41 protein-coding genes (2 of these 41 only partly in view) are annotated in these 57,671 nt (G+C 63.7%); 14 read left to right on the top strand and 27 right to left on the bottom strand.

All coding sequences use genetic code 11. The features are described from left to right. The 4 genes from OGV19_RS02910 to OGV19_RS02895 all read right to left on the bottom strand — a co-directional run. On the bottom strand, positions 1 to 1,150 hold the 5' portion of the coding sequence (locus tag OGV19_RS02910) for a non-ribosomal peptide synthetase (protein WP_264312051.1). 11,948 nt of this gene lie to the left of the window's left edge; the window shows 1,150 of its 13,098 coding nt (coding positions 1–1,150); its start codon is at positions 1,148 to 1,150; its stop codon lies beyond the left edge, outside the window. 7 nt (positions 1,151 to 1,157) lie between these two features. After that, positions 1,158 to 13,529: a non-ribosomal peptide synthase/polyketide synthase gene (locus OGV19_RS02905; RefSeq protein ID WP_264312050.1), complete on the bottom strand. Its 12,372-nt coding sequence runs from the start codon at positions 13,527 to 13,529 to the stop codon at positions 1,158 to 1,160. 1 nt (position 13,530) lies between these two features. Continuing rightward, entirely contained in the window at positions 13,531 to 20,010 is a 6,480-nt protein-coding gene (locus OGV19_RS02900) for a non-ribosomal peptide synthetase (RefSeq protein WP_264312049.1), read from the bottom strand. A 388-nt stretch (positions 20,011 to 20,398) separates the two neighbouring features. Then, on the bottom strand, positions 20,399 to 21,397 hold the full coding sequence (locus tag OGV19_RS02895) for a TauD/TfdA family dioxygenase (RefSeq protein WP_264312048.1): 999 nt from the start codon (positions 21,395 to 21,397) through the stop codon (positions 20,399 to 20,401). Positions 21,398 to 21,578: 181 nt separating this feature from the next. On the opposite strand from OGV19_RS02895, the gene azu reads away from it, so the two are divergent. After that, positions 21,579 to 22,031, top strand: coding sequence for an azurin (gene azu, locus OGV19_RS02890; RefSeq protein WP_264312047.1), 453 nt, complete (start codon positions 21,579 to 21,581; stop codon positions 22,029 to 22,031). Positions 22,032 to 22,077: 46 nt separating this feature from the next. Continuing rightward, complete coding sequence (locus tag OGV19_RS02885; protein WP_264312046.1) at positions 22,078 to 23,730, top strand: cyclic peptide export ABC transporter; 1,653 nt, start codon at positions 22,078 to 22,080, stop codon at positions 23,728 to 23,730. A 299-nt stretch (positions 23,731 to 24,029) separates the two neighbouring features. Here the strand turns inward: OGV19_RS02885 and OGV19_RS02880 are convergent, their stop codons facing one another. Beyond that, entirely contained in the window at positions 24,030 to 24,965 is a 936-nt protein-coding gene (locus tag OGV19_RS02880) for an aspartyl/asparaginyl beta-hydroxylase domain-containing protein (RefSeq protein WP_264312045.1), read from the bottom strand. A 172-nt stretch (positions 24,966 to 25,137) separates the two neighbouring features. Next, a complete protein-coding gene (gene cysK, locus OGV19_RS02875; RefSeq protein ID WP_264312044.1) occupies positions 25,138 to 26,112 on the bottom strand; it encodes a cysteine synthase A in 975 nt (324 codons plus the stop codon). Positions 26,113 to 26,245: 133 nt separating this feature from the next. On the opposite strand from cysK, the gene OGV19_RS02870 reads away from it, so the two are divergent. The 3 genes from OGV19_RS02870 (at position 26,246) to OGV19_RS02860 (ending at position 29,569) form a co-directional block, all read left to right on the top strand. Next, complete coding sequence (locus OGV19_RS02870; RefSeq protein ID WP_264312043.1) at positions 26,246 to 27,319, top strand: DUF748 domain-containing protein; 1,074 nt, start codon at positions 26,246 to 26,248, stop codon at positions 27,317 to 27,319. Between the two features lie 215 nt (positions 27,320 to 27,534). After that, positions 27,535 to 28,380 carry an AAA family ATPase gene (locus OGV19_RS02865; protein ID WP_264312042.1) on the top strand — a complete coding sequence of 282 codons (846 nt, stop codon included), beginning with the start codon at positions 27,535 to 27,537 and terminating at the stop codon, positions 28,378 to 28,380. A 10-nt stretch (positions 28,381 to 28,390) separates the two neighbouring features. Further along, entirely contained in the window at positions 28,391 to 29,569 is a 1,179-nt protein-coding gene (locus tag OGV19_RS02860) for a vWA domain-containing protein (RefSeq protein ID WP_264312041.1), read from the top strand. Positions 29,570 to 29,672: 103 nt separating this feature from the next. Here OGV19_RS02860 and OGV19_RS02855 read toward each other — a convergent pair whose 3' ends face one another. Genes OGV19_RS02855 through OGV19_RS02840 form a run of 4 tightly spaced genes read right to left on the bottom strand, consistent with a single transcriptional unit; the run spans position 29,673 to position 33,354 of the window. Next, positions 29,673 to 30,590, bottom strand: a complete 918-nt coding sequence (locus OGV19_RS02855; protein WP_264312040.1) for a 5-oxoprolinase subunit C family protein — start codon at positions 30,588 to 30,590, stop codon at positions 29,673 to 29,675. Next, positions 30,587 to 31,282: a 5-oxoprolinase subunit PxpB gene (pxpB, locus tag OGV19_RS02850; RefSeq protein WP_264312039.1), complete on the bottom strand. Its 696-nt coding sequence runs from the start codon at positions 31,280 to 31,282 to the stop codon at positions 30,587 to 30,589. Before pxpB ends, OGV19_RS02855 begins: the two co-directional genes overlap by 4 nt. After that, a complete protein-coding gene (locus OGV19_RS02845) occupies positions 31,279 to 32,058 on the bottom strand; it encodes a 5-oxoprolinase subunit PxpA (protein WP_264312038.1) in 780 nt (259 codons plus the stop codon). The genes pxpB and OGV19_RS02845 overlap by 4 nt, the downstream gene beginning before the upstream one ends. 9 nt (positions 32,059 to 32,067) lie before the next feature. Then, on the bottom strand, positions 32,068 to 33,354 hold the full coding sequence (locus tag OGV19_RS02840; protein WP_264312037.1) for an MFS transporter: 1,287 nt from the start codon (positions 33,352 to 33,354) through the stop codon (positions 32,068 to 32,070). Between the two features lie 131 nt (positions 33,355 to 33,485). On the opposite strand from OGV19_RS02840, the gene OGV19_RS02835 reads away from it, so the two are divergent. Continuing rightward, positions 33,486 to 34,397: a LysR family transcriptional regulator gene (locus OGV19_RS02835; protein WP_264312036.1), complete on the top strand. Its 912-nt coding sequence runs from the start codon at positions 33,486 to 33,488 to the stop codon at positions 34,395 to 34,397. Positions 34,398 to 34,580: 183 nt separating this feature from the next. Here OGV19_RS02835 and OGV19_RS02830 read toward each other — a convergent pair whose 3' ends face one another. The 3 genes from OGV19_RS02830 to OGV19_RS02820 are packed head-to-tail and all read right to left on the bottom strand — an operon-like array spanning position 34,581 to position 36,394. Next, positions 34,581 to 35,102 (bottom strand): DUF2937 family protein, encoded by a 522-nt coding sequence (locus OGV19_RS02830; protein WP_264312035.1) that lies wholly within the window; start codon positions 35,100 to 35,102, stop codon positions 34,581 to 34,583. Positions 35,103 to 35,111: 9 nt separating this feature from the next. After that, the gene (locus OGV19_RS02825) at positions 35,112 to 35,885 is read right to left on the bottom strand and encodes a class II glutamine amidotransferase (protein ID WP_264312034.1); all 774 of its coding nucleotides are present in this window, start codon (positions 35,883 to 35,885) and stop codon (positions 35,112 to 35,114) included. A gap of 14 nt (positions 35,886 to 35,899) precedes the next feature. Beyond that, positions 35,900 to 36,394, bottom strand: coding sequence for an MFS transporter (locus OGV19_RS02820; protein WP_264312033.1), 495 nt, complete (start codon positions 36,392 to 36,394; stop codon positions 35,900 to 35,902). Between the two features lie 187 nt (positions 36,395 to 36,581). Between OGV19_RS02820 and OGV19_RS02815 the strand changes: the two genes are divergently transcribed. After that, positions 36,582 to 38,624 carry a S9 family peptidase gene (locus OGV19_RS02815; RefSeq protein ID WP_264312032.1) on the top strand — a complete coding sequence of 681 codons (2,043 nt, stop codon included), beginning with the start codon at positions 36,582 to 36,584 and terminating at the stop codon, positions 38,622 to 38,624. Positions 38,625 to 38,678: 54 nt separating this feature from the next. Here OGV19_RS02815 and OGV19_RS02810 read toward each other — a convergent pair whose 3' ends face one another. Beyond that, complete coding sequence (locus OGV19_RS02810) at positions 38,679 to 38,957, bottom strand: hypothetical protein (RefSeq protein WP_264312031.1); 279 nt, start codon at positions 38,955 to 38,957, stop codon at positions 38,679 to 38,681. A 132-nt stretch (positions 38,958 to 39,089) separates the two neighbouring features. Between OGV19_RS02810 and OGV19_RS02805 the strand changes: the two genes are divergently transcribed. Both OGV19_RS02805 and OGV19_RS02800 read left to right on the top strand, forming a co-directional pair. Continuing rightward, positions 39,090 to 39,461 (top strand): YajD family HNH nuclease, encoded by a 372-nt coding sequence (locus OGV19_RS02805; protein WP_027594605.1) that lies wholly within the window; start codon positions 39,090 to 39,092, stop codon positions 39,459 to 39,461. A 71-nt stretch (positions 39,462 to 39,532) separates the two neighbouring features. Then, complete coding sequence (locus OGV19_RS02800; RefSeq protein ID WP_027594606.1) at positions 39,533 to 40,003, top strand: RNA methyltransferase; 471 nt, start codon at positions 39,533 to 39,535, stop codon at positions 40,001 to 40,003. 165 nt (positions 40,004 to 40,168) lie between these two features. On the opposite strand, the gene OGV19_RS02795 is transcribed toward OGV19_RS02800, so the two are convergent. The 5 genes from OGV19_RS02795 to OGV19_RS02775 form a co-directional block, all read right to left on the bottom strand. After that, positions 40,169 to 41,659 (bottom strand): aldehyde dehydrogenase, encoded by a 1,491-nt coding sequence (locus OGV19_RS02795; protein WP_264312030.1) that lies wholly within the window; start codon positions 41,657 to 41,659, stop codon positions 40,169 to 40,171. A gap of 2 nt (positions 41,660 to 41,661) precedes the next feature. Further along, the gene (locus OGV19_RS02790; protein ID WP_264312029.1) at positions 41,662 to 42,564 is read right to left on the bottom strand and encodes a dihydrodipicolinate synthase family protein; all 903 of its coding nucleotides are present in this window, start codon (positions 42,562 to 42,564) and stop codon (positions 41,662 to 41,664) included. A 75-nt stretch (positions 42,565 to 42,639) separates the two neighbouring features. Then, positions 42,640 to 43,968, bottom strand: a complete 1,329-nt coding sequence (locus tag OGV19_RS02785; protein WP_264312028.1) for an MFS transporter — start codon at positions 43,966 to 43,968, stop codon at positions 42,640 to 42,642. Positions 43,969 to 44,150: 182 nt separating this feature from the next. Continuing rightward, entirely contained in the window at positions 44,151 to 45,470 is a 1,320-nt protein-coding gene (locus tag OGV19_RS02780; protein WP_264312027.1) for an NAD(P)/FAD-dependent oxidoreductase, read from the bottom strand. Positions 45,471 to 45,532: 62 nt separating this feature from the next. After that, a complete protein-coding gene (locus OGV19_RS02775) occupies positions 45,533 to 46,249 on the bottom strand; it encodes a GntR family transcriptional regulator (protein ID WP_264312026.1) in 717 nt (238 codons plus the stop codon). 324 nt (positions 46,250 to 46,573) lie between these two features. Between OGV19_RS02775 and OGV19_RS02770 the strand changes: the two genes are divergently transcribed. Then, entirely contained in the window at positions 46,574 to 46,915 is a 342-nt protein-coding gene (locus OGV19_RS02770) for a DUF2892 domain-containing protein (protein WP_264312025.1), read from the top strand. Positions 46,916 to 47,045: 130 nt separating this feature from the next. Here OGV19_RS02770 and OGV19_RS02765 read toward each other — a convergent pair whose 3' ends face one another. Continuing rightward, positions 47,046 to 48,260 (bottom strand): hypothetical protein, encoded by a 1,215-nt coding sequence (locus tag OGV19_RS02765; RefSeq protein ID WP_264312024.1) that lies wholly within the window; start codon positions 48,258 to 48,260, stop codon positions 47,046 to 47,048. Positions 48,261 to 48,301: 41 nt separating this feature from the next. After that, positions 48,302 to 48,751: a YcgN family cysteine cluster protein gene (locus tag OGV19_RS02760; RefSeq protein WP_264312023.1), complete on the bottom strand. Its 450-nt coding sequence runs from the start codon at positions 48,749 to 48,751 to the stop codon at positions 48,302 to 48,304. A 145-nt stretch (positions 48,752 to 48,896) separates the two neighbouring features. Here OGV19_RS02760 and OGV19_RS02755 point away from each other — a divergent pair, with 145 nt between their 5' ends. Together OGV19_RS02755 and OGV19_RS02750 are read left to right on the top strand one after the other, a co-directional pair. Next, entirely contained in the window at positions 48,897 to 49,490 is a 594-nt protein-coding gene (locus OGV19_RS02755; protein WP_264312022.1) for a nitroreductase family protein, read from the top strand. A 257-nt stretch (positions 49,491 to 49,747) separates the two neighbouring features. Further along, positions 49,748 to 50,683, top strand: coding sequence for an IS110 family transposase (locus tag OGV19_RS02750; RefSeq protein WP_264312021.1), 936 nt, complete (start codon positions 49,748 to 49,750; stop codon positions 50,681 to 50,683). Positions 50,684 to 50,865: 182 nt separating this feature from the next. Here OGV19_RS02750 and OGV19_RS02745 read toward each other — a convergent pair whose 3' ends face one another. The 4 genes from OGV19_RS02745 to OGV19_RS02730 form a co-directional block, all read right to left on the bottom strand. Then, the gene (locus OGV19_RS02745) at positions 50,866 to 51,798 is read right to left on the bottom strand and encodes a D-2-hydroxyacid dehydrogenase (RefSeq protein ID WP_264312020.1); all 933 of its coding nucleotides are present in this window, start codon (positions 51,796 to 51,798) and stop codon (positions 50,866 to 50,868) included. Between the two features lie 78 nt (positions 51,799 to 51,876). Continuing rightward, a complete protein-coding gene (locus tag OGV19_RS02740) occupies positions 51,877 to 52,170 on the bottom strand; it encodes a YcgL domain-containing protein (RefSeq protein ID WP_264312019.1) in 294 nt (97 codons plus the stop codon). Further along, on the bottom strand, positions 52,167 to 53,300 hold the full coding sequence (rnd, locus tag OGV19_RS02735) for a ribonuclease D (RefSeq protein WP_264312018.1): 1,134 nt from the start codon (positions 53,298 to 53,300) through the stop codon (positions 52,167 to 52,169). The genes OGV19_RS02740 and rnd overlap by 4 nt, the downstream gene beginning before the upstream one ends. Before the next feature lie 109 nt (positions 53,301 to 53,409). Next, the gene (locus OGV19_RS02730) at positions 53,410 to 55,047 is read right to left on the bottom strand and encodes a phosphoethanolamine transferase (protein ID WP_264312017.1); all 1,638 of its coding nucleotides are present in this window, start codon (positions 55,045 to 55,047) and stop codon (positions 53,410 to 53,412) included. Between the two features lie 299 nt (positions 55,048 to 55,346). Between OGV19_RS02730 and OGV19_RS02725 the strand changes: the two genes are divergently transcribed. After that, positions 55,347 to 55,583, top strand: a complete 237-nt coding sequence (locus tag OGV19_RS02725; protein WP_264312016.1) for an HP1242/YdcH family protein — start codon at positions 55,347 to 55,349, stop codon at positions 55,581 to 55,583. A 61-nt stretch (positions 55,584 to 55,644) separates the two neighbouring features. Here the strand turns inward: OGV19_RS02725 and OGV19_RS02720 are convergent, their stop codons facing one another. Continuing rightward, entirely contained in the window at positions 55,645 to 56,829 is a 1,185-nt protein-coding gene (locus OGV19_RS02720) for a trans-sulfuration enzyme family protein (protein WP_264312015.1), read from the bottom strand. 128 nt (positions 56,830 to 56,957) lie between these two features. On the opposite strand from OGV19_RS02720, the gene OGV19_RS02715 reads away from it, so the two are divergent. Then, on the top strand, positions 56,958 to 57,419 hold the full coding sequence (locus OGV19_RS02715) for an Lrp/AsnC family transcriptional regulator (RefSeq protein WP_264312014.1): 462 nt from the start codon (positions 56,958 to 56,960) through the stop codon (positions 57,417 to 57,419). Between the two features lie 116 nt (positions 57,420 to 57,535). On the opposite strand, the gene OGV19_RS02710 is transcribed toward OGV19_RS02715, so the two are convergent. After that, positions 57,536 to 57,671: the 3' end of an FdhF/YdeP family oxidoreductase gene (locus OGV19_RS02710; RefSeq protein ID WP_264312013.1), read on the bottom strand. The gene runs 2,195 nt beyond the window's last position; only the last 136 of its 2,331 coding nucleotides appear in the window; the start codon falls outside the window, past its right edge; the stop codon is at positions 57,536 to 57,538.

Below are 57,671 nucleotides of genomic sequence, written 5' to 3'. Positions count from 1 at the left end.
AGCTCCGTTCAGGCTGCAAGGCTTCGACCAATTGCTCGAATGGCAGGTCTTGATGGGCCTGGGCCCCCAGCACACGCTGTTTGATCTGCGCCAATAGGTCATTGAAGCTGACACCCGCAGCGAACTCGGCTCTGAGTACCTGTGTGTTGACGAAAAAGCCGATCAAGCGTTCCGTCTCCACCCGGTTGCGGTTGGCCACTGGCACACCCACACGAATGTCCGCCTGCCCCGTATACCGGTGCAACAGCACCTGGAAGCTCCCCAGCAACAGCATGAAAAGCGTCACCCCCTGCTGCTGCGCGCATTGCTTGAGCGAAGCGGCCAGCTCAGCCGGCACGCTGATGCCGACACAAGCACCGGCACCGCTCGGTACCGCAGGGCGTGGTCGGTCGGTGTGCAATTCGAGGACCGGCTGCTCATCGCCCAGCTGCTCCTTCCAGTAGGCCAGCTGGCGCTCCTGCTCCCCAGCTTCCATCCAGCGACGCTGCCAGATGGCGTAGTCGGCATACTGGATGGGCAGCTCCGGCAGCGTGACCGCCTGGCCCTGGCTGTAGCCTTCATAAAGGCGCACGAGTTCTTCCACCATCACCGGCATGGACCAACCGTCGGCGACAATGTGGTGCAGGGTAACGGCCAGCACATGTTCGTGCTCCGCCAGGCGCAACAGCTTGACCCGTAACAGCGGCCCGTTGGCCAGGTCGAAAGGCTGACGCGCCTGGGCCTCGACCCAACCCCGAACGGCCTGCTCGTCTGCCTGCTCCTGTACTTCCAGCGACAGTTCGAAAGGTTGATCATCGTGCAGCCGTTGCACGGCCTGCTCACCCTCCAGGTGGAAGGTGGTGCGCAGCGTCTCATGACGGGTTATCAGCGTTTCGAAACTGCGCCGCAGTGCAGCCGTGTCCAGCTCACCCTTGAACTTCAAGGCAGTGGGAATGTTGTAGGCCGCGCTGTCCGGCTCCCATTGCCAAAGGAACCATTGGCGTTGCTGGGCATAGGAAAGCTCGCGGTTTTCTACCTCATGGCGCACCACCGGAATGGGCAACTGCGCAAGGCTGATGCCTTTGTCGGTCAGCTTCTCGAGAAAGAGCTTGCGCTGTGCAAGAGGCAGCCGAACGAAGCGCTGGACCAGGTCCGAATTTCTTTTATCCATGTGCATCTCAAATTGCCTCAAGCTCATTCATGAAGTCCTGGAGCTCATCCAGGTCTTCGTCACTATTCGTATTCAGTTCACTGATCATGGCCGCGTAGGCCTGCAGGTTTTCAGCCTGGAACAGCAAGGCCAGCGGCAGGTTCATGCCCAGCTCGATCTGCAGACGGGCCAGCACCTGGGTTGCCAACAGCGAATGGCCGCCCAGCTCGAAGAAGTTGTCGTGCAACCCCACCTTCTCCAGCTTCAACACCTCGGCCCAGACCGCTGCGATTTGCTGTTCAAGCTCACTGCGCGGGGCGAGGTAATCGCCCTGCAGCAGGCGTGCATCCGGTTGCGGCAAGGCCTTGCGGTCGAGCTTGCCGTTGACGGTCAGCGGCAAGGTAGCCAGCAGCAGCAGGTGCGCGGGCACCATGTAATCCGGTAAATCGGCCTTGAGCGCAGCTCGCAAGGTTTCGCGCAACACGGCCTGGGCCTCGACGCTGGCCAGGACCGCGACGTCGGCAGGCACCACATACCCCACCAGTTGCTGGCCACTCGGCCCGTCCTGGGCCAGGACCGCGACCTGACGCACAGCCTGCTGGTTCAGCAGGCAGGCTTCGATCTCGCCCAGTTCGATGCGGAAGCCGCGAATCTTCACCTGATGGTCAATGCGGCCCATGTACTCGATCACCCCGTCGGTGCGGTAGCGGGCCAGGTCGCCCGAGCGGTACAGGCGGCCGCCGTGTGCACCAAACGGGTTGGGCACAAAGCGCTCGGCGGTCAGCCCTGCACGGCCGTGGTAGCCACGGGCCAGGCCGGCCTCACCGATCACCAGCTCGCCATGCCCTCCGGGTACCGCAGGGTTCAGTGCGGCATCGAGCAAGTACCAGCTAAGGTCGGGGATGACCTCGCCAATAGGGCTGGTCGCACCCTTGTGCAAGTCTTCGAGGGTGATCGGCCGGTAAGTGACATGCACCGTGGTTTCAGTGATGCCGTACATGTTGATCAAACGTGGCTGACTGTCGCCAAACACCTCAAACCAGGGTTTGAGGCTGGCAACTTCCAACGCCTCGCCGCCAAACACCACGTGCCGTAGCGCCAGCCCCTGCCCTGCTGTTGCCCGCTCGCAGGCAATGGGCATCAGCTGTTTGAAAGCCGAAGGCGTCTGGTTGAGCACGGTCACTTGCTCGCGTACCAGCAAGGCATGGAATGCGTCGAAGTCGCGAGCCACATCCTTGGCCACGATCACCGCCTTGGCGCCATACACCAACGCCCCGAACAGTTCCCACACCGAGAAATCGAATGCATAGGAGTGGAACACCGTCCACACGTCGCTTGCGTCAAAGGCAAACCAATCGTGGGTTGCTGCAAACAACCGCACCACGTTGCCGTGCGGCAACAAGGTGCCCTTGGGCTTGCCGGTGGACCCGGAGGTGTAGATCACGTAGGCCAGGTTGTCCGGCGTCAACGCGATCGCCGGGTTGGCATCGCTGTAGCCGGCAAACGGGTCCGCAACGATATCCAGGCACTGCACCCCAACAGGTACCGGCAGGGCGTCGGCCAGATGCGCCTGGGTCAGCAACAGCTCGATAGCACTGTCTTCGAACATGTAAGCCAGACGCTCGCTCGGGTAACCCGGGTCCAGCGGTACATAAGCGCCGCCGGCCTTGAGGATGCCCAACAGCCCAATCACCATCTCCAGGCCACGCTCCATGGCAATGCCCACCAGCACATCAGGGCCAACGCCAAGCTCGCGCAGCTTGTGTGCCAGCCGGTTGGCACGGCGGTTGAGCTCGCCATAGCTCATCGTCAGCTCACCGAAGGCCAGGGCCGGCGCGTTCGGTGCACGTTGCACCTGGGCCTCGATCAGGTGGTGGATGGCGCGATGATCCGGGTACTGCGCGTGGCGGGGGTTCCAGCCTTGCACAATCTGCTGTTGCTCATCCGCGTCAAACAACGGCAGCTCCCCGAGCACTTGGCCTGCATCCTGGGCCATTGCTTGCAGCAGATGGCTCAGGTGGCGGGCGACCTGCTGGAGGGTTGCCGGGTTCCACCGCGCGAGGTCATGGCGGTACTGGATCGACAAGGTCTCGCCGAGGCTCACCAGCAGGGTCAGCGGGTAGTTGGTCTGCTCTTGGATACCCACATCACCGAACTGCAGCCCCCCCGGCGCGCCCTGTTTGAGTGCCTCGGACACTGGGTAGCTTTCAAACACCACCAAGGTGTCGAACAGCGCCTCGCCGCCCAGGCCGGCCCAACTCTGTACATCGTAAAGCGGCGTATGTTCGAACTCGCGCAGGGCCAGGTTGCTCGCCTGCACTTGGGCGACCCAGTCACCCACGGTCTGCTCTGCACGCGGGGCACCGACCACCGGCAGGGTGTTGATGAACAGGCCGATTTGCTCCTCGACGCCCGCAAGCTCGGCTGGGCGACCTGCAACAGTGGCACCGAAGCACACGCTGGCATGGCCGGTGTAGCGCTGCAGCAGCAGCAACCATGCAGACTGCACCAAGGTATTGACGGTAATGCGGTTGGCACGGGCAAAGGCTTCGATGCGGGCGGTCTGCTGCGCGTCAAAGTGCTGCGTCAGATCGTGCTGGCCCGTGCCGGTGCTTGCCTGCGCTTCGCAAATGGCCTGGACCAAGTGGGTAGGCGCCTGCAGGTCGGTCAGTTGTGCCTTCCAGAACGCTTCTGCCGCAACACCGTCCTGGCGCTGCAGCCAGGCGATGTAGTCACGGTAGTTGCCTGCCTGGGCCTGCAGCGCGTGGCCAGCGTAGTGTTGCAGCACCTCGCCCAGCAGGCGGGAGCTGCTCCAGCCATCCATGAGGATGTGGTGGCTGGTGTAGATCAACTGGTGGCGCCCAGCGCCGGTACGCACCAGCACCAAGCGCAACAAGGGTGCCTGGTCCAGGGTAAAGCCTTGCTCACGCTCGCTTGCGGCAAGCGCCTGCAGCGCGTGGTCCAGTTCAGGCAGGCCGCGCCAGTCATGTTCGGTAAACGGCAGCGCCACGTGTTTGTGCACCACTTGCACCGCCTGGTCGAGCGTACCCTGCCAAACGAAGCCACTGCGCAGTACAGGGTGGGCATCCAGCGCTGCTTGCCAGGCCTGCCTGAAGCGCTGCACATCCAGGCCATCCACATCCACGCGCAATTGGTTGATGTAGTTACCCGCCTGCTCTTCATAAAGCGTGTGGAACAACATCCCTTGCTGCATCGGCGACAGCGGGTAGATATCCGCAATCTGGGTGGCAGGCACCGGCAAACTGTCCAGCTGAGCCTGGTTGAGGCCGGCCAGCGGGAAGTCCGATGGCGTAACGCCACGGCTCTGCTCCAGGCAGCAATGGGCAACGATCTCGATCAGCGCCTGCTGGTAGTCTGTCGCCAGTCGCTCGATGGTTTCGGCGTCATGGATGGCCTGGCTGTAGCGCCACTCCAGGCGCAGTTCACCGCCGTAGACCTGGCCACTCAGGGAGAGCAGGCTGCTCAAGGCAGACGCTTCGTTCTGCTTGATGCCGTCATTTTCCTGCGCGGGCACGAACAGCCCCGACTCATCGAAGCTGCCGTCGAACTGGCCCAGATAGTTGAACACGATCTCGCCCTGCGGCAATGCCGCCAGGGTCGCGCTTGCCTCGGCACCGCCCAGGTAGCGCAGCAGGCCGTAGCCCAGGCCTTTGCTCGGCACCGCCCGCAGTTGCTCCTTGATGGCCTTGATCGCGCTCGCCACGTCAGCCTGGGGGCTGAGCTTGACCGGGTACATGCTGGTGAACCAGCCCACCGTGCGGCTCAGGTCGACGTCATTGAACAGGTCTTCACGGCCATGGCCTTCCAGGCGAACCAGGACGTCTTCACGCTGGGTCCAGCCACCGACTACCCGTGCCAACGCAGTCAGCAGCAGGTCGTTGATCTGTGTGCGATAGGCGGCGGGGGCGTCCTGCAGCAGTTGCCGCGTGGTTTCACGGTCCAGGCGCGTCGTGAACGAGGCGGCATGGCGCTGCTGATTGCTGCCCTGCGGGTGGTCACAAGGCAAGGCATCACTGGCGCCCTGCAACTGCCCTTGCCAGTAGCCCAGCTCGGCCTGCAGTTCGGCGCCTTGGGCGTAGGCTTGCAGGTGCTCTGCCCAGGCCTTGAACGAACTGGTCTTGGCCGGCAGGTTGGTGGGTTCGAAGGCTGCAAGAGCACGGTACGCCTGCTGCAGGTCTTCCAGCAGGATGCGCCAGGAAACACCATCCACTACCAGGTGATGGATCACCAGCAACAAGCGCTGGCTGCCGTCTGGCAGCGAAGCCAGCACGGCGCGCAGCAGCGGGCCCTGTTCGAGCACGAGGCTGCGCTGCGCATCGTTGGCGACCTGCTCCAGTGCCGCCACGTCCGGCAGGTGGAGCACCCACAGCAATTGAGCCGGTTCCGCGTGGGCAAACTCGGCCTGGCCCGTCACCTCAGACTGTACAAAGCGCAACCTCAAGGCATCGTGATGCTCGACCAGCGCACGCAAGGCGGCGTCCACCTGGGTGGCCTGCAAGGTGGCATTCGGCTTGAGCAGCACGGACTGGTTCCAGTGATGGCGTTCGGGCACCTCGCGTTCAAAGAACCAATGCTGGATCGGGGTGAGTGGCAACGTACCCGTCACAGCGCCCTGATCGATGAGCGTGCTGCCTGCACGGCGTGCCACGGCTGCCAGAGCCTGCACCGTCTGGGCCTCGAACAGCTCTTTGGGCGTGAACTGGATATCCACGAGGCGCGCTCGGCTGACCACCTGCAGCGAGATGATCGAGTCGCCGCCCAGCTCGAAGAAGTTGTCGGTCAGGCCGACCTTCTCCAGCTTCAGTACATCGGCCCAGATCGCCGCGATTTGCTGTTCCAACTCGCTTTGTGGCGCCACGTACTCGCCTTGCAGCAGGCTGGCGTCCGGTTGCGGCAGGGCCTTGCGGTCCAGCTTGCCGTTCGGCGTGACCGGCAGTTTGGCCAGCAGTAGCAGGTGCGCAGGCACCATGTAATCTGGCAACCCGGCCTTGAGCGCTTCACGCAGGCTGTCGCGCAACGCGGTCTCGTCTTGCGTGCTGTCAGCCGGTATCACATAGCCCACCAACTGCTTGCCGCTTGGCCCGTCTTGGGCCAGCACCACCGCTTCCTGCACCGCTGGCAATTCCAGCAGGCGCGCTTCGATCTCGCCCAGTTCGATACGCAGCCCGCGGATCTTCACCTGGTGGTCGATACGCCCGGCGTAGTCGATGACGCCCTCGGCGTTGTAACGCGCCAGGTCGCCGGTGCGGTACAGGCGCCCGCCGTTGTCGCTGAACGGGTCCGGCACAAAGCGCTCGGCAGTCAGCGCCGGGCGCTGGTGATAACCGCGCGCCAGGCCTACACCGCCCAGGTACAGCTCGCCGGCACTGCCGCGTACTGCCGGTTGCAGGCTGCCTTCGAGGATGTGGGTCTTGAGGTTGTCGATCGGCTGGCCGATCGGCACGCTGATGCTTTCGTCCGGGCGGCAGGTCCAGTGGGTAACGTCGATGGCCGCTTCGGTCGGGCCGTACAGGTTGTACAGGCCCGCTGCCGGCAGGCGCTGCAGGGTCTGGCGGGCCAGCTCGGCTGGCAATGCTTCACCACTGCACACCACGCGTTTGAGGCTGCGGCAAGTCTCCACCGCTTCGTGGGTCATGAACGCCTGCAGCATCGACGGCACGAAGTGCAGCGTGCTGATGGCGTACTGGTTGATGGTGTCGACCAGCAGCTGCGGGTCGCGGTGGGCGCCCGGCTGGGCCATGACCAGGCGCGCGCCGGTCATCAGTGGCCAGAAGAATTCCCACACCGACACGTCGAAGCTGAACGGGGTTTTCTGCAGCACGCTGTCGCTGGCGTCCAGGCCGTAGGCCTTCTGCATCCACCACAGGCGGTTGACCAGCGCTTGGTGGCTGTTGCCAGCGCCTTTCGGCCGGCCGGTGGAGCCGGAGGTGTAGATCACGTAGGCGAGGTTCAGCGGCGCCACGTCGATACCTGGGTTGGCATCGCTGTAGCCATCGAGGTATTCGCTGTCCAGGTCCAGGCTGCGCAGGCCAGCCGGGATCGGCAAGGCATCACGCAGGTGCGACTGGGTCAGCAGCAAGGCGATGCCGCTGTCCTCGAACATGTAGCTCAGGCGGTCTTGCGGGTACTCCGGGTCCAGCGGCACGTAGGCACCACCGGCTTTGACGATACCCAGCAAGCCGATGACCATCTCCAGGCTGCGCTCCATAGCGATGCCCACCAGCACGTCCGGGCCAACGCCCAGTTCACGCAACTTGTGCGCCAGCTGGTTGGCTTTGCCATTGAGCTGGGCATAGCTCAGGGTCTGCTCGCCAAACACCAGTGCCGGGGCATCCGGGGTGGCGAACACCTGGGCTTCGATCAGTGAGTGAATGCTGCGCTCATCCGGATAAGCCGCTTGGGTGTCGTTCCAGCCCTCGACCATCAGTTGCTGCTCTTGCAGGCCCAGCATTGGCAGCTCGCCAACCACTGCCTCCGCGTCCGCGACCAATGCCTGCAGCACATTGGCAAAGTAAGCCGCCAAGCGGGCGATGGCCTCATCGCTCCACAGCGCACGGTCGTGGCTGTATTGCATCGACAGGGTCGCGCCCAGTTCTACTACCAACGTCAGCGGGTAGTTGGTCTGCTCCTGCACGGCCACGTCGCCAAAGCGCAGCCCGCCCGGCGCGCCTTGTTGCAGCGCCTCGGACACCGGGTAGTTCTCGAACACCAGAATGCTGTCGAACAGCGCGTCACCACCCTGCCCCGCCCAGCGCTGCACGTCATACAGCGGGGTGTGCTCGAACTCGCGCACGGCCAGGTTGCTGGCCTGCACCTGGCCGATCCACGCGGCCACGGTCTGCTCGGCACGTGGCGCGCCTATCACCGGCAGGGTGTTGATGAACAGGCCGATCTGCTCTTCCACCCCGGTGAGCTCCGCCGGGCGGCCGGCCACGGTGGCGCCGAAGCAAACGCTGGCCTGACCGGTGCAGCGCTGCAACAGCAGCAGCCAGGCCGATTGCACCAGGGTGTTGACGGTGACGCGGTTGGCCCGGGCGAAGGCTTCGAGGCGTGCCGTCTGCTCGGTATCGAAGGCCAGACGATGATCACCGTAGCCGCTGCCCGCACCCCCTGCACTGCCGGCAATGGCCTGGGCCAGGCGAGTCGGCGCGTCGAGCGCAGCCAGCTGGGCCTGCCAGAAGGCTTGGGCAACCGCCGCGTCCTGGCCTTGCAGCCAGGCGATATAGTCGCGGTAGTGCGTGGCCTGCGCCTGCGGCGCCAGGCCTGCGTAACGCTGCAGCACTTCGCCCAACAAGCGTGAGGTGCTCCAGCCATCCATCAGGATGTGGTGGTTGGTGTAGATCAGGTGATGGCGCGCCTCGCCCGTTTGCACCAGGACCAAGCGCAGCAGCGGCGCTTCGGTCAGGTCGAAACCTTGTTGGCGCTCACCTTCGGCCAGCGCCTGCAGGGCTTGCTCAAGCGCCGGCTGGCCACGCCAGTCATGCTCGCTGCACGGCAATGCCACCGACTTGCGCACCACTTGCACGGCCTGCTCCAGCTCGCCCTGCAGCACGAAACCGCTGCGCAAAATGTCATGGGCATCAAGCGCGGCCTGCCAGGCCTGCTTGAAGCGCTGCACATCCAGCCCCTCGACATCGACCCGCAACTGGTTGATGTAGTTGCCGGCCTGTTGGTCGTACAGGGTGTGGAACAGCATGCCCTGCTGCATCGGCGACAGCGGATACACATCGGCAATCTGCGCTGCGGGCACGGGCAAGCTGTCCAACTGGCCCTGGGTGAGTGCGGCCAGCGGGAAGTCGGAAGGCGTCACGCCCTGGTGCTGCGGCTGGCAGCAGTGCTCGACCAACTCGGCCAGCGCCTGCTCGTAGGCCTGGGCCAGGTGCTGGATGGTTTCCGGGCGGTAGACGTCTTCGCTGTAGGTCCACTCCAGGAACAGCTCGCCGCCATAGACCTGGCCGGTGATGCTCAGCCAGTTGCCCAACTGCGCACCGGCGTATTGGGTACGCCCGGCGCTTTCGCCGCTCGGGCTGAACAATGCCGTGTCGTCTGTCGTGAAGCTGCTGTCGAACTGGCCCAGGTAGTTGAAGGTGACGCGTGGTTGCGCAGCAGCACTGAGCCGCTCACGCACGGGGGTATCGCCCAGGTGACGCAGCAGGCCGTAACCGATGCCTTTGTCCGGTACTGCGCGCAGCTGCTCTTTGATCGCCTTGATCGACGGGCCCATCGCCTCACCAGGGGCAAGGCGTACCGGGAATACGCTGGTGAACCAACCGACCGTGCGACTGAGGTCAAGGTCGTCGAACAGGTCTTCGCGACCATGGCCTTCCAGTTGTACCAGCACCTCGTCCTGCGCACTCCACTGGCACAGGGTGCGGGCCAGCGCGGTCAGCAGCAGGTCGTTGATCTGCGTGCGGTAGGCGGCAGGGGCCTGCTTCAACAACTGGGCGGTACGCGCGGCATCCAGCCGCGAGGCAGCGGTGCGGGCATGCTGGTTGCCCAGGCTGCCCTGTGGGTTGTCACGCGGCAGCTCTGCCGGGCTGCCTTGCAGCACCTGCAGCCAGTAGTCAGCCTGCGCTTGCAGCGCCGGGCTGCTGGCGTGAGCGACCAGGCGCTCGGCCCAGGTTTTCACGCTACAGGTCTTGGCCGGCAGGCTCACCGGCTGCCCATTCAGGCGTTGCTGATAGGCCTCTTGCAAGTCCTCCAGCAGTACCCGCCAGGACACGCCGTCCACCACCAGGTGGTGAATGACCAACAGCAAACGCTGCTGGCCATCGGCGACGTCGAACAATTCGGCACGCAGCAGCGGCCCGTGCTCAAGGTCGAGGCTGGCCTGCACCTCGCTGCCCGCGGCGTCCAGCTCGCTCAGCGCAGCGAGGCTGCGCTGACGCACCACTGGCGAATGGTCCAAGGTCTGGAAGCGGGCCTGCCACTGGCCGTTCTGGCGGCTGAAGCGCAGGCGCAAGGCATCGTGCTGTTCCAGCACCGCACGCAGGGCCGTTTCCAGGTGTTCCACCTGCATGCGCTGGGCCGGTTTCAGCAGCACTGACTGGTTCCAGTGCGCAGGCTGGGCGATGTCCATCTCGAAGAAGCGCGCCTGGGCCGGCAGCAGGGCTACCTCGCCGCAGGTCGCGGTGTCCACGGGCGCAGCAACGGGCTGCTTGGCTTCGATGCGCTTGGCGACCTGGGCCAATTGGCCAACGGTCTGCTGCTCGAACAGTTGCTTGGGGGTGATCTTGATGCCCTGGCGCTTGGCCCGAGCGATGATCTGCAGGCTGAGGATCGAGTCGCCACCCAGCTCGAAGAAGTTATCGCTGCTGCCTACACGCTCCAGCTTGAGCACGTCGGCCCACACGGCCGCGAGTTTCTCCTCGATCTCGCCTTCGGGCGCCACGTAGCCCCGGCTTACCGCGCCCGGCGCCGGCAAGGCGCGCTTGTCGAGCTTGCCGTTGGCGGTCAGTGGCAGGCGCTCCAGCAACAGCATCTGCGCAGGCACCATGTAGTCGGGCAAGCGAGCCTGCAATTGCGCCTGCAACTGCTGCACGCTGACCCCGCCTTCGGCCACCACGTAGGCCACCAGCTGCAAGCGCTCGGCATCGCCTTCCAGCGGCAATGCCAGGACCACGGCGTCGCTGACACCCGGCAGCCCGGCGAGCACTCGGCCGATTTCACCCGGCTCGACGCGATAGCCACGGATTTTCACCTGGTCATCGGCCCGCCCGACGAATTCGATCAAGCCTTCATCGCTCAATCGCGCACGGTCGCCCGTGCGGTACAGGCGGGCGCCATCGGCAGCCGGCACAAAGCGTTCGGCTGTCAGCGCCGGCTGGCCCAGGTAGCCCTGGGCAACGCCGTGCCCACCCAGGTACAGCTCGCCGACCACCTGCGGCGCCAGCGGGTTGAGATAACCATCGAGTACCTCGGCGCAGGCATTGCCCAACGGCCGACCGACCGGCACCGTGCGGCAGCCGTCCAGGCGCTGGCCTGGCTCGAAGGTCAGCACGCCGACCGTGGTTTCGGTCGGGCCGTAGTGGTTGATCACCCGGCATTCAGGGCGCAATGCGCGGATTTTTTCCAGCAGGCTCCACGGGCAGGCTTCGCCACCCAGAATCAGCGCTTCGGCAGGCAGCACATCAGCGGCGCGAGCCGCTTGCAGCAGGCCTTGCAGGTGGCTTGGCACCAGTTTCACCACGCCCACCTGATGCTGCGCCATGTAGCTGGCGAAACCATCGGGGTCAAAGGCCAGTTCCTGGGACAGCAAATGCAGCAGGCGGCCCGAGGCCAGGGCACCGAACAGCACGGTGTGGCCCAGGTCGGCGGCAGTGGTGGAAACCATGGCCATGCTCGCCCCAGCCGGCAATTGCAGGCGCTCTAGCACGGCCTGAATGTAACTGGCCAACGCTCCGTGGCTGACCACCACGCCTTTCGGCTGGCCGGTCGAACCCGAGGTATAGATCACGTAAGCCGGCTGTTCAGGGCTGACCGCGACCGCCACCGGGCTGTCACTGCAGGCCGCCCACGTGGCGGGCTCGCAGGCAACCGCCTGCACCCCGTCGAGGCCCGTGAAGCGCGTATCGCCAGGCTCATGCAGCAGCGCGGCGGCACCACTGTCGACAATCAACTGCAGCAGGCGCTCTTGCGGCTGCTGGGTGTCCAGCGGCAGGTAGGCGGCTCCGGTCTTGAGCACCGCCAGCAAGGCTGTGACCCATTCGATGGAGCGCGGCAGGCACAGGGCAACGATGCTGCCAGCGCCGACACCGCGCTGACGCAGGTAGTCGGCCACGCGGTTGGACGCGGCATCCAGCCCGCCCTGGGTCATGAAGCGCTCACCGGCGCGCACGCCACCCTGGGCCTGCCCTTGGGCCATCGCCTGGCGCCACAGGGCGAGGAAGTCGCGGTGCGGGTAGGCTTCTGGCGCGGCCTGCTGCCGCCCCTCCACTTCAAGGTGCTCGACGATCGGCTGGTGCTGAGCGTGGCTCAGCACGTCCAGCACACGCCGCAGCGAATCGGCCATGCGCTGGATGGTGGCCTGCTCGAACAGGTCGGTGGCGTAGGTGAAGTAGCCCTCGATGCCATCGGGTTTGTCCGAGAAGTCGAAGGCCAGGTCGAAGCGCGCATCGCCCCCTTCGCGGGCAAAACCTTCCACTTCCAGCTCGCCCAGGCGCTTGCGCGACGGGTCGCCGGCCGCCACGTGCTGGTTGATCTTGAACTGGAACAGCGGGTTGTGGGCCAGGTTGCGCTCTGGCAGCAAGGCATCCACCAGGTGTTCGAACGGCAGCTCCTGGTGCGACTGGGCACCGCCGATCACGTCCTTGACCTGCTCAAGCAGCGCGGCGAACGTCGCGCGCTCGTCCACCTGCACACGCAGCACCTGGGTATTGATGAAGAAGCCGATCAGGCCTTCCAGCTCTTTACGGTTACGCCCGGCATTCGGCGCGCCGATGCGAATATCCGACTGCCCGCTGTAGCGCGACAGCACCACCGCCATGGCCGCCAGCATCAGCACGAACAGCGTGTGGCCGCCTTTGCGTGCCTGGGTACGCAGTGCCTCGGCCTGCTCGGCACCGAGGTGCAGTTTGAGCACCGCACCGCGATAGCTCGGCGTGGCGGGCCGCTCGAAGTCCAGCGGCAGGCTCAGCAACGGTTGCTCGTCACCCAATTGTGCCTGCCAGTACGCCAGCTGGCGCTGGGCCTCCCCGGCCTCCAGCCAGGCACGCTGCCAGATCGCATAATCAGCGTACTGGATCGGCAGGGCCGGCAATTCGGCTTGGCGGCCTTCAGCCAACGCGGTGTACAGCTGGATGAACTCCTGCACCAGCAAGTCGCTCGACCAACCGTCGGAGATGATGTGGTGCATACTCAGGGCCAGCACGTGGTGCTCGGCGTTCACGCGCAGCAGCGTAACCCGCATCAACGGCCCGGCCAGCAGGTCGAACGGCTGCTTCAGCGCGGCATCGACGGCCACGCTCAAGGCGGCTTCATCGTCCTGGCACTCGACCACGTCCAACACCAGCGGGCAGGCGTCGAGCATGTCCTGATGGAACTCGCCTTCATCCGAGACGAAGCGCGTACGCAGCGACTCATGGCGGCTGACCAGCGCATCCAGGGCCTGCTGCAACACCGTCAGGTCGAGTGCGCCCTTGAGGCGCACGGCCATCGGCACGTTGTAAGCCGGGCTGTCCGGCTCCAACTGCCAGAGAAACAGCAAGCGCTGCTGGGCAAACGACAAAGGAATCCGCGCCAGGCCCTGACGCGCAGGCACGATGGGCAGCAGGCGGAAGCTCTGCCCGGTGGCCTGCATTTTCTCCAGGATCTGCTGACGCTGCTCCACAGGGAGGCCGACGAAGCGTTGGGCAATGCGTTGTGCTGGGGTGAGTTCCATGTCAGGCCTCTGTGAATTCGTTCATCATTTTTTCGATATCGCTCAGGCCGTCGTCGCTCAGCGACAGGCCCTGTTCTTCCAGCGCCTGGGTGAACGCACGCAGCTCGGGGTGGGCGAAGATCAGCCGCAGGGGCATGTCCAGGCCCAGCTCCACGTTGATGCGCGAGACCGCCTGCGCGGCCAGCAGGGAGTGGCCGCCGAGTTCGAAGAAGTTGTCGTTCAGGCCGACTTGGCCGAGGTTGAGCAACTGCGCCCAGATCTGCGCCAGTTGCTGTTGCAGTTCGGTCTGCGGGGGTTCGTAGTCGTGCTGCGGCTGGCTGGGGTCGGGCAGCGGCAGCGCCTTGCGGTCGAGCTTGCCGCTAGGGGTCAGCGGCATGTTCGGCAGGGTCACCAGGTAAGACGGGATCATGTAGTCCGGCAGGCTGGCCTTGAGGTACTGCTTGAGCGCCTGACGCAGGTCGCCACTGCAGCCTTCGGCAGGCACGGCATAGGCACACAGCTGTTTGCCGCTGGGCAGGTCGATGGCCAGTACGGTTGCCTCGCGCACATCCGGGTGCGCCCGCAGGTACTGCTCGATCTCGCCCAGTTCAATGCGGAAGCCGCGCACCTTCACCTGATGGTCGGCCCGCCCGCGATAGGCCAGCTGCCCGTGTTCGTCGTAATAACCGAGGTCGCCGGTGCGATACAGGCGGCCACCGCCAACGCTGTCGAACGGGTCGGGAATGAAGCGTTCGGCCGTGAGCGACGGGCGTTGGTGGTAACCCCGCGCCAGGCACCCTGCCCCACCGATGAACAGTTCGCCCGACACACCCACCGGGGTCGGCGACAGGCCGTCGTCCAGGGCGTGCAGGGCCCGGCCTGGCAACGCTCGGCCAATCGGCACGCCACCTGCGCTGATCTGCTCGGGCGTCATCTGCGAGCAATCGAACGTGGTAGCGACCACGGTCGCCTCAGTCGGGCCGTAGGTGTTGAGCAGGCGCACCGCCGGCGGCCCGTCGGCCAGCCAGGCGCGCAGGGCATCTTCCGGCACCGCCTCACCGCCGACGTGAATCTGCTTGAGCCGGCCATAGGCCTCAGGGGCGCGACGCTCCAGGGCCAACAGGCGCCAGTAGGCCGCTGGCAGGTCGGCCACGGTAACCCCGTGGCGGTTGATCTCGTCCAGCAGGGTGTTGGTGTCCCACAGCCGCAGGTCGCGCAGCACCACGCAAGCGCCTTGCGCCAACGGTGGGAAGAACTGCTCGATGAAGCCGTCGAAACTGAAGGTGGCGAACTGCAGCACACGATCATCCGGGCTCAGGCGCGAATAGTCGCCGGCCACTTGGCAGAACACCGACAGGGCATGGTGATCAATGGCCACGCCCTTGGGCATGCCGGTGGAGCCCGAGGTGTAGATGACGTAGGCCAGGTTGTGCGGTGAAGCCAGGTTCGGCAACGCGCCGGTTGGCCAGGCGTGCAGCCACTGGGTGCCGGGTTCGAGTACCAGGCAAGGCAGTTGCTGGTCGAGCTGCAAGCGCGCCAGCGACGACGCATCGGCCAGCAGCAGACCAAGGCCACTGTCCTCGACCATGTATGCCAGGCGCTCTTGCGGGTAGTCCGGGTCCAGCGGTACATAGGCACCGCCGGCTTTGTGGATGGCGATCAGCGCCAAGGCCATCGACAGTCCACGCTCGACGGCCACACCCACCAGGCTGTCGGGGCCGACACCCAGGGCACGCAAGCGGTGGGCCAGCTGGTTGCTGCAGCGGTCCAGCTCGGCGTAGCTCAGTTGCTGGTCGTTGAAGATCAGCGCCACGGCCTCTGGCCGCGCACGTGCCTGACGTTCCAGCAACTGGTGCGCACACAGGCCGCTGCTGGCCTGTGGCTGCGGGTTCCAGCCGTGGGTCAGTTGACGGCGCTCATCGTCGGCCAAAAAGTCCAGCTCGCCGATGCAGCGCTGCGGCTCGGCACAAATGGCTTCGAGCAGCGCTTGCCAGTGCCCGGCCATGCGCTCGATACGCGGCGCATCGAACAAGTCGGTGGAGTAGTTGAACGAGGCGGTCACACCGTCGGAACGCTCCAGGGTGTTGAGCGAGAGGTCGTACTGCGCGCCCGGTTCCAGCAGGTCCACTTCCCGGACCGTGAGGCCCTGCAGGGCATCGCTGGACACCTGCTCGCCCAAATCGCGCAGGTGGTTGTAGAGCACCTGGAAGAACGGGTTCACGCCCTGGTCGCGCTCGGGGTACAGGGCCTCGGCCACCTCAAGGAACGGCACGTCCTTGTTGGCCTGGGCCTGCAAGGTGGTCTCCTTGATCGCCGCCAGCAATTGCGGGAACGGCAGGCTGCCATCGACACCGACCCGTGCCACCACCACGTTGATGAAGAAGCCGATCAGCCCTTCGAGCTCCAGGCGGTTACGGTTGGTGACGGGCACGCCGATGTTGATCGTGCCTTTGCGGCTGTAGCGCGACAACACAATGGCGTAGGCCGCCAAAAAGACATGGAACAGCGTGGCATTGGACGCCACCGCCAATGCCCGCAGGCGCTCGGTCAGGGCCAGCGGCAGGCGCACGTCGAAGCGGCTGCCCTGGTAGCTTTTGACCTGCGGGCGAATGCGGTCAGCGGGCAGTTCGAGGACTTCGAAGTCGTCTTCCAGGTGCGCCTTCCAATAGTCGATCTGTGCCTGCATCTGCCCTTCGGCCAGCCATTTACGCTGCCAGGCCGCGAAGTCGGCGTACTGCACCGGCAGCGGTTCGATGGCCCGCACCTGGCCGCTGGCGGCCGCGTTGTAGGCGGCCGCGAACTCGCGTACCAGCAGGCTCATCGACCAACCGTCAGAGACGATGTGGTGCAGCGTCAGCGACAGCAGGTGCTCGTGCGCATGCACCTTGAACAAACGGGCACGCAGCAGCGGGCCGTGCTCCAGGTCGAAGGTGGCGAAGGCTTCGGCCTCAAGCTTGCGCATCTGCGCAGCGTGGTCCTGGCCACTGAGGTCTTCGAAACCGATCGGCACAGAAGCTGCGGGCAGGATGCGTTGCCACGGCAGGCCGTTGGCTTCGACGAACACCGTGCGCAGCGACTCATGGCGTGCCACCAGCGCGTCGAGGGCGGCCTGTACGGCGGCACGGTCGAGGGTGCCTTGCATGCGCACGGCCATCGGCGTGTTGTAGGCCAGGCTTTCGGGGTTGAGCTTCCAGAACAGCCACTGGCGGTTTTGCGAGCGGGACACCGGCAGCGGCTGCTCGCGGTCGAGGATCTCGATGTCCAGGCCCGCGCCCTGCTCGCCCTCGGCCACTGCCTGGGCGAAGGCCTGCAGGTCGACCGTGTCGAACAGGGTGCGCAGCGGGATGTCCAGGCCCAGGTGCTTGCGCACCCGCGATACAGCCTGGGTGGCCAGCAGCGAATGCCCGCCAAGGGCAAAGAAGTTGTCGCTCAGGCCCACCTGCGGCACCTGCAGCACCTCAGCCCAGATCTGCGCCAGCTGCGCCTGCAGCGGGGTCTGCGGTGCCTGATAGGCCACCTGGGTGGCGATCGGCTCGGGCAGCGCCTTGATGTCGACCTTGCCGTTGACCGTCACCGGCAGGTGCTCAAGCACCATCAGGTGGGTCGGCACCATGTGCTCGGGCAGCAGCCCTTTGAGCGTGGCGCGAATCGCGTCCTGCCAGGCCTGGCTGTCAGCCGGCATCTGGCTGGGCACCAGCCAGGCCGCCAATTGCTGCTCCGGTGCCTGGCCCTTGACCCGGACCAGGGCGTTGGCGACGCCGTCCAGCGCACGCAGCTGGTTCTCGATCTCGGCCAGTTCTACGCGGTAACCGCGGATCTTCACCTGGCCGTCCATGCGGCCGGCAAACTGCAGCTCAGCGGCCGCGTTCTGCCGTACCCAGTCGCCGCTGCGGTACAAGCGTTCGCCGTTGATACCGTTCGGGTCGGGCACAAAGCGCTCGGCAGTCAACGCCGGGCGGCCGAGGTAGCCACGGGCAAGGCCCGCACCGCCGATGTACAACTCGCCCTTGGCCTTGACTGGCACTGGCTGCAGGCAGCTGTCGAGCACGCTGACGGTTGCGTTGGCCAGCGGTTTGCCGAGCGACGCCTGATCGTCCAGTTCAGCCACCAGTACGCCGACCGTGGTCTCGGTCGGGCCGTAGTGGTTGAACACCTTGAGGGTCGGCGCCAGCGCGCGGATTTTACCGAGCAGGCCTGGGCTGATGGCTTCGCCGCCCAGCACCAGGCACTGCCCTGGCAGTGCCGAGCGACCGGCTACCAGCATGGCCTCCAGGTGCGAGGGCACGATCTTCAAAGCATCCACCTGGTGCTGCGCCAGGTAGGCTGCGAAGCCTTCGGCATCCAGTACCTGCTCGCGCAGTAGCAGGTGCAAGGTCTGGCCGCCGCACAGGGCGCCGAACAGCATGGTGTGGCCGAGGTCCGCCGCCGGGGTCGAAACCTGCGCCATGCTGTGGATTTGCTCCATTGGCAGGCGCGCGGCGATGCCCTCGACGTAGTTGCCCAACGCGCCATGGCTGATCGCGACGCCCTTGGGCTGGCCGGTGGTGCCGGAGGTGTAGATCACATAGGCGAGGTTGGCCGCTGCAACAGCAAGGCGTGGCGCGTTTTGACTGCGGGCCTGGGTGTGCTCCCACGCCAGTGGGCGCACGCCGTCCGGCAGTTGCGCCTGCCAGCTGTCAGGCGCTAGCACCAGGTGGGTGCCGCTGTCGGCCAGCATGTAGGCCAGGCGTTCGGCCGGCTGCTCAGGTTCCAGTGGCAGGTACGCGCCGCCCGCCTTGAGCACGCCGAGGATGCTGGCGAGCATGCCGACACTGCGGTCAGCCAGCACGCCGACGAGGGTGTCTGGCTGCACGCCGGCTTCGATCAGCCTGTCAGCAATGGCCTCGGCACGAGCATCGAGCTCGGCGTAGCTGGCTGCCTCGCCGGCGGCCATCACTGCGGTGCGCTCGGGGTGACGGCGGGCGGCGTCGGCAAAGCGCTGGTGAACCAGCAGGGGTTCGGTGAGCTGCTGCGGCGCCCCCCGATTGGCTGTCAGGCCTGGCAGCGGCAACTCGCCCACCGCGCCAACGGCGTCGTCGGCCAGCGCCTGCACCAGGGCCAGCCATTGTTCGCCCAGGGCCTCGATGGTGCCCGCGTCGAACACATCGAGGGCATACGTGAAGGCCGCATGCAGTTGCCCGGCACGCTCGTGGGTATCCAGTGCCAGGTCGAAACGGGCGCTGTGCTTTTCCAGCGTGATCGGTGCCAGGCTCAGCCCGGAGCGGGTTTTGATGGCTTCGACATCCGCCACCTGCGCCTGGTGGTTGAACAGCACCCGGAACAGTGGGCTCTCGGTGCTGCGAGGCAGCTCCAAGGCTTCGACCAGTTGCTCGAACGGCAGGTCCTGATGGCTCTGAGCGCCCACGGCGGTTTCGCGCACGCGTTGCAACAGGCCGCTGATATCCAGCAGCGGGTCGAGCTCGGTGTGCAGCACCTGGGTATTGATGAAGCAGCCGATCAGGCCCTGGCTTTCGGCGCGGTTGCGGTTGGCGATGGGCACACCGACGCGGATAGCGCTCTGCCCGCTGTAGCGCTGCAGCAGCAGCTTGAAGGCGGCCAGCAGGACCATGAACAGGGTCACGTTGTGACGACGCGCCAGGCCGCGCAGGCCTTCGGCAACGTCGCCGACAATCGGGAATTCGTAGCGGGCGCCGCGGTAGCTTGGCCGGCCGCTACGGGTGCGGTCCAGTGGCAGCTCCAGCGTTGAGTGATCGTCGCCCAGGCGCGCCTGCCAGTACGCCAACTGGCGGTCCTGCTCACCGGCCTCAAGCCAGCTGCGCTGCCACAGAGCGTAGTCGCGGTACTGGATCGGCAGGGGTTCGAGGGCGGCTTCGGTACCGGCCACGGCGGCATCGTACAGGTGCAGGAATTCGTCGATCAGCACGTTCATCGACCAGCCATCGGCGACGATATGGTGCAGGGTCAGCAGCAGGACGTGTTCCTGTTCAGCCAGTTGCAGCAGGCGCACGCGCAGCAGCGGGCCGGACGCCAGGTCAAAGGGCGCCAAGGCCTCTTGTTCGGCAATGGACTCTACGGCCTGCTGGCGAGCCGCTTCGGCCAGCTCGCTCAAGCAGTCCTGGCGCAGTTGCAGCGGGGCAGCGACGGCATCCACGTGCTGACGCACGTCATCGCCGTCGGCGACAAAGCGGGTGCGCAGGGTTTCGTGGCGGACCACCAGGGCATCGAAGGCGTGCTGCAGGGCGCTTAGGTTCAGCGGGCCATGCAGGCGTACGGCCATCGGCAGGTTGTAGGCCGCGCCCTGGGGATCGAGCTGCCAGAGGAACCACATGCGCCGCTGCGCGTAAGACAACCCGTCACGCTCGTCGACCTCGACACCCGGCGCAATCGGCAGCACGGAGAAGTCCATGCCCTCGCCCTGCAACGCCTTGAGGAACAGGCGGCGCTTGTCGGGGCTGAGTTCGATGAAGCGGCGGGCGAGTTTGAGCGTCTGTTCAGCATTCATGTCGAGCGTTGTCCTGGCAGTCGAGCGGTAACTGTCAGACGAACGCATTGGGGGATGATTTAGGGGGGGTTAGATTTGGGGCTGCTGGGCGCATGCCTTGAGGGTTGTGGCGCCTGTGGGATCGAGCGCCGCCCGCGCGGCGCATCGCGACGCAAGGCCGCTCCCACATTTGTTTCGGGCCAGTGAGGTCTATCGCATCTGCGCGCGACCGCCTTGTTTGCCCGACTCGATATCCAGCCATGCGCCAAGGGGCGCGCGCGCCCATGTCACAGGAATAATTGGCCCGAAACAAATGTGGGAGCGGCCTTGCGTCGCGATGCGCCGCGCGGGCGGCGCTCGATCTCATAGGCGCTGCAAAACCCAAGGCATGCACCTCTGCACCCCAACCCTATTCCCCTACCCAGTCACCACCCCCCTGCGAATGCCCCTCCGCCATCGCCACCACCACCTTACGCTTCCCGGTAAACGGCGAACGCGCATGCGCCGCGAGCATGTTGTCGAGCATCAGCACATCATTCTCAAGCCACGGGAAACTGATGGTGCACTCATCCAATACCCCGCGTACCTCATCAAGTAATGAGTCCTCGATGGTCGACCCATCGCCGTAATACACATTACGCGGCAGGTCCTCTTCCTCGACGATGTCCATCAGCGACTCACGCACCTCCGGCTGCAGGTTCGACACATGGAACAGGTGCGCCTGGTTGAACCACACGTCATCCCCCGTCACCGGATGACGGGCCACCACCTGGCAACGCTGACGGGTGCGCAGCTCGCCATCCTCCTTCCAGATGCATTCGATGGCATGCGCCCGGCAGTAAGCCTCGACCTGGCGCGGGTCTTCGGTGTTGAACACCTGCGACCACTCAACATCCAGGCCGTTGCCGTAGTTGCGCACATACATCAAGCCCTTCTCGACCAAGCGCTCGCGAATACGCGCCGGCATCCGTCGATAGACCTCGCGGCTGTCGGCAATCGGCGTCTCGCCGCCGGTCTCGGCGGGGATCACGCTGTAGAACCAGATCTTCATCGGCCACTCGAGGGTATAAGCCTGCTCGTTGTGCAGGGGGATGCTCTGGTGCGCCGGGTACTCGGTCGAGGTGTACACCCCCTTGGTCACGCTGCTGCGCGGCGTGGAGCCAAACTCGTAGTTGAGCAACGGGTGGCCGAACGCGGCAGCGAACTGGCGAAAAGCCTCGGCCCCACTCACCTGAAACCCCCTGAACAGGATGCCGCCCGCGTGCAGCAGGTGGCGGTCCACCAGCGGCTTCAAAGCGTCAAACGCGTCGAGCAGATCGATGCCGGGCTCTGGTGCGCGCACCAGCAGCGGCAAGTCGCCGCGCGCAGCGTTCAGGGGTTCGATCGCAAAGCTCAGCAATTCACTCATGTACCGTCACCTCAAGCCAGGGCCGCCGTGGCGGCGAAATCGGATGCTGCGCCATCAGGGCGCCTGACTAGATGAACGAGCATGCCCGGCAGAAATTCACCCGCACGCACACACAAGGTAAAGCGAGCGCACGCCGGTTCGTCTGAACGATGTGCACCCTTTTATCGTCCAGGAACCTTACATGACTCGCCAGTTTCTGCTCCTCGCCCTGCTTGCCGCGGCCCCTGCCGTTGCCTGGTCGGCCGAGGAATGCGCCGTGCAAATCCATGGCACCGACCAGATGACCTTCGACAAGGCCGAAATCACAATCCCCAAGGCCTGTTCATCGTTCACCGTCACCCTCGCCCACCCCGGCGAAATGCCGAAGAACGTCATGGGCCATAACTGGGTACTGAGCACCCAGGCAGACATGCAGGGCGTGCTGGACGACGGCCTGAAGGCGGGTGAGGCGCAGGACTACGTAAAGCCTGGCGACACCCGAGTGATCGCCCATACCCGCTTGATCGGCGGCGGTGAAAAAGACAGCGTCACCCTCGACACCCGGTCGTTGAAGGCCGGCACCGCCTACAGCTTCTACTGCTCGTTCCCGTTCCACAGCACCTTGATGAAGGGCACCTTGGCCCTCGGGAGCTGACCCCGCCGCGCCGCCCACCCCCACTCCATCACCGAGATCGCGCTTCATGAAAACGTCTTCCCCCGGGGCCATCCGCGAATTGCTGGGCCTGCTCAAACCCTACCGCCCGGCGGTCATCGTCTCGGTGCTGCTGGGCATGGTCGGCGGCCTGGCCGTGACCGCCCTGCTGGCCACCGTCAACCAGGGCCTGCATGCCCCAGACGGCATGAGCCAGGGCGTGATCCTGGCCTTCGCCGGCCTGTGCGTGCTGGCGCTGGTGAGCAGCGTGGCTGCCGACAGTGGCACCAACTACGTGGGCCAGAAGGTCATTGCCCGGCTGCGCAAAGACCTCGGCGCCAAGGTGCTGTCGGCACCGATCGAGCAGATCGAGCGCTACCGCAGCCACCGCCTGATCCCGGTGCTGACCCGTGACGTCGACACCATCAGCGACTTCACCTTCGCCTTCGCCCCGCTGGCGATCTCGCTGACCACGGTGATCGGCTGCATGGCCTACCTGGCCTGGCTGTCGTGGCCGATCTTCCTGATCACCCTGGTGGCGATCGGCATCGGCAGCGCGGTGCAGTACGTGGCCCGGCAAAAAGGCGTGGCCGGGTTCAACGCCGCCCGCGACGCCGAAGACAACCTGCAAAAGCACTACTCGGCCATTGCCGAAGGCGCCAAGGAGCTGCGCATCGACCGCCGCCGCCGCCACGCCATGCTGACCCGTAACATCCAGGGCACTGCGGACTTCATCGCCAACACGCACATCCGCGCCATCAACATCTTCGTGGCCGCCAAGAGCCTCGGGTCGATGCTGTTCTTTGTGGTCATCGGCCTGACCCTGGCCCTGCAATCACTGTGGCCGAGCAACGACCCGGCGGTGATGAGCGGCTTCGTGCTGGTGCTGCTGTACATGAAAGGCCCGCTGGAGACACTGATCGGCAACCTGCCGATTCTCGGCCGCGCCCAGGTGGCGTTCCGCCGCATCGCCGACCTGTCTGAGCGCTTTTCCTCGCCCGAACCGCACCTGCTGCTGGACCAACCGGTCAAGCACACCGCCCCAGGCAGCGCGCACCTGGAGCTGCACAATGTCGAGTACGCCTACCCACCAGTGGACGGCAACGAGCCCTTCCGCGTCGGGCCGGTGAACCTGAGCATCGCGCCGGGCGAGATCCTGTTCATCGTCGGCGAGAACGGCTGCGGCAAGACCTCGCTGATCAAGCTGCTGCTGGGCCTGTATACCCCGCAACGCGGCGAAGTGCGCCTGAACGGCAAGGCCATCGGGCCTGAGGGGCTGGACGACTATCGCCAGCTGTTCACCACCGTGTTCGCCGACTACTACTTGTTTGAAGACCTGCCCGAGCACGAGCACAGCCTGCCCAGCGATGCCACCCGCTACCTGGAGCGGCTGGAGATCGCCCACAAGGTGAGCGTGCGCAATGGCGCGTTCACCACCACCGACCTTTCTACCGGCCAGCGCAAACGCCTGGCGCTGGTCAATGCCTGGCTGGATGGGCGGCCGGTACTGGTGTTCGACGAATGGGCGGCAGACCAGGATCCGACCTTCCGCCGGGTGTTCTACACCGAGCTGCTGCCGGACCTGAAGCGGTTGGGCAAGACCATCATCGTGATCTCGCATGATGACCGGTACTTCGATACGGCGGACAAGGTGGTGCATCTTAGCCGTGGCAAGGTGGTCGAGGCGTTGGAACCAGCCTGAGACAACGTTGCATGAGTTCGATAAGGGGGCGATTGCAACGGCGACCGCCCCTTTTTATTGCTGGTCTATAAAACCCTTATAATCGATCTATAATTTTCTATAAACGCAAAGACATCGACCTGACCACCGCGCTGGCGGCGCTTTCCGAGGAGTCCCGTCACGCGGGGTGTATGCCGTCGATGAACGGGTGATTGTCGATCTGCTTGACGCTGATGGTCTGTTGGACGGGCTTTGCTGAACACGTTGCTCAACAACACCTGCAAGCGCCAGGAACACCTGACACTGCGGCCGCGTAGAAATTAGAACAACCAGCGATACAACAGATACGCCACCACCACCGCCAACACCGGCCGCAAAATGCGGTAAGCCTTGGGGTTGGCGCGTTTGAACTGCTTCACGTGGCCGCTGATCTTGTTGCTGAAGCGCTTGCTCCAGGCATACGCCTGGTTGATCCCGCCCACGCGCTCATCATCGGTGTTCTGCGGCGCGGTAGCGCGGCCGAGGAAGGCACTGACCTGGCGGTTGATGCGGGTCATCAGCGGGCTGCTCAGCGGGCGCTCGATGTCGCAGAACAGGATCACGCGGGTGACGTCAGTTTCGTTCTTGACCCAATGCACGTAGGTTTCGTCGAACATCACATCCTCACCATCACGCCAGGCATAGACCTGGCCATCGACGTAGATGCGGCAGTCGTCGGAGTTGGGCGTGGACAAGCCCAGGTGGTAGCGCAAGGAGCCGGCGAACGGGTCGCGGTGTGGGTTCAGGTGGCTGCCGCCCGGCAGCAAGGCGAACATCGCGCCCTTGACGTTGGGGATGCTGCTGAGCAGCTCGACGGTGCGCGGGCACAGGGCTTCGGCCGAGGGCAGCGGTTTGTCGTACCACTTCAGGTAGAAGCGCTTCCAGCCCTTCTTGAAGAACGAACCGAAGCCTGCGTCGTTGTCTTTTTCCGCAGCGCGAATATAGCCCTCATCGAACAGGCGCATGGCCTCCTCGCGGATGTCCTGCCAGTTGTCCTTGAGCACATCCAGCTCGGGGAAGCGCTGGCGGTCCAGGTAGGGCTTGGACGGCACGCCAGAGAACAGGTACATCAAGGCATTGTAGGGGGCGAACAGCGCCGAATGGTTGACGAACTGGCGCAACACCGGCAGGCGCGCCTTGCCGCGCAGGTGCACGAACAGCACGCTGCCGAAAAACACCAGCAGGACACCCGCCTTGGCGACGAAGGAAAAGGTCATGCAACACTCCTTGGCAAGGAAACAGGCCAGCGCTGCCTGCTCCCAAAAAAATCATCCGGCCATCATAAACCCATCCCGCCCCGGTACAAACAACCTGGGCGGGATCTCACTCATGAAGATTTTGCAATAAACCGGATCGCCGAGTGTTGCGCTTGATCAGCGGGTGGGGCGATTACTGCTGGTTTTCCTGCTCGCTGAACAGGTCGCTGAACAGCATGCTCGACAGGTAACGCTCGCCGGAGTCGGGCAAGATTACGACGATGGTCTTACCTTGCATCTCCGGTTTTTCGGCCAGGCGCACTGCCGCCGCCATCGCCGCGCCACAGGAAATACCACAAAGAATGCCCTCCTCCTGCATCAGGCGGATGGCCATGGCCTTGGACTCTTCATCAGTCACTGTCTCAACCAGGTCGACCATGGAAAGGTCGAGGTTCTTCGGCACGAAGCCTGCGCCAATGCCCTGGATCTTGTGCGGGCTGGGCTTGAGCTCTTCACCGGCCAGGGTCTGGCTGATCAGCGGCGAGGCCACCGGCTCCACCGCCACCGACAGGATCGACTTGCCCTGGGTCTGCTTGATGTAGCGCGACACGCCAGTGATGGTACCGCCGGTGCCCACGCCCGCCACCAGCACATCGACCGCGCCGTCGGTGTCGTTCCAGATTTCCGGGCCGGTGGTCTTTTCATGGATCGCCGGGTTGGCCGGGTTCTCGAACTGGCCTGGCTGGAAGTACTGGGCTGGGTCGGAGTTGACGATTTCGTTGGCCTTCTCGATCGCGCCCTTCATGCCCTTGGCAGGCTCGGTCAGCACCAGCTCGGCGCCCAGCGCCTTGAGCACCTTGCGTCGCTCCAGGCTCATCGAGGCCGGCATGGTCAGGATCAGCTTGTAGCCACGGGCGGCGGCGACGAACGCCAGGCCAATGCCGGTGTTGCCCGAGGTGGGCTCGACGATGGTCATGCCAGGCTTGAGCTTGCCGCTGCTCTCGGCGTCCCAGACCATGTTCGCGCCGATCCGGCATTTGACCGAGTAGCCTGGGTTGCGCCCTTCGATCTTGGCCAGGATGGTTACCCCGCGCGGGGCGATGCGGTTGATCTGCACCAGCGGCGTGTTACCGATGGAATGGGCGTTGTCTGCGTAGATACGGCTCATGGCAGGGGTCCTTGAACATGAAGATGCAGGGAAAGACTTAAAGGGTAAGCCTGCCCCGTTGGCCCGTAAAGCCTGTTCGAACTCCCAGGCTCCGGCTGCGGTCAACCGCACATCCAGCCCTGGAGAACCGTCGATGAAAGGTCGCTACCGCTGGCCGCTGGTCGGCCTGGCCAGCCTGGTCGTGCTGTTGGTGGCCCTGCACCTGGCCCTGCCCTACCTGGTGCGCGACTACCTCAACGACAAGCTGGCCGACATGGGTGACTACCGGGGCCAGGTCGCTGACGTCGATCTGGCCTGGTGGCGTGGCGCCTACCAGATCAACGGCCTGACGATCGTCAAGACCACCGGCAAGGTGCCGGTGCCACTGCTCGACGCGCCGTTGATCGACCTGTCGGTGAGCTGGCACGCGCTGTGGTACGACCGTGCCGTGGTGGCGGAGGTGACGTTCGTGCGGCCAGCGCTGAACTTCGTCGATGGGGGCAGCAAGCAGGCTTCGCAGACTGGCCGGGGCACCGACTGGCGCCAGCAGCTGGAAAAACTGCTGCCCATCACCCTCAATGAAGTGCGCATCGAAGACGGCGTGCTGACCTTTCGCAACTTCACCTCCAAGCCACCGGTCAACCTCAAGGCCACCCGGCTCGACGCCAGCATTCGCAACCTGACCAATGTGCGCAACGAAAAAGGCCGGCGGGACGCCAGCTTCGACGCCCGTGCCGTGTTGTTCGGCAATGCCAAGGTGGAGAGCCGCGCCACCTTCGACCCGTTCAGCGACTTCGACGACTTCGAATTCCGCCTGCGCGCCACCGACATTCAGTTGCGCAAGCTCAATGACTTTGCCAGTGCCTATGGCAAGTTCGACTTCAATGCCGGGCATGGCGACCTGGTGATCGAAGCCCAGGCTGAAAAGGGTCGGCTCACTGGCTATATCAAGCCATTGCTGCGCGATGTCGATGTCTTCAACTGGCAGCAGGACGTGCAGAACAAGGACAAGGGCTTCTTCCGCTCGGTGTGGGAAGCGCTGGTGGGGGGCACCGAAACGGTGCTGAAGAACCAGCCAAAAAACCAGTTCGCCACCCGGGTGGCGCTCAGTGGCAGCGTGCACAAGCAGGATGTCAGTGGCTTCGAGGCGTTTTTGCAGATTCTGCGCAATGGGTTTGTGCAGGCGTTCAGTGCGCGGTATGAGCAGCCTGCGCCTGATGCTGACTGAATTCTGCTGCGACGCATCATTCAGAGACTGAATACCCGGTCTGCGTTTGCAGGCGTCCGGGGCCGGGGTATAGTCGCTGACAAACGACAAACATGTGTTGCCTGTGCAGGCCCTTTCGCGGGGCAAGCCCGCTCCCACAGAGACTGCATTACCCCTGTGGGAGCGGGCTTGCCCCGCGAAAGGGCCGGCACAGGCACCCCGCAGAGGACACTCCCATGAAGTTCGAAGGCACCCGCGACTACGTCGCCACAGATGACCTGAAACTGGCGGTAAACGCGGCCATCACCCTCGAACGCCCGCTGCTGGTCAAAGGCGAACCAGGCACCGGCAAGACCATGCTCGCCGAGCAGCTCGCGGCCTCCTTCGGCGCCCGCCTGATCACCTGGCACATCAAGTCCACCACCAAGGCCCACCAGGGGCTCTACGAGTACGACGCGGTCAGCCGCCTGCGCGACTCGCAGCTCGGCACCGAGAAAGTCCACGATGTGCGCAACTACCTGAAAAAGGGCAAGCTGTGGGAGGCTTTCGAGGCTGAAGAGCGGGTGATTCTGCTGATCGACGAAATCGACAAGGCCGACATCGAGTTCCCCAACGACCTGCTGCAAGAGCTCGACAAGATGGAGTTCTACGTCTACGAAATCGACGAGACCATCAAGGCCAAACAGCGCCCGATCATCATCATCACCTCGAACAACGAAAAGGAACTGCCCGACGCCTTCCTGCGCCGTTGCTTCTTCCACTACATCGCCTTCCCCGACCGCGCCACACTGCAGCAGATCGTCGATGTGCATTACCCGAACATCAAGCAATCGCTGGTCAGCGAGGCGCTGGACGTGTTCTTCGACGTGCGCAAGGTGCCGGGCCTGAAGAAGAAGCCCTCCACCTCCGAGCTGGTCGACTGGCTCAAGCTGCTGATGGCCGACAACATCGGCGAAGCGGTGCTGCGCGAGCGTGACCCGACCAAAGCCATCCCGCCCCTCGCTGGCGCCTTGGTCAAGAACGAGCAGGACGTCCAGTTGCTCGAACGCCTGGCCTTCATGAGCCGGCGCGGCAACCGCTGAGGAGCCGGCCATGCTGCTCAACCTGTTCAACGAAATGCGCGCGGCCAAGGTGCCGGTGTCGGTACGTGAACTGCTTGACCTGCTGAATGCCCTGCAACAGCGCGTGGTGTTCGCCGACATGGACGCGTTCTATTACCTGGCGCGGGCCATCCTGGTGAAGGACGAGCGCCATTTCGACAAGTTCGACCGGGCCTTTTCCGCCTACTTCAAAGGCCTGGAAAACCTCGACCGTCACCTTGAAGCACTGATCCCCGAAGACTGGCTGCGCAAGGAATTCGAGCGCTCGCTGAGCGATGAAGAACGTGCACAGATCCAGTCCCTCGGCGGCCTGGACAAGCTGATCGAAGCATTCAAAAAGCGCCTCGAAGAGCAAAAAGAACGCCACGCCGGCGGCAACAAGTGGATCGGCACCGGCGGCACCAGCCCGTTCGGCTCGGGCGGCTTCAACCCCGAAGGCATCCGCGTGGGCGAGGCTGGCCAGCGCCAGGGCAAGGCCGTCAAGGTGTGGGACCAGCGCGAGTACAAGAACCTCGACGATCAGGTCGAACTGGGCACGCGCAACATCAAGCTGGCCCTGCGCCGGCTGCGCAAGTTCGCCCGTGAAGGTGCGGCTGAAGAGCTGGATATCGACGGCACCATCGACCACACCGCACGCGATGCCGGGTTGCTGAACATTCAGATGCGCCCCGAGCGGCGCAACACCGTCAAGCTGCTGTTGCTGTTCGATATCGGCGGCTCGATGGATGCTCATGTAAAGGTTTGCGAAGAGCTGTTCTCGGCCTGCAAGACCGAGTTCAAGCACTTGGAGTACTACTACTTCCACAATTTCGTGTACGAGTCGGTGTGGAAGAACAACCTGCGGCGCACGTCGGAGCGGTTCTCTACCTTCGACCTGCTGCACAAGTACGGCGATGACTACAAAGTGGTGTTCGTCGGCGATGCGGCCATGGCGCCCTACGAGATCACCCAGCCCGGTGGCAGCGTGGAGCACTGGAACGAAGAAGCCGGGTATGTGTGGATGCAGCGCTTCATGGAGAAATTCAAAAAGATCATCTGGATCAACCCGTACCCGAAGCAGGCTTGGGACTACACCGCGTCAACGCACCTGGTGCGGGATTTGATCGAGGACAAGATGTACCCGCTGACCTTGCAGGGGTTGGAAGATGGGATGCGGTATCTGTCTAAGTGATATCGCTTGCACCGGCCTCTTCGCGGGACAAGCCCGCTCCCACAGGTTCAAGTGCAGTCCAGACAAGTGGGAGCGGGCTTGTCCCGCGAAGAGGCCGGTAGCTTCACCGCCAACGGTTCAGATAACCCTGCTGTTCCCGCCAAGCTTCCTCCTGCACCACCGCCCTGAACCGCACTGCCTCTCCAGGCATGCACTGCGCCAGTTGCGCCAACGCCAACGGCGTCAACGCCCCCAACCGCGGATAGCCGCCAATGGTCTGCCGGTCATTGAGCAGCACAATCGGCTGCCCATCTGGCGGCACCTGCACCGCCCCGAGCGGGATCCCTTCGGAGATCATCGCCGCGCCCTGATAGACCAGCTGTGGCCCAAGCAAACGGATCCCCATGCGGTCTGCTCGGCTGTCCAACGTCCAGTCGCTGTTAAACGCCTCGAACAGGCTGGTACCGCTGAAGTCACCAATCTGCGCGCCCATCACCAGGTCGAGCACAGGCTTTGCCGAATACACGGGTCGCAACGCTTCGGGCACTTCACGCAGGGCCGGTGCTGAACCCGCAAACGCGAGCACCTGCCCTTTGCCCAGCGCGTCCCCGCGCCCATCGATGCCGCCCAGCGCTTCACGTACAACCGTGGCGCAACTGCCCAGCACAGCCTCTGCCTGGAACCTACCCGGGGCTGCAAGATAGGCCCGCACACCCTGCTTGGGCTGCTTCAGGGTCAGGCGCTGACCTTTGGCCAGGGCAAAACTGCGCCACGGTGCCAGGGGCTGATCATCGACCCGCGCATCCAGATCGGCGCCAGCCAAGGCCAGTACGCAATCCTGCTCAGCCACCACGCTGAATCCGCCTAACGCCACCTCGATCACCGGCGCACCCAGCGGGTTACCCAGCAGCCAGTTGGCCCAGTTCATCGCCACCCAGTCCAGCGCCCCACCCTGGGTCACGCCCAAGTGGCGTACGCCAAAGCGCCCGGCATCCTGCAATTGGCACAGCGCGGTGCTGGCTTCGATCCTCAACTGCGTCATGCCTGTGCCTCCAGCGGGCGGTCATCTCCGCCCAACGCCATGAACTCGGCGTGGGATACCGCCACGAAACGCACCCGGTCACCCGGTTGCAACAAGCTGTAGCCTTCGCGTTCCCGGTCGAATAGGCGCACCGGGGTGCGCCCGATCAGGTTCCAACCGCCTGGCGATACCGCCGGGTAAGCAGCGGTCTGGCGTTCGGCAATGCCAACGCTGCCGGCCGCTACGCGCTTGCGTGGGGTACTCAGGCGCGGCGTGGCCAGGCGCTCGTCCACCAGCCCCATGAAGCCGAAGCCCGGCGCGAAGCCCAGGGCGAAAACCGGGTACTCGCGCTCGCTGTGCAAGCGGATCACCTCGGCCTCGGTCAGCCCGCTTTGGCTCGCCAAGGCCGGCAGCTCGGGGCCGACACTGGCGTGGTACCACACCGCAATCTCATGGCGTCGGCCACTGTTGCCTGCATCAGGCTGCAGCCCCTCCAACGCCTGTGCGATCAACGCCCTCGCCGTGCCAGGCGCCCCGTCGTATTGCACCATCAAGGTGGTGTAGGACGGCACCAGGTCGATCAACCGCTCGCCAAAGGCTGCACGCACGCGCTGGCTGGCCGCGAGGATCCACGGCATGTTGGCTTCGTCGATGGTGTTAAACAGGCGCACCATCAGGCTGTCGATCGCGACCACTTCAACGCGCACTTTCATGCTTGCTCCAGCGCATCGAGGGCCTGACGGATCTGCCGCACCGCCGCCACAGAACTGTCGTTGTCGCCGTGTACGCAGAGGGTACGGGCGTGCAGACGCAACGCACTGCCATCGTCCGCCACCAGCGCCTCGCCACGGGCCAGGCGCAAGGCCTGTTCGACCACCAGCGCCGGGTCGTGATGCACAGCGCCAGGCAGGCGCCGCGACACCAGATGGCCGCTGGCGGTGTAGGCGCGGTCGGCGAAGGCTTCGAACCACAGCGGCACGCCGATGTCATCGCCCAAGGCCTGAGCCGCGCGGTCATCGGCAGTGGCCATGAGCATCAGCGGCAGGCTGCTGTCGTAGGCCGCCACGGCTTCGAGCACCGCACGCAGTTTGCGCGGGTCGGCCATCATGTCGTTGTACAGCGCGCCATGGGGTTTGACGTACGCCACCCGGCCGCCGAGCACCTTGCAGATACCGTCCAGCGCACCGATCTGGTAGTGCAGCAGGTCACGGATTTCTTCATTGCTGCAGGCCATGGCGCGGCGGCCGAAGCCGACCAGGTCCGGGTAGGCCGGGTGCGCGCCGATGGTCACCCCGTGCGCCAGCGCCATCTCCACGGTGCGGCGCATGATGCTGGGGTCGCCAGCGTGGTAGCCGCAGGCGATGTTGGCGCAATCGATATACGGCATCACCTCGGCATCCAGGCCCATGCGCCAGCTGCCGAAACTCTCGCCCATGTCGCAATTGAGAAGCAGGCGTTCCACCACACAGACTCCCTTGTCGATGTTCATAGGCCTACCTTACCGCGCCTGGAGTTGTTTGCCGCGTGTTTCCGGCAGGCTGAGCGCCGCCAGGATCACCACGCCATACGACACCGCGGAGAACACGCCAATACCCAGCCCCAGCGGCACCTTTTCGCCAAGCATGCCGATCAGCAACGGGAACAGTGCCGCGATCACTTTGCCGATGTTGTAGCAAAAGCCCTGCCCCGAGCCCCGAATACGGGTGGGGAACAGTTCGGTCAAAAATGCGCCCATGCCACTGAAAATGCCCGATGCGAAGAAGCCCAGCGGGAAGCCCAGCCACAGCATCACGCCATCGCTGACGGGCATCTGCGTGTACAACAGCACGATGATGAAAGACCCCACGGCAAACAGGATGAAGTTCTTTTTGCGGCCCAGCAGGTCGGACAGATACGCGCTGACCACGTAGCCGATGTAGGAACCCACAATCACCATCGCCAGGTAGCCACCGGTGCCCAGCACGCTCAGGCCGCGCTCGTTCTTGAGAAAGGTCGGCAACCACGCGGTGATCGCATAGTAACCGCCCAGTGCACCCGTGGTCAGCAACGAGGCGCGCACGGTAGTCCAGAGCATGCCGGGGGCGAAAATCTCGTAGAAGTGCGACGGTGCTTCGGCCTTTTCAGCGGCCTTGGCCTGGCGGTACACCTCAGGGTCCTTGACCAGGCGGCGCACGAAGATCACGAACACGGCCGGTACGATGCCCAGCAGGAACAACGCGCGCCAGGCCTGCTCGGGCGGCAGGTAGGTGAACAGCAACGCATACAGGATCGCCGTCAGGCCCCAGCCGAGAGCCCAACCAGACTGCACCATGCCCACTGCCTTGCCACGGTGCTGGGCGCGGATCACCTCACCGATCAGCACCGCACCTGCAGTCCATTCGCCGCCGAAGCCAAAACCCATCAGCGTGCGGGCGATCAGCAGCTGTTCGTAGTTCTGCGCAAAGCCGCAGAGGAAGGTGAAGAACGCGAACCACAGCACCGTCAGTTGCAAGGTGCGCACACGACCGATGCGGTCGGAGAGGATGCCAGCGATCCAGCCGCCGATGGCCGAGGCAATCAGGGTGCTGGTGTGTATCAGCCCGGCCTCGGCGGTGCTGATGCCCCAGATCAGGATCAGCGTGGGGATGACGAAGCTGAGCATCTGCGTGTCCATGCCGTCCAGGCCATAGCCGATCTTGCAGCTCCAGAAGGTGCGTCGTTGCTGTTTGTCGATGTCGCGATACCAGGCGAATGGCCCGGTCGAAGAAGGTGAAGAAACCTGCTGCTGCACGCCGGTGGGGTTCATGCTTGCCTCGGCTTGTTGGTATTGTTTTATGGGGCGACCTATTGCGTCGCGGCCTGGGCATCATTGTTCAGAGACCGCGTCGTTTGCGTCCAACGAGAAAAACCGCCGGTCTGGAACAAGAAAAACTGATCATGAACCTACGTTTCCTCGAAACCTTCGTCTGGGTCGCTCGGCTCAAGAGCTTCCGCCTGACGGCGGAAAAACTGTTCACCACCCAGGCGTCTGTCTCCAGCCGCATCGCTGCGCTGGAGGCAGACCTGGGCGTCAAGCTGCTGTTGCGTGACTCTCGCGGTGTCAGCCTGACCCCGGAGGGCAGCAAGGTGCTGGAATACGCCGAACGCATGCTCGACACCGCCAAGGCTATGAAGCAGTCGCTGGACAGCGACCGGGCCAAGGTCGGGCGCATCCGTATTGGGGTGATGGACACGGTGATCCATACCTGGATGAGTGCGTTGGTGGCGGCCTTGACCGAGCGCTACCCGCAGGTAGAGATCGAACTGGTGGCCGATACCGCGCTGAACCTGCGTGAGCAGCTGCAAAAAGGTTTTCTCGACGTGATCCTGCAGACCGACCTGCTGCGCGAACAGTCGATCCGCAGCCTGGACCTGGCGCGTTACCCGATGGGCTGGATCGTGGCCGCAGGCTCGCTCCAGCACCGGGACTACGCCTCGCTGGCGGAGCTCGGGCGCGAGCGCATCGTGACCTTTTCGAAGAACTCGCGGCCGCATCAGGAGGTGCTCAGCCTGTTGCACAGTGCTGGGGTGGAAACCCCGCGGTTGAACTGCGTGAACTCGGTGGCGGCGATTACCCGGCTACTGCGCGACGGCTTTGCGATTGGTGCACTGCCACCGGCGCTGGTGGATGCGGAGCTGGGCCTGGGGGAGCTGGTGCTGCTGGAAGGGCTGCAACCACCGCCGAGCCTGGAGCTGGTGGTGGCCTGGCAGACCGGGGTGGCATTGGTGGATGAGGTGGTCGGGGTGTGCCGGCAGGTGCTGGAGCAGTATGCGCGAGATGTGGGTGGGCAGCGGATTGTGCTGGTCTGAGGGATTATCGCTGCCTTTACCGGCCTCTTCGCGGGGCAAGCCCGCTCCCACAGGTTGCCCACTGGACCTGAGGGCAGTGGGCAACCTGTGGGCAGTGAGCGGTGGGCGGTGGGCAGTGGGCAGTGGGCATTTCTGTGGGAGCGCGCTTGCCCCGCGAAGAGGCCCGCACAGGCGCTACCTAACTCAGCGCCAGCTTTCCTTCACCACCCGGCGTCGCCCGCCCATGATCACCCAGCCAAGCGCAAGCAACAGGCTCTCGACCACAAAGGCCAGCACAAAGCCGGCGCCAATGCCCCAGCCAATCGCCTCCGGCACCAGCAGAATCTGGTAGCTGTAACCCTTGAGCGTTTCTTCACGCATTTGCGGGTCCGGCTGCACCAGCACATGCCAGGTGCGGTTTACCCACGACCCTTGCAGCGCCTGCCATTCCTTTTCCAGCAGTTCGTTGCGGATCATCAGGCTTTCGATGCTGTTGGCATCACTGTTGAACACGGGGTCATCGCTGCTGCGGTAATGCCGCAGCAAGGCCTGCAGGTCGCCATTGAAGAACCGCTCGGCCGTCTGCGTGAAGCCATCGAGCGCCTGGCGCGATTCGAACAGGTGCGCCTCGACCCGCTGGCTGTAGTCCTTGACCAGCCCCGGAACCTGGATACCGGCCAGCAGGCCGAAGGTAAACAACAGCAATCGCAGGTAACTTCTGAACATGCAGCGTCCTTAGCTCTGGCCTTGCGAAACGCACTCTCCGTGCCGCCACAAGGCCCACTGACCCGGTGCATAACGCTGCCAGGTCTCGTTCTCGGTCAGGGCCTCGGTGGCAATCACCGTGACTACGTCATTGGGGGTCGTTTCGGTGTGAAAATCGACGATCAGGTCGACATCCTTTAAGCGTGCCGCGCCAAAAGGGGCGCGGCGGGTAATGTGCACCAACTTGGTCGAGCAGAAGCAGAACAGCCAGTCGCCGTCGCTGAGCATGCAATTGAACACGCCCTTGCCACGGTAACCGGCACAGGCTTCGACCAGCACCGGCAACAGCTGTTCCACTGCGACCGGCTCGGGGAAGGCCGCACGGATGCGGTTGAGCAGGTCGCAGAAGGCCGCCTCGCTGTCGGTATCGCCCACCGGTCGGTAGAAGGTGGCTTCACCCTTGAAGTCGCCCAACTGCCCGTTGTGCGCAAAGCACCAGTTGCGGCCCCACATCTCGCGGACAAACGGGTGGGTGTTGGACAGGCACACCTTGCCGACGTTGGCCTGGCGAATGTGGCCGATGACCACTTCGCTCTTGATTGGGTAACGCTGTACCAGGTTAGCCACTTCCGACTCGCTGCTCGCCGCCGGGTCCTGGAACAGGCGCAGGCCGCGGCCTTCATAGAAGCCGATGCCCCAGCCATCACGGTGCGGGCCGGTGCGGCCGCCACGCTGCATCAGGCCGGTGAAGCTGAAAACGATGTCGGTGGGGACGTTGGCACTCATGCCCAGCAGTTCGCACATGCGCGTGTCTCCGATTACAGGCGAGGCTCGACCCGACCGCCGCCGGCAGGCGCGGCAGGGGGATCGTTGCGGTAACGGTCGCGGCGCTCGGCCACCAACGGGGCGCCGCCCCGGACGTCGTCATCTTCGGCGGCCTGGCGCTTGGCGGCGGCTTCAGCCTGCTCGCGACGCTCGCGGGCACGCTTTTCCAGCGGCCAGCGCAACAGGACGAAAATGAAATAGAGGCCAAAGGCGATCATGCCGTACATGGCAAAATCGGACACCGCGCGCCAGGCGTTGTTGCCGACCTTGAAGGCCACGTCCAGGGCGGTGATGGCGATGGCCGGCGCAAAGCTGTCCTTGACCGGGTCGACGATGGTCGGGGTCAGCAGCAGCACCGCCAGGATCACCCGCAGCGGTTCGCGCAGCCAGCGCCACATCCAGCCGGTAAGCTTGAAGCCCACCAACAGGCAGCCCAGGGCGGCTAAGGCGTAAAGGCCCCAGGCGAGGGTATAGTCGTTCTCGGTCATGGTGTTCGTGCAAGCCAGGCAAAGAGTTGCCTATGATAAACACTTTTCAGGGCGCAGACAGCGCTTCCCTGTTAAGGCCTCTTCGCGGGCAAGCCCGCTCCCACCGGTCAGCGCAACGCCTGTGGGAGCGGGCTTGCCCGCGAAGAGGCCTTAACAGGCACCGCAAGCCCTCAGCCAAGGACCCCCGATGCCCACCAAGCCCCACCCCCCTATCGCCCGCGCAGACCAAGCCGCCGACCCCTACGCCTGGCTGCAACAGCGTGACACGCCCGAGGTGCTCGAATACCTGCAGGCCGAAAACAGCTACCAGGAGGCCTGCCTGGCCGACCAGGCGCCCCTGCGCGAAACGCTGTTCGAGGAGATCAAAGGCCGCATCCTGGAAACCGACCTGTCGCTGCCCTCGCCCTGGGGCCCGTACCTGTATTACACCCGCACCACTGCCGGCGACGAGTACCCACGCCACTACCGCTGCCCACGCCCGGCCGACGACTCCAACACGGTGGATGAAAGCCGCGAACAGCTGCTGCTCGACCCCAACGCACTGGCCAACGGCGGTTTCCTGTCGCTGGGTGCGTTCAACGTCAGCCCCGACCATCGCCTGCTGGCCTACAGCCTCGACACCAGCGGCGACGAGGTCTACACCCTGTACGTCAAAGACCTGGGCGACGACAGCGTCACCGCCCTGCCCTTCGAGGACTGCGACGGCAGCCTGACCTGGGCCAATGACAGCCAGACGCTGTTCTTCGCCGAACTCGATGACACCCAACGCCCTTGGCGCCTGCGTCGCCACACCTTGGGTGGCAGCGACGCGCCCACCGTGTTCGAAGAGCCCGATGGCCGCTTCTTCCTGCACTGCTACCGCACCAGCTCCGAACGCCAGTTGGTACTGTTGCTCAACAGCAAGACCACCAGCGAAGCCTGGGTACTCGATGCCGAAACGCCACAACTGCCGTTCACCTGCCTGGCGCCACGGGTTGAAGACCATGAGTACTTCCCCGACCACGGCCAGCTCGATGGCCAATGGCACTGGTTTGTCCGCAGTAACCAGGACGGCATCAACTTCGCCCTTTACCACGCCCCGGCCGAGCGCGTGCCGACGCGTGATCGCTGGCAGCTGCTGGTACCGCACAGCGACAAGGTCATGCTCGAAGGCCTCAGCCTCAACGCAAGCGCCCTGACCTTGAGCCTGCGCGAAGGCGGCCTGCCAATCATCGAAGTACGCCCGCAGGGCCTGCCGGCCTACCGTGTCGAATTGCCGGATGCCGCCTACAGCCTGTACGTGCAGGACAGCCTGGAGTTCGCCAGCACCCGCGTGCGCCTGCGCTACGAAGCGCTCAACCGACCGGCCCAGGTGCGCCAGCTGGAGCTGGCCACGGGGGCGCAGGCGGTGCTCAAGCAAACCCCGGTGCTGGGTGCGTTCGATGCCGACGACTATGTCAGCCAGCGCCTGTGGGCTACCGCCCAGGACGGCACCCAGGTACCGATCAGCCTGGTGCGCCGCCGCGAAGACCTGGGCAAGACCATGCCGCTGTACCTGTATGGCTACGGCGCCTATGGCGAAAGCCTCGACCCGTGGTTCTCGCATGCCCGCCTGAGCCTGCTGCAACGCGGCGTGGCCTTCGCCATTGCCCACGTGCGCGGTGGCGGCGAGCTGGGTGAGGCCTGGTACCGGGCCGGCAAGCAGGCGCACAAGCAAAACAGTTTCACCGACTTCATTGCCTGTGCCGAGCACCTGATCGCCGAAGGCGTGACCACGCCTGAGCGCCTGGCCATCAGCGGCGGCAGCGCTGGCGGGTTGCTGATGGGGGCGGTGCTCAACTTGCGCCCCGAGCTGTTCCGCTGCGCGATTGCCGAAGTGCCGTTTGTCGACGTGCTCAACACCATGCTCGACCCGGAACTGCCGCTGACCGTCACCGAGTACGACGAATGGGGCAACCCGGCAGAGCCCGAGGTGTATGAGCGCATCAAGGCCTACGCCCCGTACGAGAACATCAAGGCCCAGGCTTACCCGGCCATGCTGGTGGTGGCCGGCTACAACGACAGCCGCGTGCAGTATTGGGAGGCCGCCAAGTGGGTCGCTCGCCTGCGCACACGCAAGACCGATGACAACCTGCTGCTGCTCAAGACAGAAATGGGCGCTGGGCACGGCGGCATGAGTGGGCGGTACCAGGGGCTCAAGGATGTGGCGCTGGAGTATGCCTTCGTGTTTGGTGAGCTGGGTGTGATCTGACGAATGCTGGGGGCGCTTTGTGCCCCCACTTGTCACAGCCGACACAACAGCAGGTCAGTCCTCCTCCACCGGCACCTTCGGCGGCTCTGGCCGCAAACCCGGCAACGGCTGGTCCTTCGGCGGCCCAGGCACCGGCATCGGCGGCAGCAGCGGTGCGCCCGGCTGGCTGTCATAGGCCTTGGGCGGTGTACTCGGGGTGATCTGCGGATAGGGCGTAGGCGTCGGCGTGCCGGGCGCACCGGGCACGGGGGTGTTGAGCCGGGGTGGCGTGCTGGCGGCTTCGGCCATGGGCAGGCCAGCCAGGAGCAACGCGGTGAGGATCGCATGCAACATCAGCAACCTCCTGTCGGGAACCTTCTTACAGGCTACGCCTAAATCAAAGCTTTCGCCTGTCCGCCTGGCCTGCAAGCGCGCTAGACTCAGTGGCATAACCGTCATTTGCCTGATCAGAACAAAGGAAACACCATGAGCTCGGCCTCTACCTCCGCCGCCACCGCGCGCCTCGACCGCATCCTTGCCGACGCCAAGCGCGACAAAGAGATGGGCTACCGCGACAAGGCCCTGAAGATGTACCCGCACGTGTGTGGCCGCTGCGCCCGCGAGTTTGCCGGCAAGCGCCTGAGCGAGCTGACCGTGCACCACCGTGACCACAACCACGACAACAACCCGCAGGACGGTTCGAACTGGGAGTTGCTGTGCCTGTATTGCCACGACAACGAGCACTCGCGCTACACCGACCAGCAGTATTTCAGTGAAGGCTCGACCAGCACCCCGAGCATCGCCAAGGCCACCCACAACCCGTTTGCCGGGCTGGCTGGCCTGCTGAAAAAAGACTGACCATCGACATAGCCCCCGCTGTGGCCGGCGAGCCCGTATAATCGCGCTTTTTTCGCGAAGGGCCCCGGTACGTGGCAAACAAACGATACAGCTGCATCGGCCTGTTCAACCCCAAGTCGGCGGAAAACGTCGGCTCGGTGATGCGCGCAGCGGGTTGCTATGGCGTCAACTCGGTGTTTTACACCGGCAAACGGTATGAGCGCGCCCGCGACTTCGTCACCGACACCAAACGTGTGCACTACGACATCCCGCTGATCGGCATCGACGACCTGCAACGCATCATCCCACTGGGCTGCACGCCCGTGGCGGTGGAGCTGGTCGACGGCGCACGGCCGCTGCCCGAGTACACCCACCCTGATCGGGCCATCTACATCTTCGGGCCCGAAGATGGCAGCCTGGATGCCGATGTAAGGGGGTGGTGTGAAGAGACCATCTACATCCCGACCCAGGGCTGCATGAACCTGGCGGCGACGGTGAATGTGGTGCTGTATGACCGGATGGCCAAAGGGCTGAATACCCGGTCGGGGCCCAAGTTCAAGTAACAAAAAAACGCCTGAGTGATGCCTGTACCGGCCTCTTCGCGGGGCAAGCCCGCTCCCACAGGTACCTCACAGTGCTCAAGGGCAATGGGGACCCTGTGGGAGCGGGCTTGCCCCGCGAAGAGGCCGGTACAGGCATCCCCAGAACAGCACCGTCCCGCAATCAGCTCACGAAGCGTTGATCCAGATGGTTTTCAGCTCCGTGTACTGGTCATGAGCCCATATGGACTTGTCGCGCCCACCAAAGCCAGACTCTTTGTAGCCGCCAAAGGGCGTGGACGCATCGCCCTCACCAAAGCAGTTGACCGTCACCACACCCGCACGAATTTCACGCGACAGGCGCAAAGCGTTGCGCAAGCTGCCGGTGTAGGCCGAGGCGGCCAGGCCGTAAATGGTGTCGTTGGCCAGCTCGATCGCTTCGTCGATGGTCTCGAAGCTGGTCACGCTCAGCACCGGCCCGAAGATTTCCTCGACGAACAGCTTGTTGTCCCGGGGCACGCCATCGACGATCGTCGGCTGCACGAACACGCCCTGCTCGGTCTCACCGCCCTGCACCACGTTGAGCTTCTGATCGGCGGCATACTCCAGGTAGGACTTCACTTTCTCGAAGTGCGACTTGCTGACCATCGCGCCCAGGCGGTTTTCCGGGTCGAGTGGGTCGCCCAGCTTCCACTCCTTGAGGTGCTTGCCGATCAGCGTCAGCAGCTCGTCCTTGACGTCCTTGTGCACGATCAGGCGCGAGGACGCCGAGCAGTTTTCGCCCATGTTCCAGAACGCACCGGCGGTGACGAACTGGGCCACTTCGTCCAGGTCCTCGCAGTCGTTCATGACCACGGCCGGGTTCTTGCCACCCAGCTCCAGGACGATGCGCTTGAGGTTGGACTCGGCCGCGTATTTCAGGAACAACCGACCGGTGTCGGTGGAGCCTGTGAAGCTGACCATCGGGATGTCCATGTGGCGGCCGATGGCCTCGCCCACCTCCCGGCCACCACCTGGCACCAGGTTGAACACACCTGCCGGTACGCCTGCCTGGTGGGCCAGCTCGGCCACCCGCAGGGCGCTGAGGGTGGTTTCCTTGGCGGGCTTGACCACGATCGAGCAACCGGCGGCCAGCGATGGGGCAATCTTCCAGGCCAGCATCAGCAGCGGGAAGTTCCACGGCAGCACCAGGCCGACCACACCGATGGCTTCACGCACCACCATGGTCACGGCCGCGTTGCCGGTCGGGGCAGTGGCGTCGTAGATCTTGTCGATCAGCTCGGCGTGCCAGCGGATCGTGTGGATGGTTTCCGGCACGTCGACGTTCTGGCATTCGCTAACCGGCTTGCCGCTGTCCAGCGCTTCCAGCACCGCCAGCTCGTGGCTGTTGTCCTCCAGCAATTGGGCGAACTTCAGCAGAATGTGCTTGCGCTCACCGGGTTGCAGTTTTGACCAGGATCCGTCTTCGAACACGCGCTTGGCCGCTGCCACAGCAATGTCGACATCCTGCACATCGCAGGCGGCGACTTCGGCCAGCTGCTTGCCGGTGGCCGGGTTGGTGGTGACGAACGTGCGGCCGGAGACGGCATCGCGAAACTCACCGTCGATGAACGCCTGGTTACGCAGTTGCAGGTCGGCGGCGATGGCCGCGTACTGTGCCTTGCTCAGCAATTGGGCCATGTTCAGGCACCTCCGGTGATCTGGGCGATGTTGCGCTTGAGATCAGTGACTACGCGCTCGAGTTCCTGCTTCTGGGCAGCATCCAAGTCGTACAGCGGCTTGCGCACGCCACCGGTGCTCAGGCCGTTCAGCGCGCAGCCGTACTTGATCGACTGGACGAATTTGCCACCTTCGAGGAAGTCCATCAGCGGCATCATGGCGCCCATGATGCGGCGGCCTTTGGCGAAGTCCTTCTCGATCACGCAGGCTTCGAACAGGGCAACGTGCTCACGCGGGATGAAATTGGAACCGGCGCAGACCCAGCTCTGGGCGCCCCAGGCGAAGAACTCCAGGGCCTGGTCGTCCCAGCCGCACGACAGCTGGATGTTCGGGCGCTGGATGGCCAGACGGTGCAGCTGGGCCATGTCGCCAGAGCTCTCCTTGATGGCGACGATGTTTTTCACATCCGCCACGGCGTCGAAGAATTCTTCGCCCATGCTCACGCTCATGCGGCCTGGGTAGTTGTAGAGCATGATCGGCAGGCCGGCGGCGGCGTCGACCGCTTTGACGTGCAGGGCGATTTCCTGTTGGGTCGGCAGCGCGTACGGCGGCGTCCCCACCAACAACGCATCGGCCTGGATTTCCTTGGCGTGCTTGGCGAAGGCCACGGAATCTTCGGTGCGGATCGCGCCGGTGCCGATGATCAGCGGCAGGCGGCCATTGAGTACGTCCTTGGCCTGTGCCGCCAGCTCGATGCGCTCTTGCGCGGTGTGGGCGTAGTACTCGCCGGTGGAGCCACCGATGATCACGCCATGGATGTTCGATTCGACCAGGTATTCGAGGACTTCGGCGAACGCCGCCTTGTCGATCGAGCCGTCCGCAGCCAGCGGAGTGATTGCCGGGGTGTAGATGCCTTCGAATTTCACGGTAGGTTCTCCAGTGCGTTGATCAAGGTTGTAGTGGCCACAGCGGATCGACGCTGCGGCGGCGTTTCAAATGGTTCAGCTCAGCGAAGCCGCTTGCTGCAGGTTCAGTGAACGGGTTTCCGGGGCCAGGGCCACGGAGATGGCCAGGCCGACAAAGGTGACGGCGGCGGCGGCATACATGGTTGCGCCGATGCCATAGTTGTCGAGGGCGATGGGTACCAGCCAGGTACCGACAGCGGCACCGACCCGCGACATGGAGGTGCCCACGCCCACGGCGCCGGCACGGATTTCGGTGGGGAACAACTCGTTGGGGTAGACCAACTGCAATACCTGGGCACCGCCGATGAACACGGCATAGGCACCGAACAGCACCAGGATGAGCATCTCGTTGCCATGGCTGAACGCCGCCAGGCCCAGAAGCGCCAGCCCCGACCAGAAGAAGCTGTGCAGCAGCGTGGTGCGCCGGCCAAGGGTGTTGAGCAGGCGAGTGCCGATCAAGCAACCGACCACGAACAGGAAGGTGATGGCGACCGAACCAATCGACGCCCAGTCGCCCTTCAGGTTAAGCGCACCCAGCACCTTCGGGGCAAAGGCGTACACGGCGAACACCGGGATCACCGAGCAGGTCCAGAACAGGGTGACGAACAGCATGCGCTTGCCGTAGCCGGAGTGCAGCAGGCTGAAAAACGACAGCTTGCGGGCCTTGGGTTCTTCCGGCAGGTTGCGCAGCGAGAAACCCGTGCCATAGACCCGCTTGATCACCTGCTCGGCCTCGGCCAAGCGGCCCTTGCTGATCAGCCAGCGCGGCGACTCTGGGGTACCCAGGCGAATGGCGAACAGCAGCGCGCCGATCACCGCCGCACTGGCCAATACCAGGCGCCAGGCATCATCGCCACCGTGGCGCAGGATCGCCTCCCCCACCATGTAGGCGGTAGCGGCGCCGGCAAACCACAGCACCGTCAGGGTGGCCAGGCGCGGGCCGCGGTGCTTCTTGGGCAGGAACTCCACCAGCAGCGAGGTGGCCACCGGGTACTCGATGCCCACCGCGATGCCGATGGCAAAACGCAACAGGAACAAGGCCAGCGCCGACTCCACCCAGAACTGGGCAATTGAAGACAGGATGAACAGGGTCGGGCCTACGAAGAACACACGCTTGCGACCAAAGCGGTCGGTCAGCCAACCGCCGAAAAAGCCGCCGAAGAAAATGCCAATCAGCGCCGAAGCGGCGATCATGCCCTGCCAGAAACTGTCCAGGCTCAGGCCTGCGGACATTTGCACCATTGCCACGCCGATGATGCTCAACACATAGCCATCGACGAACGAGCCGCCACCAGAGCGCAGGGTCAGCAACTGGTGAAAACGGTTGATCGGTACATCTTCAATCGAAATATTCGGACTTGTCATTGTTGTTCCTACCACTTCATCTGCATGTACGTTTTCAAGGCGAGCGTGTCCGCGAAACTGAAAATAGCCTTCAGCCCCGGTCATCGGACTTCACATCTCAAACATCAATTTTGGGCAAAGCGCGCCCGTGCCGGGCAAATCCGCCCGACGTCAAATATGCAATGGCCTAACTTACAAAACGATCAGCTTTCTTTGCCCGCGCGCAATTGCCCCCACATCAAGTTGGCGTTCAAGCCCAGGGATACCAAGGGCTGCGGAGGGTTCGCACAAGGCCCGGGAGCATTGAGCAGAAACTCGATAAGTTCGTTCTTGTCGCCAGCGAGCCAGTCGGCCAGCAACTGCCCGGTGACCGTGCCACGGGTAACACCCAGGCCGTTACAGCACAGTGCGCCGAACACATTGGGCGCCAACTGGCCGAAGAACCCCATGTGATTGCGCGACAACGCCAGGGCACCGCCCCAGGTGTATTCGAAGTTCACGTCGGGCAACATCGGGAAGCGCCGGGCAAACGATTCGCGGTGGCGTTGAACGAAGCGATCCAGGTACTTGCGGTTGCTGCGCCCGTCCGGGTTGTAGCTGAAGCTGTTGCGCACCAGCAGGCGGTTGTCGACGGTGCGCCGCAAGGTGGTACCAAATGGGTCGGCGGGGATCACCCCCCAGTACGGTTTGCCACCCAGGCGTGCCTGTTCGTCTTCGGTCAACGGGCGGGTGATGCTGCCATAGGTGAACACGGGCAGCATGCGGCCCTTGAGGAAGCCGAAGCTCATGCCGAAGGCATTGGTGGTGAGCACCAGCTTATCGGCCGTGATCGAACCCTTGGCGTGGCGCAGCACCACTTTGGCACCGTACTCGACGTCAGTGATCGGCGTATTTTCGTACAGTGAGACGTTGCTCGGCAGGCTGTCGGCCAGGCCTTTGACCAGTGCCGAGGGCTGCAGCAAAGCAGTACCCGGCGTGAACAAGCCCTTGCGGTAGAAGTGCGTGCCGATGTGCTCGGGCAGGTCGCGACCTTCGATCACTTCATAGGGCTGGCCGAGCTTGTCCAAGCCTCGACGGTAGGCATCGAGCACGGCAATGCCGCGATCCTCGACAGCTGCCTGGTATTTGCCGCAGTGACGGAACTGGCACTCGATGCCATGGCGCTCGATCAGCTGCTTGAGGTACGACTGCCCGCCCAGGTTGAGCTTGAGCACGGTCTTGGCGGTATCGATGTCGCCGATATAGTCCTCGGCGCCGATGTCATGGGGCAGGTCGATGGCAAAACCGGCGTTGCGCCCGGAGGTGCCGAAACCGACCTCCTGCGCCTCGACCAGCACGATTTCGTCATGCGGAAAGTTCGTTGCCAGCTGACGCGCAGCGGCCAGCCCGGTGAAGCCGGCGCCGACCACCACCCAGCGCGCCTGGCTGTGGCCACTGTGGGCCGGCCGTGGCGTGCGCGGTGTACTCAGGTGATACCAACCACAGGTGGCATCATCGGCAGGTAACGAACTTATTCTTGTCATGTCACTAACCTGGATCTTGTTGTTGACGAGCGATCAGCGCCAGCGGCGATGACCTGGAGAACTCATAGCTGTATCGGCACATCCAGCCCTTGAGGTGCGGCGTACTCGGCCATGCGTCGACGTGACAGCTCGAAGTGTTCGCGCACCAGTTGCCCGGCACGCTCTGGGTCGCGGCGTTCGATGGCATCGATCATCTGGTCGTGCTGATCGCAGGCGGTTTCAAGGTCCTGCTGCATGTCATCGGTGGTCGGGTGGCGATAAAAAATCTTGCCCAGGCGGGCATGGTCGATGAGCAGACGGCGCAGGCTCGGCATCAGGTAGTCGTTGTGCGCCATCTTGCCGATTTCCAGGTGGAAGGCATCGTTGTGGACGACCCGGTTTTCCACGTCGCGGTCTTCGATGGCTTGGCGGAACTGTGCCTGGATAGCCTTGAGCGCCTCGATTTCCGCAGCGCTGGCGTAGGTGGCGGCCAACTGGGTGGTGGCAATATAGATAAGCGGCGCGGCGACGAAGAAGCTGTGCAGCGAATCGTGGTTCATCGCGGCAACCCGTGGCGCGCGGTTGGCCTCAAGCTCGATATAGCCTTCGGCAGCAATCTGGCGCAGCAGCTCACGTACCGGTGGGCGCGACAGGCCGAACTCATCGCACAGGGCCAACTCGTCCACCACAGCGCCTGGGGCCAGCTCCATGCTGAGGATCCGGCGGCGCAGCGCTTCGGCGAGGACGGCCTTGCGGTCCTGCGGCGCTTCTTCGCTGATGGGTTGAACGGTGGCTTTCATGGCGGCCTTTTTTGTTGTCATAGCGCTGTGTCTACTATTTGTATAACGACTATAGGGCACTGTTAGACAATGTGTCTACAGCATTTTGGACGAGCGGCTTAAACTCTGAATCGCCCGTATTTAAAGGGATTCATGGGTTTTTAGGTGAGATTAAACACCCCGGCAGGCTGCATTGCCAAACCGGACAAATATTTGTCCAGACATGACATTTCTGGCACTGAATGGCAATGCTTGGCTGGGCGCCTGGCAACCATTCGGCACAGTGAGTGAACGGCTGCAAGCGACCTGCGGTCAGCTGCTTACACTTGATACGGAGGGCTTGCCATGCTCGATATCCATACCGCTGCGGCATCGCCGGAGCACAATGTTCAGGGTCTGGAAAGGGTCGGCTCGCTGGCCGGCGGGGCACTGATGTTCAGCAAGGGGCTGCGTCATGGTGGCCTGGTCGGGCTGTTGCAGATGGTGGTGGGCGGCCTGGCGGTTGCGCGCGGGGTCAGCGGGCATTGCTCGACCAAGGCCTGGTGGCAGCGCCATCGTCAGGAATACAACCGGTTGCGCGCGGACATCGAACAGAGTGCTGCGCAGTTGCAGGCGTTGAAGGCGAGTGCCAAGGCGGCTACCCGAGGGGTGACGGTGACGGGGAAGGATCCGCTGACTGGCCTTTGAGGTGTTTTGCCTGTGCCGGCCTCTTCGCGGGCAAGCCCGCCCCCACAGGACCGGACTGCCCCAGGACTAGTGAAGCGACTGTGGGAGCGGGCTTGCCCCGCGAAGAGGCCGGCACAGGTGACACCGATCTCTAGCGCAACGCCTTGCTCTGCAACACCTCGGACCGGCGCCCCAGCACACTCTCGCTGATCTGCACGAACTCTTCGGTGCTCACACTCGGCAAGCGCATCAGCGCCCGCGCCACATCATCCAGCGAACGCTTGGCCTGGGTGTGGATGCGGATCTCCTTGTCCAGCGCCTGCAACAGCAACACGCCACGGGCAACTTGCGCCGGGCTGGCCTGCTCGCCCTTGAGCTGGGTGACCTTGGCGCCCTGCTTGCTCAAGCGCGCCTGCCAAGCCTGGTAGCGGTCATCGCTCACCCCGCCCGCCCGGCGCAGCAGCTCGCTGGCGTAGTAGTCGGTCAGGCTCTCGACAAGCCAGTCACTGCCCTCGCGCCCGTGAATCTGCGCAAACAGTTGCACCAGTTCGCGCAACAACGGGCTGCTGCCACTTTCGCTGATCATCGGCCGTGCGCTGTGCATGTACAGCGAACCCTGCGCCGCCATCGCCCCGCGCCACATGCCGTCACGGGCGCCGACCAACAGCAGTTTCGGAGGGTTACGTGGGAACACCGCCTGCAATTGCGGCCAGACAAAAGTCAGCAGGGTCAGGCTGTCCATGCGGCGCATACCCTGCCCGACCGGCGCGGCGACAGTGACCTCGGTTTCGCCCAGGCGCGCGCGGCGGCTACCCAGATCACCGGCCAACATCCAGCCGGTGGGGCGGTCGAATAGGCGCGAGACGTTGTCGATGCGGAATTTGTCCTTGCCGATACGTGGCCAGGACGTTTCGATGCTCTTCCAGCCTTCGGGCAGGTCGAACCACAGGCGCGCCACCAGCTCGGTACCGTCCTGTTGATCGAGGTGCGCAGGCGGCACCAACTGATCGCCCAGGAACAAGGCCCAATGGGGCGTGATGCGCGATGAGTAGGCGCCACTGCGCAGCTTCTGGTCCAACTGCACACGGTAGCTGAGGCTGGTCTTGCCGGGCGCGGGGTGCCACACACCACGCTCGCCCTTGCCTACAACCTGCCATTGGCCGTCAGCCTGGAAGCCACTGTAGGTGCCGCCCTTGCCCAGGTCGAAGTCCAAGCTGCGAACGCTGCTGCCTTCAGCCAGGGTCAGGCGTACTTCGGCCTGGCCACTGGCGGGCAGCAGGCGCACGTGATAGTCCAGGTCGACGTTCTTCGCCCAGGCCGGTGAACAGGCCACCAGGCTCAAAAGCAACAACAGCTGGCAACGCATTCAGAAACTCCTTGTTTCCCAGAAGCGACGGGGCGCGCCGGTCAGCTGGCGCGAAAGATCAGGTGGTCTTCCCAGTCGTCTTCGTCGACATCATGCTCACTGAGCATACGCCCTGACTGGGAAATGCGCTGTTCATGGACCTGCTGGCGATCACCGCAGATCAAGTGGTGCCAGTCAGGCAAATCCTTGCCTTCGCTGACCAGGCGGTAACCGCAGGTGCTTGGCAGCCACTTGAACTGGTCGGCCTTGCCCGGGGTGAGCTGGATGCAGTCGGGCACGTGAGCGAAGCGGTTGGGATAGTCGCTGCACTGGCAGGTGTTGAGGTCCAGCAATTTGCAGGCAATGCGCGTGTAATAGATGCTGTTGTCGTCCTCGTCCTCAAGCTTTTGCAGGCAGCACAAACCGCAACCGTCACAGAGCGATTCCCACTCTTGCGGGTTGAGTTGTTCAAGGGTCTTGCGCCGCCAGAACGGCGCGCTGTCAGCGATCATCACACGGGTTTCCTGCATTCATCTTCAGTGGGCGGCGCGCGGCGGCGCCAGTCTAGAGCCTGGCCTTCGGCAAAGCCAGACCGCTTGTCAGTGACGACGGGACGCAGTAGCGTGCGGTTTTCCCCATCCTCTTGCAGGAGCAGCCATGAGCGCCACCCCCCGTATTGCCGATTACGCGATCAACGAGCAGTTCATCAACCGCTGGTCGCCCCGCGCCTTCACTGCCGAGCCGATCAGCGAAGAGACCCTGCTGAGCTTCCTGGAAGCCGCGCGCTGGGCGCCTTCGGCGTACAACTCGCAGCCTTGGCGCTTCCTTTATGCCCGCCGCGATACGCCGAACTGGGAGCGTTACCTGAACCTGCTGGTGCCGTTCAACCGCAGCTGGGCGCAACAGGCGTCGGCGTTGGTGCTGATCATCTCCAAGACCACCTTCGCAGCGCCTGGCGCCGCCGAAGAAAGCCCGGCCCTGTGGCACACCTTCGACACCGGTTCCGCCTGGGGGCATTTGGCCCTGCAGGCCAGCATCAGCGGCTGGCACACCCACGGCATGGCCGGTTTCGACAAGGCACTGGCGCGCAGCGAACTGAAGGTGCCGGAGGGCTACGAGCTGCATGCCATGGTGGCGATCGGCAAACTGGGCGACAAGGCGACCTTGGCCGAGGCGTTGCAAGCGCGTGAAGTGCCGAGCCCGCGCCGGCCGCTGAGCGAGCTGGCGGCTGAGGGTGATTTTAGCCTGTAAGCATTTTTGTTGGCTGTACTGGCCTCTTCGCGGGGCAAGCCCGCTTGTGTCTTGGAGAGGGAATAGAATCTGAAGTGAGAGCGGTGAATGGCAAGCTGATAGCCCGAGGTGCCCAGAGCACGTGTGGGAGCAAAAGCTGCCATTCACCGTTCCACTTTGGCGAGAGCCCGAACAGTTGGATGAGGGGCGTAATCTCGAATCACAAGCGTGGGCCAAGCCAAAGCGCTCTCACTCCTTGAGTTTAAGAGGGTTTGGCCATGTCTTCCTCTGTCGGCATCGATGTTTCCAGTGCCACACTTGCTGTTCACATCCGTCCTGAGGGGGTGAACTTCAGTGTTTCCAATGACTTGAAGGGATTCCAACTGCTCGTCGAAAAGCTTGGCGGGTATGCAATTTCAATGGTCTTGCTCGAAGCTACCGGTGGCTACGAGTGCAATGTCCTCAAAGCGCTGCAGGATGCCGATTTTCCGGTTTGCCGGATCAATCCCAGTCGTGCCCGGGACTTTGCCAAGTCGATGGGTAAACGCGCCAAGACCGATCCCATTGACGCAGCTGTTTTGGCTCACCTGGCTGAAGTTATGCCCCCACGGCCTTGCCAGGTGATGACACCCGAGCGGGCTTTGCTGCGCGAACTGCTTATGCAGCGGGATCGCTTCGTCCAACAGCGCGACGATGACAAGCGGCGCCTGAAGCAGGCGCGGGCTCCCAGTGTTTGTTTGCGGTTGGAACAACACATCGCCTATCTGAAGGGTGAAATTCGAGCGCTGGAACAAGAGATCGCACAGCAGGCAGCAGCTTTGCCTGATGACCGGGTTAAACAGCTCACTCAAGTCAAAGGAATTGGTCTGATTACTGCCGGAAAGCTGATGGCCTTGCTGCCAGAGCTGGGCCAGGTGGATAAGAAGGAAATTGCCGCCTTGGTCGGTGTTGCGCCGTTCAACCAGGACAGCGGCAAGCAGTCGGGCAAGCGTTCAATCTGGGGGGGGCGCTCACAAGTCAGGCGGGCGCTCTATATGGCCTGCTGGGTGGTGATACGGCACAACAAGGACTTCTGCGAGCGCTACAAAGCACTGCGAGCCCAGGGGAAGTGCGCGAAAGTATCGGTGGTGGCGTGTATGCGAGTATTGATAGTGAGGCTAAATGCGATGCTCAAGACCGGAACGCCCTGGAAGGAGCAAATAGCTCATTCGTAGGAGCAAGCCTTGCTGGCGATGCCCGGCACAGCCGGGCCTGGGGCGCTACGCGCCCCATCGCCGGCAAGGCCAGCTTCCACAAGAAGACAGTTGCTCCCACAACCGCCCTGCAGTTCTGAACCCTGCGATGTACCAGTGGGAGCGGGCTTGCCCCGCGAAGAGGCCAGTACAGACACTACAAATCAATAACCCCGGGTGAAGTCCACTTCCCCACGCAACCCCTGCCCCGCCTCATACGCCCGCACATTCTCGACAAACAACCGCACCATCGCCGCCGGCGAGGTGGGCGCCGAGCTGTGCCCGGTCAGCAGCAGCCCCCAGGCAGTCCAGAACGGATGACGCTGGGGCAGCGGCTCCTGGCGGCACACATCGATCACCGCGCCCGCCAAATGGCCTTGCTTGAGTGCTTCGACCAAGTCGCCATCGACCACCGCCACCCCACGCCCGGCATTGATGAACAACGCCGTGGGCTTGAAGCGCTGGAACAGCGCCGCATCGTACAGATCATGGGTAGCGGGCGTGTCCGGCAGCAGGTTGATCACGTAATCCGCCTGTTCGACCCTGCGCGGTAGGTCAGCCAGCCCGGCCACCTCAACGAACGGCGCCTGCGCACGGGCGCTGCTGGCGATACCGTACAGGGTGACGCCAAATGGCTGGAGAAACTCAGCCACGCGCTGGCCGATATCGCCGGTGCCGACGATCAACACCTGGCGCCCCTCCAGCGTCCCGCCAGGGCGGTCGTCCCAGCGCCGCTCGACCTGGCTCACCAGGCGCGACAGCACTTCGCGCTCGTGGCCAAGCAGGTAGGTGAGCACGTACTCCGCCATCACCTGGCCAAAAATGCCGACCGCACGCGTCAGGCGGTAATCCCGTGGCAAACCGTCGGCCAGCAGCGGCGTGATGCCCGCCCAGGTCGACTGCATCCAGGCTGGCGTGTGGCCCTGGCGCAGCAGGCTCGCCAGCAAGTCAGGCTGGCCCAGCCACACCGAGCACTGCGGCGCCTGGAGCGCCAGCTCGGCAGAGTCACTGCTGGTCAGGATTTCCAGGTCAGGGGCCGCCTGGCCCAACAGCTGGGCGTAATTGGCATGATCCTGTTCGGCGATCAGAACGCGCATCGTGAAGACAACCTTGGCAGACAACGAAAGCGGCCCGACACACGGGCCACTTGGCGAAAGAAGGGAACCTGGCCTGGGTCAGACCGGGTCGTTACGGCGCAGCAGCTCTTCGGGCAGGTGCTCGATGTACTCGTCTTCGACCGGCGGCATCTGCAGGTGATAGCCCTGGTTGTCGAGGTTTTCCAGCACCTTGACGATGTCCTCGCGCGCCAGCTTGCGCTCGGGGCTCAGCACCAGGTCGAAGGCATGCACCGGGGTGCCGAAGTACGGCAGCAGGGCCTCGGGCACGCGCTCCAGGCCTTCGGCCTTGAGCACATACAGGTACATTTCGTTCTTGCGGGGGCTCTTGTAGATTGAGCAGATACGTTTCATTGGGTCTCTCCGGCACCTGCCAGGTTGTCCAGCAGGGCCTGGCCCATGCGCTCGCGACGCCAGCCGCGCAGCGAATCGGGCAGTTGATAGGGGCCATTGGGGTAGCCGCTCTTGAGCAGCGCTTCCAGGGTCTTCTTGCGCAGCATCAGCTCTGGGGCAATGCCCAGACGCTCACCTTCGGCCTGGCCAATGGCGCGCAGCTGCTTGATGATGCCGGCCGCTTCGATCGGCAGCGGCTCGGGCAGAACCTGCGGCCACTGATCGGCGGGCAGGCTGGCAGCACGCTTGATCAGCTGGACGAGGCATTCACCGTCCTGGCGGATGGTGCGCGGGTGCATCTCGTCGATCTTGGCCAGCGCCGACAGGTTGGACGGCTGGGACTTGGCCATCGGCCACAGCGAGTGCTCCTTGAGAATGCGGTTGCGCGGCACATCACGGTTGCGTGCCTCGCGCTCGCGCCAGGCGCACAGCTCGCGCAACACCGCCAACTGCTGGGGCGCAAGCTTCCAGGCCAGCTTGACGTCGCGGTACAGGCTCTCGGGCACGACTTCGCGGCGCAACTGGGCAACCAGTTCAGCGCCGTCCTCCAGCACCCACGCGTACTTGTCGTCGGACAGACGCGGACGCAGGGCGATGAACAGCTCGGCCAGGTGCACGGCATCTTCGGCGGCGTAGCTGATCTGGGTTTCGGAAAGCGGGCGCTGCAACCAGTCGGAGCGGGTTTCCCCCTTGGGCAACTCGAGCCCCAGCACGTCCTGAACCAGGCGCGAGTAGCCCATGGAGAAGCCCAGGTTCAGGTAACCGGCGGCCAACTGCGTGTCGAACAGTGGCTGAGGCAACTTGCCAGTCAGGCGCAGCAACACTTCGAGGTCTTCGCTGCAAGCGTGCAGCACCTTGACCACACCGCTGTCTTCGAGCAGATCGGCCAAGGGCTGCCAGTCCTTGATCAGCAGCGGGTCGATCAGAAAGGCACGTTGACCGTCGCCGATCTGGATCAGCCCCGCTTTGGGGTAGAAGGTGTCTACCCGCATGAATTCGGTGTCGAGCGCTACGAAGGGCAGTTCGCGCCAGCTTCGGCAGAGTTCGGCCAGGGTCTGGTCGTCACGGATCCAGTGTATTTCGATGGCCACGAGGCTCTCCCACTAACATTGGCGCGCAGTATATACGGCGCGGGCACTGCGGGTGAAACCTGCGCCATCCCTGGAATAGATAAACGGTGCTGCTGCAGGCCATTGGCGATCAGTGCTTGGCTGCCAGCCAAGGCCGGCAGCTGGCGAACATGTCCAGCGATTGCTGGTACACCTCGGTGCGCACCTGCAACAGGCCGAGCATGGAGTGGAACAGGTTGTCCTGGGACAGCGGGGCATCGCTGAGCCTGGCCAGGCAGTCGGTGTCCAGGCCAAAGTCCTCTTTGTAGCTGTCGGAGAACCAGGTCAGCAGTGGCACGTGCTTCTGTTGCTCCGGGGCAATGGCGTAAGGGGTGCCGTGCAGGAACAGGTTGTACTCGCCCAGCGACTCACCGTGGTCGGACAGGTAGATCATCGCCGTGTCGACCTTGTCCTGTTTACTGCGCAACGTGTCGATCAGGGACGCCAGCACCTTGTCGGTGTAGGCCAAGGTGTTGTCGTAGCCGTTGATGATGTCCTGCTCGCTGCACTGGTTCAGCGCATTGCTCTGGCACACTGGGGTGAAGCGCTCGCTGGCGTTGGGGTAGCGCTTGAAGTACTCGGGGCCGTGGCTGCCCATCTGGTGCAGCACCAGCACGGTGTCCTTGTCGAGGGTGTCGATCAGCTCGCCCAGGCCCTGCAACAGGATCTCGTCGTGGCATTCGCCGTTAGCGCACAGTGCCGGGTCGGTGAGGTTGCTGACATCGATGAACTGCACCCGATCACAGGTGCCCTTGCAGCCCGACTGGTTGTCGCGCCACTGCACGGCCAGGCCTGCCCGCTGCAGGATATCGAGCAGCCCTTCACGGTTTTTCGCCACGCGAGCGTCGTAGTCCTTGCGCGGCATGCCCGAGAACATGCAGGGCACCGAAACGGCGGTTTCAGTACCGCAGGAATGCACATCGGAAAACGCCAGCAGGCCCTGCTCCTTGGCCAGGTTGGGGGTGGTGTCCCGGTCATAGCCGAGCACGCCGAAATGGTCAGCCCGTGCACTTTCACCAACCACCAGCACCGTCAACGACTTGCGCTCATGGTGCTGCCAGGCGGCATCACGGTGAGCATCTGTGCCATAAAGCTGGAAGGGCCTGGCCGCAGTACCGACGCGCTCGCTGACATAACCAATGGAGGCCCCCACGATATTGCTCGGGGTGAGCATCAGGCGCAGTTCATGGTGATTGCGAAACAGCGAAGACAACCCCTGATAATTGATCAGTGCCACCGACCCAAGGGCCACCACGCAAGCGCCGCTCACCACCAGTTTGCCCAGCAGTTCGCGGTGCCAGGCGCGGTAAGCGATCGGGGCTTTCCACAGCAACACCGACGGCAAGACACCCAACCCCAGCATATACAAAGCAAACTTCAGCGAGAGTAAGTCGCGCACTTCCGTTACATTGGTTTCGGCGATATTACGGAACATACCGGCGTCAATAAGCACCCCATATTGATTCATGAAGTAAGCAACACCCGCACCACTCATGAACAATAAGACAAGCACCGGTTTCAACACATACCGGAAGGCAAACAACGTCAGGATCAGGTTGAATGCGAACAGCATCAGCACGGCAAACGCCAGGCCCAGCCAAAGCCCCGCCAGCCCTGGCGGAACCACCTGTTCCAAGTGCTGCCAGAGAAAGACATTCAAGCCGATCAGCAGGTACAGGCTAGCCAGCAGCGTGACCCATTCAGTCCGCAGGGATTTGAAGTTGAGCATCAGTGTTCGCAATCAAGAGTGATTATCAGCCCGCGGCCTGTGCGGCACCGGGAGGGAAAGTTGGCTGAACTCTAGAAAGTGCACCATCAATTTTTCGTGAAAAAGACGCCAACAAAACAGTGAGGTGGCCTTTTTCCAACATTAAATTAAGTTTATTCAGCCGCCATTGTGCCTGGCCAGCCACGTTCGCCGCCCGATTGATGGCAGGCTGCGACAGCCTACCCCAGGCCCCCACCCGCGCAAAGGCGACTATCCTCAAAGGTCAGGACCATTCGCCAACCCCCAAGAGAGGTGAAGAAATGCCCGTTCCGCATGATCTGCTCGCTGACCTGAACATCACTGCCGAGGACTTCCAGGCGCGCATCGACAAAGACCATGACCTGCACAAACTGCACAAGGAGTACAACGCCAAAGACAAGGAAGTGCTGGCCGCCGAAGGCAACGCCAGCACCGACGACACCGTCACCCGCTTGCGCAAGGAGCGGCTACTGATCAAGGACAAGATCGAACGGACCATTCATCCGCCGAAATCCTGAAGGATTTTTGCCAAGTCAACCGGCCCTATCGCCGGCAAGCCAGCGATAGGGCCAGCAGCCTTCACACGCCAGCCGACGCCCGCAATGCCGAATCCAGGTCCTCGATCAGGTCCCGATAGTCCTCGATCCCCACCGACAACCGCAGCAGGTTCTCACTGATCCCCATCACGCCCTTCTGCTCCGGGCTCAGCGAGTTGTGCGACATGCTCCAGGAGTGGTTGATCATGCTTTCCACCCCACCCAGCGAGTCGGCGAGGACGAAGATCTGCAAGGCTTCCACCAGGCGATTGAGCGCCGCCCGGTCGCCGCCCTTGACCTTCATTGCCACCACGGCCCCGCCCGCGCGCATCTGGCGTTTGCACAGGTCATGCTGTGGGTGGCTTTCAAGCCCCGGGTAAAAGACCTGCTCGATCTGCGGATGGCTTTCGAGAAAACGCGCCACCTGCAGGGCATTGGCGCACTGGCGCTCCATGCGCACATCCAAGGTCTTCAGGCCGCGCAGGGCCAGGTAGCAGTCGAATGGGCCCTGAATCGCCCCGACCGCCATGCTGATCTTGCGCAGACGTGCCAGCAGCGCGTCATTGGCCGCGACCACCACACCGCCGGTCAGGTCGGAATGGCCACCGATGTACTTGCTGGCCGAGTGCATCACCAGGTCCACCCCCAGGGTGATCGGGCGCTGGTTCCAAGGCGAGCAGAACGTGTTGTCGATGCAGGTAAGGATGCCCCGCGAGCGGGCCAGGTCGCAGACGGCCTTGATGTCGACCAAGTGCAGCAAGGGGTTGGTCGGTGATTCGATCCAGATCAGCTGGGTTTCTGGGCGAATCGCTGCGGCCACGGCCTGCAGGTCGTTGAGGTCGACGTAGGTGGTGGTCAGCCCCGACGTATGGCCGCGGTAGTCCTCCAGGATACGGAAGGTACCCCCATAGACACCGTTCATCACCACCACGTGGGCATCCTTGGGCAACAGTTCGAGCACCGTCGCGGTGGCGTTCACGCCGGAGGCACAGGCTACCGCGCCGACGCCTTCTTCCAGCGCTGCGACACAGCTTTCGTAGGCATGCCGAGTCGGGTTGCCGACACGGCTGTAGGCATACTCGGGGTTGTCGTCCAGGCTGCGTTTGATGTAGGAACTGGCGGTATAGATGGGCGGGAAAATCGCGTTGTCGGCGACGCTATGCTGCTCGCCGGCGTGGATGGTGCGGGTGGCGAAATTACGCGGCTTGTCGGACATGATCCGGTCCATTGACTGAGGTAAGCCTGCAACTATCGCACAACCAGTGCGGGCGGCAAGGACACGCAGCAGAGGTCATGCATTTTTCTGGTTTTGCAGTAATCTGGAGAAAATCATTCTCTGGCCAGCCCGTAATCGATATGGACAATTTCGACCAACACATCCTCACCTTGCTGCAGCGTGACGCCTCCATTTCCCTCAAGGACCTGGCCGAGGCGGTGAACCTGTCCACCACGCCCTGCTGGAAGCGGGTCAAGCGCCTGGAAGAAGAGGGTTACATCCTTGGCCGCGTCGCCCTGCTCGACCCCACGCGCCTGGGGCTGGGCCTGACCGTGTTCGTCCAGCTCAAGACCCAGCGCCACGACAGCGCCTGGCTTGAGCAGTTTGCCGCCACCGTGACCGGTTTCGAAGAGGTGATGGAGTTTTACCGCATGTCTGGGGATTGGGATTACATGCTGCGGGTGGTGGTGAGTGACATTGGCGCGTATGACCGGTTTTACAAGAAGCTGATCACCCGCACGGATGGGCTTTCCAACATTACCTCTAGCTTTGCCATGGAACAGATGAAATACACCACGGCTTACCCAGTGCACCGCCCCTGATCGGTGCTGGCCTCTTCGCGGGCAAGCCCGCTCCCACAGGGTGGCACACTGCTCAAGCCTTGAGATATACCTGTGGGAGCGGGCTTGCCCGCGAAGAGGCCGGATCAGGCAAACCTTTACTCCGCCGCCTGCACCGCCTCGATCCGGTTCCCCGCCTTGGCTTTCTCTACCCTGATCGCGATGAACTTCGAGGTCGGGGTATACGTCCCCTCGCCATAACTCTCCAGCGGCACCAACGGGTTGGTTTCCGGG

The organism is Pseudomonas putida, from assembly GCF_025905425.1.
Classification (GTDB): domain Bacteria; phylum Pseudomonadota; class Gammaproteobacteria; order Pseudomonadales; family Pseudomonadaceae; genus Aquipseudomonas; species Aquipseudomonas putida_AF.
The sequence above is the reverse complement of the archived record's forward strand: the minus strand, read 5'-3'. Positions and strand labels throughout refer to the sequence as shown.

What these genes read in the sequence shown, in the direction of transcription:
- OGV19_RS02730 (WP_264312017.1), bottom strand. Translation starts at nt 55,047, where the DNA reads ATGCTCAACTTCAAATCCCTGCGGACTGAATGGGTCACGCTGCTGGCT.
- OGV19_RS02865 (WP_264312042.1), top strand. Translation starts at nt 27,535, where the DNA reads ATGAAGTTCGAAGGCACCCGCGACTACGTCGCCACAGATGACCTGAAA.
- OGV19_RS02745 (WP_264312020.1), bottom strand. Translation starts at nt 51,798, where the DNA reads ATGCGCGTTCTGATCGCCGAACAGGATCATGCCAATTACGCCCAGCTG.
- OGV19_RS02825 (WP_264312034.1), bottom strand. Translation starts at nt 35,885, where the DNA reads ATGTGCGAACTGCTGGGCATGAGTGCCAACGTCCCCACCGACATCGTT.
- OGV19_RS02715 (WP_264312014.1), top strand. Translation starts at nt 56,958, where the DNA reads ATGGACAATTTCGACCAACACATCCTCACCTTGCTGCAGCGTGACGCC.
- OGV19_RS02840 (WP_264312037.1), bottom strand. Translation starts at nt 33,354, where the DNA reads ATGAACCCCACCGGCGTGCAGCAGCAGGTTTCTTCACCTTCTTCGACC.
- OGV19_RS02775 (WP_264312026.1), bottom strand. Translation starts at nt 46,249, where the DNA reads ATGAAAGCCACCGTTCAACCCATCAGCGAAGAAGCGCCGCAGGACCGC.
- OGV19_RS02880 (WP_264312045.1), bottom strand. Translation starts at nt 24,965, where the DNA reads ATGACCTTTTCCTTCGTCGCCAAGGCGGGTGTCCTGCTGGTGTTTTTC.
- OGV19_RS02905 (WP_264312050.1), bottom strand. Translation starts at nt 13,529, where the DNA reads ATGGAACTCACCCCAGCACAACGCATTGCCCAACGCTTCGTCGGCCTC.
- OGV19_RS02755 (WP_264312022.1), top strand. Translation starts at nt 48,897, where the DNA reads ATGAGCGCCACCCCCCGTATTGCCGATTACGCGATCAACGAGCAGTTC.
- OGV19_RS02750 (WP_264312021.1), top strand. Translation starts at nt 49,748, where the DNA reads ATGTCTTCCTCTGTCGGCATCGATGTTTCCAGTGCCACACTTGCTGTT.
- OGV19_RS02815 (WP_264312032.1), top strand. Translation starts at nt 36,582, where the DNA reads ATGCCCACCAAGCCCCACCCCCCTATCGCCCGCGCAGACCAAGCCGCC.
- OGV19_RS02895 (WP_264312048.1), bottom strand. Translation starts at nt 21,397, where the DNA reads ATGAGTGAATTGCTGAGCTTTGCGATCGAACCCCTGAACGCTGCGCGC.
- pxpB (WP_264312039.1), bottom strand. Translation starts at nt 31,282, where the DNA reads ATGAAAGTGCGCGTTGAAGTGGTCGCGATCGACAGCCTGATGGTGCGC.
- OGV19_RS02770 (WP_264312025.1), top strand. Translation starts at nt 46,574, where the DNA reads ATGCTCGATATCCATACCGCTGCGGCATCGCCGGAGCACAATGTTCAG.
- OGV19_RS02795 (WP_264312030.1), bottom strand. Translation starts at nt 41,659, where the DNA reads ATGGCCCAATTGCTGAGCAAGGCACAGTACGCGGCCATCGCCGCCGAC.
- OGV19_RS02725 (WP_264312016.1), top strand. Translation starts at nt 55,347, where the DNA reads ATGCCCGTTCCGCATGATCTGCTCGCTGACCTGAACATCACTGCCGAG.
- OGV19_RS02805 (WP_027594605.1), top strand. Translation starts at nt 39,090, where the DNA reads ATGAGCTCGGCCTCTACCTCCGCCGCCACCGCGCGCCTCGACCGCATC.
- OGV19_RS02780 (WP_264312027.1), bottom strand. Translation starts at nt 45,470, where the DNA reads ATGACAAGAATAAGTTCGTTACCTGCCGATGATGCCACCTGTGGTTGG.
- OGV19_RS02740 (WP_264312019.1), bottom strand. Translation starts at nt 52,170, where the DNA reads ATGAAACGTATCTGCTCAATCTACAAGAGCCCCCGCAAGAACGAAATG.
- OGV19_RS02830 (WP_264312035.1), bottom strand. Translation starts at nt 35,102, where the DNA reads ATGTTCAGAAGTTACCTGCGATTGCTGTTGTTTACCTTCGGCCTGCTG.
- azu (WP_264312047.1), top strand. Translation starts at nt 21,579, where the DNA reads ATGACTCGCCAGTTTCTGCTCCTCGCCCTGCTTGCCGCGGCCCCTGCC.
- cysK (WP_264312044.1), bottom strand. Translation starts at nt 26,112, where the DNA reads ATGAGCCGTATCTACGCAGACAACGCCCATTCCATCGGTAACACGCCG.
- OGV19_RS02870 (WP_264312043.1), top strand. Translation starts at nt 26,246, where the DNA reads ATGAAAGGTCGCTACCGCTGGCCGCTGGTCGGCCTGGCCAGCCTGGTC.
- OGV19_RS02760 (WP_264312023.1), bottom strand. Translation starts at nt 48,751, where the DNA reads ATGATCGCTGACAGCGCGCCGTTCTGGCGGCGCAAGACCCTTGAACAA.
- OGV19_RS02885 (WP_264312046.1), top strand. Translation starts at nt 22,078, where the DNA reads ATGAAAACGTCTTCCCCCGGGGCCATCCGCGAATTGCTGGGCCTGCTC.
- OGV19_RS02765 (WP_264312024.1), bottom strand. Translation starts at nt 48,260, where the DNA reads ATGCGTTGCCAGCTGTTGTTGCTTTTGAGCCTGGTGGCCTGTTCACCG.
- OGV19_RS02835 (WP_264312036.1), top strand. Translation starts at nt 33,486, where the DNA reads ATGAACCTACGTTTCCTCGAAACCTTCGTCTGGGTCGCTCGGCTCAAG.
- OGV19_RS02860 (WP_264312041.1), top strand. Translation starts at nt 28,391, where the DNA reads ATGCTGCTCAACCTGTTCAACGAAATGCGCGCGGCCAAGGTGCCGGTG.
- OGV19_RS02900 (WP_264312049.1), bottom strand. Translation starts at nt 20,010, where the DNA reads ATGAATGCTGAACAGACGCTCAAACTCGCCCGCCGCTTCATCGAACTC.
- OGV19_RS02820 (WP_264312033.1), bottom strand. Translation starts at nt 36,394, where the DNA reads ATGACCGAGAACGACTATACCCTCGCCTGGGGCCTTTACGCCTTAGCC.
- OGV19_RS02855 (WP_264312040.1), bottom strand. Translation starts at nt 30,590, where the DNA reads ATGACGCAGTTGAGGATCGAAGCCAGCACCGCGCTGTGCCAATTGCAG.
- OGV19_RS02845 (WP_264312038.1), bottom strand. Translation starts at nt 32,058, where the DNA reads ATGAACATCGACAAGGGAGTCTGTGTGGTGGAACGCCTGCTTCTCAAT.
- OGV19_RS02810 (WP_264312031.1), bottom strand. Translation starts at nt 38,957, where the DNA reads ATGTTGCATGCGATCCTCACCGCGTTGCTCCTGGCTGGCCTGCCCATG.
- OGV19_RS02785 (WP_264312028.1), bottom strand. Translation starts at nt 43,968, where the DNA reads ATGACAAGTCCGAATATTTCGATTGAAGATGTACCGATCAACCGTTTT.
- OGV19_RS02720 (WP_264312015.1), bottom strand. Translation starts at nt 56,829, where the DNA reads ATGGACCGGATCATGTCCGACAAGCCGCGTAATTTCGCCACCCGCACC.